We start from the raw sequence: 57215 nt of genomic DNA on the forward strand, positions 1-57215 counted from the left end.
CCTGTCAACCCCGGTCACCACCACCGCGCCCCGCGGCGCCACGCCCCCCCCCCCGGGGGGGGGGGGGGGGCCCCGCGGCCCCCCCACCTCCCGTCGGTCATGTCGGAGGACGGAACTGCCGTCGCAACGATCGCAGGATCCGCATGACGACGTCGATCCGGTACTGGCTCGCCGCGAACGGGCGTCCGAGCTCCGCTCGGGGCGCCAGCACCACGTGCCCGTCACCGGCCCCGATCCAGATGCCGTACTCGCGCCGTGTCCCGCGGTACCACACCGTCGCCGCGTCGATGCGGTCGATGTCCTCCCACGGCAGGTCGAGGACCGGCGTGGACGATCGCGGTGCCCACCCGTGCAGGCCGTCCGCGTCGACGGTCCAGATCACCGGTCGGGGCGGGGGCAGGTCGTCCGCGGCGACCTCCGTCCGGGTCCGCACCGGGATGTGGAACGCCGGGCGGGCGCCGCCGCGGAGGCGACCGAGCACCCGGCGGTCGGACCGACCCCGCACGAGCGTCATCAGCGCGACGACGGGGCCCGTGACGATCAGCCCCGGTGGGACGAGGACCGCCAGGAACCCCGAACGGGACCGGAGGAGCTCGCCGACGACGTGCGGGTGCAGGAGCCCGAGCACGGTCAGCGCGATCCCGACGGCCACCACGACCGGCAGGACGACGGCGAGCGCCCGACGACCCGGGATCACGCCGTCGCGCAGCCGGCGCACCCAGGGCTCGCCGTCGTACTCCATGGCTCGATCCTGCACCGGCGCGTCGGTCCGCGTGTCAGACGGTCGGCACCCACACCCGCATCGTCGACGGTCCGGAGTTCGCCCATGTCGCATAGGGGGTGAACCGGGCACGACCGGGCGTTCCCGTGACGACGTCGGCGCGACCGTACGGCCACCCCTCGCCGTGCTGCTCCACGATGACCTCGGCGGTCGCGCCGTCGGCGGTGGTCGTCAGGGGCGCCGAGGTGTCGACCCGGACGTCGTTGACGCTGTCCTCGTCCGCCGTTGCTTCGAGGCTGAGGACGAGCGGGCCCCGCTCGATCGCCACCGTGCCGCGGATCGCGTCGATCCGGGGGTCGGGTTCGACCCACCTGGCCGCCATCGGGAGCGTCAGGGCGATCACGTCCCCGGCTGCGAAGGTCCGGGTCACGGTGGCGACCGGACCGTCGACCCGCACCGGCCCGGCGGACCCCACGACGAGATCGGCGCCCGCGGCCCACGCCGGCACGCGGAGGCTCACGGTGACCGGGGTCGTGGTCGCCTCCCGCACGGTGACGACGACGTCCCCGGCGAACGGGTACCCGCTCGTGACGGCGAGGTGGACCTCGGTCCCCGACTCCAGCACCGTGTCGATGTCGAAGTCGCCGTACTGGTGGATCTGCACCCCCTCCGCGGTCTTCGTCGCGAAGTACAGCTCGACGCTGGCGAGCGTCCGAGCGACGTTCGTCGGGCAGCACGAGACCTCGAACCACGGCGCGCGGAGGCTCGCGAGGGCCCGCGCGTTGAGTTCCACCTCGTCCGGCACCAAGCCGGGCACCCGCTGGTGCAGCGTGTTCGTGTAGAAGAACGCCCGGCCGTCCGCCCGCGGCGAGGCCATCACGTTGTTGAGGAGCGTCCGTTCGAGGAGGTCCGCGTACTTCGGGTCGCCGCTGTGCAGGAGGAGCCGCCACGAGAGCATGTTCGAGCCGATGCCGGCGCAGGTCTCGGAGTACGCCCGGTCCGGCGGGAGCTCGTAGTCGGCCCCGAACGCCTCGTCCTGGTGGTGGGAGCCCATGCCGCCGGTGATGTAGGTCCGCGTCGCGACGGTGTGCTGCCACTGGCGGGCCACCGCTTCGGCGAGTCCGGCGTCGCCCGTCTCGACGGCGACGTCGAGCGCACCGGCCGCCAGGTACAGCGCGCGGACCGCGTGCCCCCGGAACGTCGTGGCGTCGCGCACCGGGACGTCGTCCTGGAAGTACTCCTGGCCGTACTCGATCGGACCCAGGAGTCCGTGCCCGCGACGCTCGATGAAGAGCGCCGCGAGTTCGACGTAGCGGTGGTCGCCGGTCGCACGCCCCAGTTCGGCGAGCGCCGGTTCGATCTCCGGGTGACCGCACACGGCGACACGACCGTCCGGCCCGAAGGTCTCGTAGAGGTGGTCGGCGAGCCGGATCGCGGTGTCGACGAGCGCGCCCCCGCCGGCGGTCCGGATGCGTGCGACGGCCGCCTGGATCAGGTGGCCGAAGCAGTACAGTTCGTGGCCCCATTCCAGGTTCGAGTACCGCGGGGGCTGCCAGGAGCGCCCGAAGCTGGTGTGCAGGTAGCCGTCGGGCTCCTGGGCGGCGACGACACGGGCCACGAGCGCGTCGTACCGGCGCTCGAGCTCCGGGTCCGTTCCGTGTCCCAGCTCCCAGGCCATGCCCTCCAGCAGCTTGTAGACCTCGGAGTCGACGAACGGGACGCCGGCGTGCTCCCACCCGGTCTCCTCGGATGCAGCCCGGTCGAAGTTCCCGATCCAGCCGATCCGCTCCATCCACGTCTGGCAGTGCTCGAGGACCACCTCGGCGTTCTTCTCCTGCCAGTCGCGCCAGTACCCTGCCGTGAGCCGGATCTCGGTCGCGTCGAGCGGCGAGAGCCTGGAAGTGGAGGGTGCGACGGGGCCGCCTCGGCGCGCGGTCGGGGCGAGGTCGTCCGAGCGGGGTCGGTCGGTGGCGGTTCTGGGCATGGTCAGTCCTTCACGGCGCCGGCGGTGACCCCGGCGGCGACGTATCGCTGGGCGACGACGAGGAGGATCGTCGCCGGGATGGATGCGACGACAGCGGTCGCCATGATCGAGTTCCAGTCCTGGTTGTTGTTGCCGATGTAGCGGTAGATGCCGAGGGTGATCGTCTGGACTGTCCCGCCGGCGTTGAGTGTCGACGAGAAGACGAAGTCCGACCACGCCCACAGGAACGCGAACAGGCTCACCGTGACGATCGAGTTGCGGCTCACCGGCAGGACGATGGAGGTGAAGGTGCGCCACGTACCCGCGCCGTCGAGCTTGGCAGCCGAGAGCAACTCGTCCGGGATGCCGCTCATGAACGCCGTGAAGATGAGCACCCCGAACGGGACGGCGAGCGTCGAGTCCGCGAGGATCAGGCCCGCCGGTTGGTTGAGGATCCCGAGGTTCAAGTAGATGGCGTAGAAGCCCATCGCGATGATCACCTGTGGGATCATCTGCGCGACCAACAGGACGAACGAGAGCGCCGTCCCGCCGCGCGGCCGGAGCTTGGCGAGGGAGTAGGCCGCAGGGGCCGAGATCGCGACGGTCAGGACGACCGTCCCGAGACCGACGACGAGGCTGGTGGCGAGGTACGGGAGCTGCTGCTCGAGCACGGCGGCGTACCCGTCGAAGGTCGGTGTGAACGGGAACCACGACGGCGGGGAGCTCCGCATCTGCGACTGCGGGGTGAGCGACACGTTCACCATCCAGTAGATGGGGAACAACATGATCGCGGTGAGGAACACGCCGAGAGCGGTCTTCCAGGCGGATCGCCCGGACGATCGCCCGCGCTGACGCGTACCCGGACGAACTGCCCCGACCGGGACTCCGGTGCGGAGTCGGGTCGTCGTGCTGGACATCACTGTGCCTGCTTCCTCTGGACTCGGAGGTAGATGAACCCGCAGACCAACGCCATCACGATCAGCAGGTTGCCGACTGCAGCTGCAGGACTGAAGTTCGGGAGTGTCGACCCGAACCCGAGCTGGTACGACCAGATCGCGAAGGTCGTCGATGCGTTGCCGGGGCCGCCCTTGGTCATGATCCAGATAATGTCGAAGACCTTGAGCGTGTAGACGAGCCCGAGCAGGATGGTGATCGCCGAGACCGGTCGGAGCAGGGGGAACGTGATCCGCCAGAACTTCTGCCATGCGTTCGCCCCGTCGAGCGCTGCCGCCTCGTACAGGTCGGCCGAGATGTTCTGCAGCCCGCTGTACAGGATCACCAGGTTGAACGGGATGCCGATCCAGATGTTGGCGATGATGACGGAGACGAGGGCCCACTGCGGCGACGTCAACCAGTTGACCTGGCCGCCGCCGAACCCCTTGATGACCGAGTTGACGACACCCGAGTCGCTGTTCAGCATCCACGACCACGTCGATGCACTGACGATGAGCGGGAGGAGCCACGGCACCAGGAAGAGCGCCCGGAGCGTCGAGGAGAGCCGGAAGTTCTGGAAGAAGAAGACCGCCAGAGCCATCCCGATGGAGAACTGGAAGAGGATCGACACCCCCGTGAACACGAGTGTGTTCTCGAGGGCGGGGCCGAAGGTCGGGTCCTGGAAGACGGTGACGAAGTTCGCCAGTCCCACGAAGGCAGCGTTGCCGTCGATGAACGACCGGACGGTGTAGTCGCGGACTGACAGGTCGACGTTGCGGTAGAGGGGGTAGGCGTAGAAGATCACCAGGTAGGCGACGACGGGCAGGATGAACAGCCATGCTGTCACCTGTTCCGCACGGAACCGCTTCTGGAGAGCCGCCCGGACCGGGGGGCCGGCCGGGCCGGCTCCCCGGTCCGGCGCGGCGGCCTCGGGGCGTTCGATGATGGTGCTGCTCATGATGGGTGCTCCTTCGGGCCGCCGCGTCCGGCGATGTCGTGCGTTACTTCGTCGCCGCAGCTGCTGCGGTCTGGGCCTGCTGCAGCGCCGCCTCGGGAGTCTGCGAGCCGGACAGTGCGTTCTGCACTGCCTTCCACATCTGCTCCGAGATCTTCGGGTACTTCGTGCCGAGGTCGTCGCTCGTCCGCCCCCTGGCATCGCCGACGGCCGTGACCCACGGCTGCAGGTCCGGCGCCGATGCGAGCTGCTGCTTCTGGGCTGCCTCGGTCGGCGCGACGTAGGACAGGGTCGTGTCGGTCGAGACGACGTTCTTCGTGCTCGTGAGGCAGGACTGGATCTTGGCCGACACCTGGTAGCGCGCGGTGTCCTTCTGGACCGGGATCGTGAGGAACTCGCCACCGGTCGGCGCCGGGGCCGCTCCGCCGTCCTTCGCCGGGATCGAGATGATGCCGTAGTCGATGCCCGATGCCTTGACACCGGCGAGCTGCCAGGTGCCGTTCTCGCTGAACCCGAACTTGCCGGTCAGGAACTCCTGCCAGGACGTGGTCTGCGTGTTGTTGATCACGGAGTTCGGCGCGTAGCCCTTCTTGACCCAGTCGGTCCAGAGGGTCAGCGCGGAGACGCCGTCCGAGGAGTCGAGCTTGGTGAGCTTCGCTCCGGAGCCCCAGAACCAGGGGAGGAACTGGAAGCTGCCCTCCTCCGTCCCGATGCCCGAGAAGGTGATGCCCTTGTCGCCGTTCGCCGAGATCTTCTCCAGCGCCGACGTCAGCGAGGCCCAGTCCTTGACGCTCGACGGGTCGACCCCGGCCGCGTCGAGGACCTTCTTGTTGTAGTACAGCGCGAGCGTGTTCGCGCCGATGGGCACACCGTACGTCTTCCCGCCGACCTGTCCGGCGGCGAGGATGTTCTTCTCGATGGAGGCGGTGGAGGTCTTCGTCTCGGAGGTGTCCGTCAGGATCCCGGCCTCGGCGAGTGTCGAGACGACCGGGTTGTCGACGAGGAGCAGGTCCGGCGAGTTGTTCTGCTGCCCCGCCAGGAGCGCCTTGCTCGTGAGGTCGGAGGTGTCGTACCCGGTCCGCTTCACGGTCACTCCGGCTTCGGTTCCACACTTCTCGACGAGCTTGTTCCAGGCCGAGGAGGCATCGAACTGGGGGTAGGGGTCCCAGAAGGTGTAGGTGCCCTTCGGGGCGGCACCCGACGTCGAGGACGAGGTGTGGGCGGCGCAGCCGGTGAGCAGCACCGACGCGGCGGCGATGCCGACGAGGGCGCCGAGGGCGCCCTTGCGGCGGGGGAACGAGATCACAGTGATTCCTCTCTTGATGCAGTGTCTGCACGGTTCCGGGTGCGGAGAGGTCTGGCTGTGGACAGGATCTCTCCGTTGAGATCGAAACCGAAAGCGGTTTCGGGGAGACAGTATTTGCTGCTTCCATTGCTTGTCAACCCCTTTGTGAACTAGTTTCGTGGCATGGACGAGACACCCCCGCAACGTCGAGCCGAGTCGCGCGCGACACTCGCGGACGTCGCACGGGCTGCCGGCGTCTCGATCGCCACGGCGTCCAAGGCGCTCAACAAGAGGACGCACGTCAAGGACGAGACCCGCCGACGTGTCGAGCGAGCCGCCGAGTCACTCGACTTCCGACCGAACTTCTTCGCCCAGGCGCTGAACTCGAGCCGGACGAACAGCATCGGGATGCTCACGAGCGACCTCGACAACCGGTTCGTGCTCCCGATCCTGCTCGGAGCCGAGGACGCGTTCGGAGCCGGGTCCCTCTCGGTGCTCCTCGCGGACGCGCGCGACGACGTGATGCGCGAGCAGCTCCACATCACGACGCTGCTGACCCGCAAGATCGACGGACTCCTCGTCGTCGGGCGCACGACCAACCCCCGGCCGCCCGTCTCGGTCGCGGCGGACGTGCCGGTGGTCTACGTGTACGCGCCGTCCCTCGATCCCGCGGACACGTCGTTCACGCCCGACAATGTGATGGCCGGCCGACTCGCAGCTCGTCGACTCATCGACGGCGGCCGGAGGTCGATCGCCCTGGTGAACGGGCAGTCGCACTACACCGCTGCGCAGGACCGGGCGAGGGGTGCGGCTGCCGAACTCGCCGCGCACGGCCTGGAGCTGGTCGGGGGCGATCGCCTCCACGGGCCGTGGGGCGAGCGGTGGGGACGTGACTGCACACGGCTGCTCGTCTCCGCACACCCCGAGATCGACGCGGTCATCGCGGGGAGCGACCACATCGCGCGGGGCGTGCTCGACACCCTCCGGGTCATCGGCAAGCGGGTCCCGGAGGACGTCGCCGTCGTCGGCTTCGACAACTGGGACATCCTCGTGCTCGAGTCGGAGCCGCCGCTGACGAGCATCGACATGAACCTGCAGCACCTCGGCCGCGTGGCGGCACAGGAGTTGGTCGAGGCCATCGAAGGGACGACGACACCAGGACTCCACCAGGAGCCGGTCAACCTCGTGGTGCGCGAGTCCGCGTGACCACGCGCGGACCCGGGAGCCGGGCGTGTCCTCGGTCTCGCGAAGCCGCTCGCGGCCCCGTCGACCGGCGACGCGCCTCCCGGCTCACCGGAGCGGCGGCGTGATGTCCGCGTTGTACCGCAGCAGGGAGACCGGGACGCCCCGCCCCCGGTCGGGTTGCAGGTCGATCGTCGTCACGGCGACGTTGTGCATGCTGGGGAACACCACCCGGTACGCGTCGAGCGGGATGTCGAGCAGTTGACAGAGCGCGAGCCGGAGGACCGTGGAGTGTCCGACGACGAGCACCGGACCGGCCTGCTCCGCCGCCATCTCCGTGAGCGCCACCGTCACCCGCTTCGCCGCGTCGATGCCGGTCTCGCCGCCGGGCAACGGACGGGTCGCCGGCTCCCGGAGGAAGGCTGCGCGCGCCTCCGGGAACTGCGCCTCCATCTCACGACCCGTCATGCCCTCCGCCTGCCCGAAGTCGACTTCGCGGAGCCGTCGGTCGACCGAGATCGGCAGACCGGTCGTGCGCGAGGCCGGCATCGCGGTGCCGCGCGCCCTCGTCGCGTCGGAGGAGACGAGGTGCTCGAGCTCGGCTCCCGCCGCCCACCGACCGAGCGTCTCGGCCTGGGCTGCACCCCGGTCGGTGAGTCCGACGTCGCTGCGGCCGGCGTAGCGGTTCTCGGCGTGCCACGTGGTCTCGCCGTGCCGGACGAGGTGCATGACGGTCATCGGTCTGTCCCTCCGTCGGTCCGGTCCACGAACGCCGCGTAGGCGTCCTCGACCTGCGCGTCCGCCAGGTCGAGGGGCGCCACCGGTGGAGACGTGCGGACGAACTGCGCCACGGACGCCGCGAGCGGTTCCCGGAGCCAGCCGGCTCGGGCCAGGAGGGCCGTGCCGCGCGCACCCTCCGGTTCTCGCGGCACACTGACCTCCCGCCCCAGCACGGCGGAGCGCAGTGCGAGCCACCACCCGTTCCGCGCGCCGCCGCCGGTGGTGACGACGCGTCGGACCGGTGCTCCGAGCGCGGTGAGACGCTCGTAGGCGAGGCGTTCGACGAACGCGACCCCGAACGCGATGGTCCGGAACAGTTCGGCCTCGGACATCTCGTCGGTCGGTCGTGGCCACCGGCCGGCCATGGTGTCGTCCGGGACCGGGAACCGTTCGCCGGGACGCGTCAAGGGGTAGCTCACCGGGACACCTCCGAGTGCGGCCGCGGCTGCCGTGAGGGCGGCGAGGTCGCGCCCGGGCAGGAGTTCCGAGAAGGCCCCGGCGCCCACGTTGGACGCGCCGCCGGGGAACCACGCGTCGCCGAGCGGCGCCGGGTGCGAGTAGACACCCGCGCCGGTGTCACCGACCCGGGTCGGTGCGACCGCCTTGAGCACGAGCGTCGTGCCGAGGACGGTGCAGCCCGCGCCGCGCTCGACGGCTCCGGCGGCGAGCTGGGCAGCGACGCCGTCCGTGGTGCCGGCGATGAGTTCGACGCCGCGCGGCAGACCGAGCTCCGCGGCGACGGCCGGGTGGACGACACCGAGCGCGGAACCGCTCGGCACGACCTCGGGCAGTTCGGCCGTGTCGATCCCGAGGCGACCGAGGACCTCGAGCGGCCATCCCGCCGCGTCGAGGTCGGCACCGGTCTTGAGCGCACTCGACAGATCCGTCCCGAGCCGCGTCCGCGCGAGGTGGTTCAGGACGACGTCGGGTTGATGTCCGAAGCGACGGGCAGCCGAGGTGTCCCGCATGGCGAGCAACCTCGGGAGCGCCCAGGTCGGTTGCATCCGGTAGCCCATCCGTGTCCAGAGGTCCGCGCCGGCATCCTGGACCTGTTCGAGGAACGGTGCGCCCCGAGGGTCGTCGTACATGACGGCAGCGCCCTGCGGAGCACCGTCCGCCGTCAGGGGCACGAGCGTCCCGGACGTCCCGTCGACGGCGATCGAGCGGACCGAGAGCCCCCGCGGCAGTTCGCGGACGAGCTGTTCGATGGCGGATCGTGCCGCTGCGATCCACTGCTGCGGGTCCTGCTCGTGGGAGCGACCGACGCGCGTGCTCCGGAACGGCCGGGTCACCGGTCCGTGCGTTGCGCCGTCCTCACTGACCGCGACGGCTCGCAGGCTCTGGGTCCCGAGGTCGATGCCGACCCATGCGTCCGTCACCGCGGTCGCTCCCAGGTGCGCCACCGTTCGGCGAACGCGTCACGCGAAACGAGGAAGTCCTCGTGTCGTGCCGCGGCCGTCTCCGAGTCGCGCGGGTCCGGGTGGAACGCGGTCCGCTGCACCGGCATGGCCTGCGCGACGGCTTCGGGAGTGAGTCCACGCTCCGCGGCGAGCGCAGCGATGTGCGCGCCCCGTGCGCCGAGTTGGCGGCCGGGCTCGCTCGTCACCGTGGTGCCGACGGTGTCGGCGATGACCTGACACCAGAGGCTGCTGGCCGAGCCGCCGCCGGAGAGGGCCAGGAGCTCGGGGACCGATCCCGTCGCGTCCACGCAGTCCCGGATGACGTGTGCGAGTCCCTCGAACACGGACCGTGCCAGGTCGGCCCGCGTGGTCGAGAGGGTGATGCCGGCGAAGACACCGCGGGCGTGGGGATCGAGGAACGGCGCTCGCTCGCCCGCCTCGGACAGGTACGGCCAGGTGCGGACGCCGTGCGATCCGGACGGGGCCGCGGCGGCGAGGGCCGACAACTCGGCCGCGTCCTCGATCTGGAGGATGGTCATCGCCCAGTCGACGACGCCGGTCCCGGCGAGCGTGGGGAACGCCCGCAGCGGCTGGGGCTGGTCCCGGTTCCGGAGCGTCAGTCCGGACGGCGGTCCGCTCGTGTCCGCGGCGTCGAGCTGCACGCCGACGCACAGGGTCGTGCCGAGGATGCCGAACGCCGATCCGGGAGCCGTGGCGCCACTCCCCCATCCCGTCGCCACCACGTCGTACGGTGCCATCGTGACCGGTGTCCCGAGTGCCAGGCCGACCGCCGTGGCGATCCTCGGGTCGAGCGGAGCGGTGAGCTCGTCCGCCGCGAGCACGGGCGGGACGAGCTCCCTGGCCCACTCCAGTCCGTAGATGTCCACAAGTTCATCGGACACCGTGCCGGTCGCGATGTCGAGCCACGGTGCGGAGGCGTCCGACGGGTGCAGACCGAGCACGCCGGTGAGCGCCCGGTACAGCCACCCGCCACAGGTCAGCACCGTCGCCACCTCCGCCAGACGGTCCTCGTCCTCGCGACGCAACGTGGCGAGGATCGCATGCGGGAGCCCGCTGTTCCCCAGGGAGCCGTTGATGCGGAACGCCTCGTCGAGCGAACCGGATGCTCGCCATTCCTCGACCACCGCGGAGGAACGGGCGTCGTTCCACAGGATCGCCGGGCCGGCGGGCCGCCCCGACCGGTCGACCGGCCAGAACCCGTCCCCCTGCGCCGTCAGTGCGATGCGGACGACCCGCTCGCCGGCGAGGCCGACGGCTTCCCGGAGGCCCTTGAGGACCGCGTCGAGCACCCCCGTCATGTCCTGCTCGCTCCACCCCGGCGTGGCGCCGGTGACACGGGTCCGCTGCGACGCGGTCCCGTGTTCCGTGCCCTCGTCGTCGATGAGCACGACCTTGATCAGGCTCGTCCCGACGTCGATCGCGGCCGTCAGCCCGCTCATCGAGCGATGCGGTCGAGGACCGCTGGGTTCGCGACGTGCTCGGGGACGTCGCCGCGGAGGTACGTCGCGACGTCCGTCGCGACGATGTCGGCGGCGCGTTGCGCCGTCTGCTTCGTCGCGCCGGCGAGGTGGGGCGTCGCCACGACGTTCCCGGCGCGGAGCAGCGGCCACCCGGGTGGCGGGGGCTCGACGTCGAACACGTCGAAGGCCGCCGCAGCGAGGCTCCCGTCCGCGAGGAGCGCCGGGAGCGCGTCGTAGTCGAGCAGGTCGCCCCGCGCACTGTTGACGATCACGGCACCCCGACGCATGAGGCCGAGTTCGCCGGCCGCGATGATGTGCCGCGTCTCGGGGGTCAGGCGGGCGTGCAGGCTGACGACGTCGGCGAGGCCCAGGAGTTCCGGGAGCGCCACCCCTCGGACCCCGTCGCGCTGCAGCGCGTCGGGGTCTGCGTACGGGTCGTACGCGATCACCGTCGAACCGAACGCCTGGAGGATCCGCGCCACGATGCGACCGATCGCCCCGTAGCCGACCAGTCCGACGGTCGCGGCACCCAGCTCGACGCCGACCTCGGAGTAGGCGTAGTAGTCGCCGCGCCATCGACCGGCGCGGAGCTCGCGGTCGCCGTCGCTGATGCGACGCATCGCCGTCAGCATCAATCCGACGGCGAACTCCGCTGCGGCCTGCGCGTTCCGACCGGGGGCGTAGGTGACGATGACGCCCGCCGCGGTGGCGGCCGCCAGGTCGACGTTCACCGGGCCACCACGGCAGACGGACACCATCCTGAGCGCCGGACGTGCCGCGAAGACGTCCGCGGTGAACGGTGCCATCTGGGTGACGACCACGTCGGTCTCGTGGAGTGCGTCGATGAGGTCGGCGGCGCTCCCGCTGGCTTCGTGGACACCGTCGACGTCGCCGAACGGCGTGTACGGCCACGGCAGCGTCAGGTCGTCGTACTCGACGGGTACCGCAGGATCGACATGCGCGGTCAACGCGTCGCGGAAGAGCGCCGGGGTGACGAAGTGGTCACCGGCGAGGAGGATTCGTGGCATCGTTCTCTCCGATCAGGCGCGACCGTGGCTGGCACGGGAGCGACGGGCGATGGCGTCGACGCCGACCGCGATGAGCACGACGACACCGGTGATGAAGTACCGGATCGACGAGTCGAGGTTGAGCAGCGTCAGGCCGCTCGAGATCGCAGCGATCACCAGCACGCCGAGCAGCGCTGAGATGGCGGAGCCACGACCACCGAACAGACTCGTCCCGCCGATCACGGCGGCGGCGATGGCGTTCAGGTTGGTGTCGCCGCCCCCGCTGCTCGTCGCGGCGGACGCGAGTCGGCCCGCAGCGAGGATGCCCCCGAACGCGCCGAGCGCGGAGCAGATCATGAAGGTCGTCGTGAACGTCCAGTTGACGTTGATGCCGGCCCGCCGGGCGGCTTCCTTGTTGCCGCCGACCGCGAAGACGTTCCTCCCCCACCGGGTCGAGCGCAGCGCGTAGTCCGCGGCCAGGACGAGCACGACGAAGACGACGAACATCCAGCCGAACCCGCGGGCCTGGTTCATGTAGGCCGCGATCGCGAGGAGCACCACCGTCATGACGGCCGCCTGCACCACGAGACCGGTCGTGGACGCACCGGAGAGGCCGGCTCGGCGTCGGCTCCTCGAGCTCAGGTACTTCAGGAGGAAGTAGGCCACACCGATGACCACCGCGAACACGTAGGAGACGGGCTTCGGCACGAACGCGAGCTGCCCGAAGGTCACGAGGGGCGAGTCGTAGGGCAGGTTGATCGACCCGGTCGGTCCGAGCACGAACAGCTGGAGCCCGAGGAAGGCGAGCAGCCCACTGAGGGTCACCACGAAGGACGGGATCCCGATGCGCGTGAAGATGACGCCGTACAGGTACCCGATCGCGACACCGATCGCGATCGTGATGACGAGTGTCAGGCCGAGCGGCAGGTGGTTGTTGACGAACAGGACCGCGAGGACCGCCGCGGAGAAGCCGCTCACCGAACCGACGGACAGGTCAATCTGACCGACGAGCAGGACCATCACGATGCCGAGGGCCAGGATCCCGACCGGACTGGCGTCCATGAGCAAGTTCGACAGGTTCTGGCTGGAGAGGAAGATCGGGTTGAGGGTCTGGAAGATCACCGAGATGACCACCAGCCCGATGATGACGGGCAGTGCGCCGAGGTCACCGGAGCGGAGTCGATCGGTCGCACCGCGCAGCGTGCCTCGCAGACCCGTGTAGGTCGTGAGTCGCTCGTCGGTGAGGTCGGACGGGAGCCCGGACGGGGCGGTGGAAGAGTTCATGGGCCTGCCTCGGTCGGTGTCGTGATGGGTGGGGATGGGCGTGTCAGGCATGCGATGCCCGTCGGCTGACGGCGTTGTCGGTCGCTCCGGTGATCGCGGCGACGATCTGCTCGGTCGACGTCTCGGCGGCGGGGAACTCGCCGTTGTTCCTCCCGAGTCGCAGCACGACCACACGGTCGGCCACCTGACGCACGTCCTCCATGTTGTGTGTGATGAGCAGCACGCCGAGTCCCTGCTCGCGCAACCGTTCGACGAGGTTGAGCACTTCTGCCGTCTGCGCGACCCCGAGCGCCGCCGTCGGCTCGTCGAGGATGATCAGCTTCGGACTGCCGAGCAGCGACCGGGCGATGGCCACGGTCTGTCGTTGTCCGCCGGACAGGGCTGCGACGGGGAGGCGGACGGACGGGATCTTGGCCGCGAGCTCCCGCAGGAGCGACCACGCACGGACCTCCATGGCGACCTCGTCGAGACGGAAGCGACCCGTCTCCCGTCCGAGGAAGAGGTTCTGCACCACGTCGAGGTTGTCGCACAGCGCGAGGTCCTGGAACACGCTCGCGATGCCGAGCTCGATCGAGGCCGTGGGCGAGGGGATCGTCACGGTCGCACCGTCGAACTCGATGACGCCGGTGTCCGGTTGGTGCACGCCGGCCAGGACCTTGACGAGCGTCGACTTCCCGGCGCCGTTGTCGCCGACCAGGGCGACCACCTCGCCGGCGTGCACGTCGAGTCGGATCTCGGTCAGCGCGGACACGGCGCCGAAGGACTTGGAGACGTCGCGCATCGACAGCACGGGTCGGCCCGTGGACGACGCAGCAGCTTGTGGGTTCGTCATTGAAACTCCTGAGGATGAGCCGTGCGGGTGGGCCCGATGGTCGAGCCCACCCGCCGGTGCTTACTGCTGGATGTCGAGCTTGGCGCAGGCGGAGGCGTACTGCGCCGTGCAGATCTGCTTGTACGAGTAGATGCCACCGTCGAAGATGACCGACTTGACGTTCTTCTGCGTCACGACCGTGGGCTCGAAGAGCTGCGTGGGCGTGTTGAAGAGCGTCGTCTTGCCCGCGACCTTCTTGCCCTGCAGGTACTGGTAGGCGACCTTCGCTGCGGCGGTCGCCACGATCTTGATCGGCTTGGAGATGGTGTTGTACTGATCGCCCACGATGATCAGCTGGATGCCCGCGATCGTCGCGTCGTTGCCGGTGACCGGCGGGACCGGGGTGACCCCGGCGGCCTTGAACGCCGCGATCGTCCCACCGCCAGTGCCGTCATTCGCCGCGACGACGCCGCTGATCTTGTCGCCGTACTTCGTGATCTGCCCCGACACCCACGACTGCGCCTGAGCCGGATCCCAGTTCGGGGTGTCGTAACTCGCCAGCACCGGGATGCCCGAGCTGGACAACACCGACGTCACGCCCTTCTTGATGAGGCCGGCCGCGGCGTCCGTCGGCGAACCGTTCACCTGGAGCACACCGGTCGTCTTGTCGGTCGCCTTGAGGTCCTCGACCAGGGACTGCGCGATGCTCTTGCCGATGGCCTCGTTGTCGAAGGAGATGTAGTAGTCCGCCGGCTTCGCCGTGATGGGACGGTCGTAGGTGATCACCTTGACGCCCTGGGACTGCGCGCTCGTCACGATGGTGGCTGCCGCGGTCGTGTCCACCGCGTCGAGCACGATGACCTTGGCACCCTGCGAGATCACGGAGTTGGCCTGCTGCTGCTGCTTGTTCGCATCTGCACCGGCGTTCTGGTAGAGCACCTGGCAGTCCGGGCACAGCTTCTTCATCTCCGCTTCGAAGAGCGGCTTGTCCTGGAGCTCGTACCGCGTCGACGCCTCGTCGGGCATCAAGAACGCGACCTTCCCGGACGAGGAACCCCCACTGCTCCCACCCGAAGCGTTGCCGCCGGACGACCCACCGGTGGCAGCACAGCCCCCGAGTGCCATCACTGCGGCGACGCCCATCGCCATCCACATGACCTTCTTCATGGTTCTCCTCATCGAGATGTCGGCGGGCTTGGCCGGCCGAGATGACGGGACTCGTCGATCGGGAGGAGGCTACCAAAGATTTTGGTAATCGTGTCAACAAAGATGTGATTACTGTTACCGTCGCGTGACCTCCTAGGCTTGTAGCGGAGGAACCCACGTGCCGGAGAAGGAAAAACTGTCCCGCCAGGAGCGCCAGCAGCGCATCCTCGACCATGTCCTCCGCGACGGCACCGCCACGGTGGCCGAACTCGCCGAGATCACGGGTCGCAGCCTGATGACGACCCATCGCGACGTCGAGGACCTCGCGACCCGGCGGTTGATCCGGAAGTTCCACGGCGGGGTCTCGGCGCTCCCCACCAGCTCCTTCGAGTCGAGTTCCGAGTTCCGACGACAGCACAACACCGCGGCGAAGGAAGCCCTCGCCCGGGTCGCGATCCGCTTCGTCGAACCCGGGATGGCGGTCATGATCGACGACTCGACGACCGTCCTGGCGTTGGCGCGCCTGCTCCCCGACCGAGGACCGCTGACCGTCGTGACCAACTACCGGGTGGTGCTCGAGGAACTGCGCGGCCTCCAGGACATCAGTCTGATCGCCGTGGGTGGGACGTACTCACGGACGCACGACTCCTACATCGGACCGCCGGACCAGACCAACCTCGACGCGTACGCCGTCGACGTCACGTTCCAGTCCACGTCGACGATGGACACGTCCATGACCTACCACCAAGAGCAGGACATCGTGGCGATGAAGCGCGTGATGCTCCGACGCGGTGGGCGTCGCGTCCTCATGATGGACGGATCGAAGATCGGGCAGACGTCCCTGTACCGGTACCTGCCGCTCTCGGACTTCACCGACATCGTGCTGACGAGCGACGTCGGACCGGAGATCCGCGACGCGATCGGCGAGCACGTCCAGGTGCATCTCGCGTCCGTGTGACACGACCGCTGCCACCACGTGGACGCACGCGAGAGCGGGGCGGGTCGATCCGACGATCGTCCCACCCCGCTCACGGTGTGCTCAGAAGGCGATGCCGCTGTTGCCCCCACCGTCACGCACCGTGAACCCACCGGCGTTGCCGTTGTCGAGACCGCCCGACGCCGCCCCGGTCACCGTCGTCGAGCTCACCGTGGCGAGACCGCTCGTGGCACGGACCTGGATGCCGTAGGTGCCGGCACCGTCGATGGTGTTGCCCGTGAGCCGGAGGTCGTCCACCCGGTTCGGGTAGCTCACCTTGACACCGGCGAACGTGCTGTCGAGGACGACGTTGCCCGAGACGGAGACGGTCTGCGTCAGTTCGTACTTGTCCGCGACGATCCAGATGCCGCCGATCTGGTCCTCGTAGCCCGGTCCCGAGCCGCCCGTGCGGACGAGTCCGTTCCCGCTGACGGTCGTCGGTCCGGTGAACGACGTCCCGAAACGGCTGCTCACCGTGATGCCCGAGCCGAACGCGACGGAATCGGAGACGAGGTTGTTCGACACCGTCGTGTCGCCGCCGCCGTAGACACCGATGCCGTTCGCCTGCACCACGTTCGCGATCGAGTCGTGGTCGACGACGGACCCGGTCACCGACGTCTGTCCGTTGGTGAACGTCTCGGTGTCGACGGCGATCGCGTCGTCACCCAGGTTGCGGAACACCGACTGCGTGACCGATGCGTTCGCGGTACCGCCGTTGAAGTGCACGCCGTCCGCCCAGACGTCGCGGATGCGGGCGCCGGTGATGCGGAGCCCGTCCGTGCCCTGGTCCGTCCAGATGCCGACCTTGGTGTGCTCGATCCAGACGTTGCTGATGGTCGACCCCGTGCCGAAGACGCCCTCGATGCCGGCGGCGTCGGCGCTGTTGTCCCGGTGCGTCTGGCTGCCGCTGATCGTCAGGTCGGCGATGGAGACCGTGCCGCCCTGGGGACGGAGTCCGCCGTCCTGGTCGGTCCCGGACACCTGGAGCGTGGTCCACCACATGCCCGCGCCCTTGATGGCCACGCCGCGGTAGCTGATCGGGCTCGACGTGCGGTACGTGCCGGACGGGAACCAGAGGCCCGTCCCGGTGCCCTGCAACTGCTGCAGCGCCGAGCTGATGGCGCTGGTCGCGTCGGCACCGCTGTCCGGCGTCACACCGAAGTCGGTGACCGACCGGTAGCCGCTCGGCATCGTCCCGGCCGCCGCGACCTGCTCCGTGTCGACGAGGTCGATCGTGTACGGCGAGGCGGTGTCGGAGGCGTCCTTCTGGAGCGTGATCACCGTGCCGGCCGGCTGGTTGCCGATCATCGCCCGCGTCTCGTCGTAGAAGTGGTGCGCCGGGGACCCGTTCGGGGTGTGCTGGTCGGAGTCGTAGCCGTTGCCGTACAGGTCCGAGTACTTCGTCGTGAGGTTGAGATCCGTGACCTGCGACGACCCGGCGTACAGCGAGAGTGTCGCAGTCCGCGGCGAGCCGTCCGAGTTCGGCGGCAGCGAGTACCGGACGACGACGGAGTTCGCCGCGTGCCGGAGCGTGAACCGGACGTACTGGCCGGTCGTCGAGAGCTGGACGGCGCTCCTCCCCGTCGACTCCGCCGCGATGGTCGTGTACGTGCGGTCCGGAGCGATGACCGTGCCGTTCGTCTGGGCGGTGGCAGCGGGGTACTCGTCGTAGGCGACGGTGGCTCCCTCGCCGTTCGCGGCGGGCGGGGTGCTGGTCGGCGGGGTGCTCGCCGCCGTCACCGTGAGCGAGTCGAGGTTCGCGTTGCCGTTGTCCGCCGAGCCGTACGAGTACGCGACGGCGTGGGTCCCGGCAGTGAGCGACACGGTCGTGGTGATGGTCCCCCACGTGTTCCAGTCGGCGGTGACGGGCAGCGAGACCTGGCGGGCCGTGCCGTCGACCGACAGGGTGAGCGTCCTCGTCGTCGTGGTCCCGTTCGCGTAGCGCAGGGCGAGTGCGTAGCTCCCGGCGGTGCTGGTGGCGACGTGGAACGTCGTCGTGGCCGCCCCCCTGGCCGAGTCGGTGTACCCACCGACGTAGCCGCTGCCGGTGTGTCCGGAGTGCTCGGTCTGCACGACCGCGCCGCCGGCCAGGGAGGCGGACTCGGCCTCGTACGAGCCGGAGCCGGAGGACGCCGGCGGGGTCGTCGACGACGACTCCGGCGTCACGGCGAGGAAGTCGAGGTTCGCGTTGCCGCTGTCCGACGACCCGTAGGAGTACGAGATCGTGTGGGTGCCCTGACCGAGGGCCGCGCTGGTGGTCTGCGCGCCCCAGGTGTCCCAGTTCGCCGTCGCGGGGAGGCTGATCTGCCGTGCGGAGCCGTCGATCGTCAGCGTGAAGGTGCGCGCCGAACCGGTCCCGTCGGCGTAGCCCAGCTGCAGGTCGTAGGTGCCGGCCGACGCCACCGACACCGTGAAGGCGACCTTGGCAGTCCCGCGGTTGCCGTCGGTGAACCCGCCGGCGAACCCGGTGCCCGAGTAGCCGCTGTGGTCGGTCGCGACGGTCGCGCCGCCGGAGAGGGCGGCCTGCTCGGCCTCGTAGCGGACGGTCGACGCCACGGCGGGCCCGGCGGTCGCCGCGGCGAGTCCGCTGAGGCCGGCGGCGAGCGCGAGGACCGAGGTCACCGCGAGGGCACCTCGGAGTCCTGATCGTCGTGCTGGTGGATCCGCCGGTGTCCACGTCCTGGGGCTGGCGTTCCGGTGCGGTCGCATCTGGGTGCTCCATCCTCCCGCTCCGTTGCGGGATCCTGTCCAGTCGGCTGCGTGCCGATCGAGCGCGTTTAGCGCTATACCTCCGTAGTGAACGGCACGGAGGGTCGGAGCGCAAGCCCCCGTCGCCGATCGGACGACGAGGAACGGTGATCGGAGGCGACAGGGACGCAGATCGGACGCGACGGGGACGCCGATCGGACAGGCGCCCGAGCGCGCCGACGACGCCGTCGGGCTACGAGAGGTCGAGGAGGCGGAGCACGTACCCGTCCGGGACGGTGCCGGGGTGTTCGAAGTAGTGGGAGAACAGGACCGTGGCCTCGTCGGCGTCGAACACCTCCGCGGGGTGGACGTCGTGGTCGTGCCCAGCGACACGGACCTGTTCGGTGAGCGGTTCGCCGAGGTCGTGCGGCCGACCGACGACGAAGTGCCGCAGTCGCCCGTCCTCGAGGATCTGCAGGTCGACCGCCATCCGGTCGGCGGCACCACCGGCCTGCAGGTAGTTCAACGAGTGGTCACCGCCGTCGGTGTACCCGGGGCGGTCCGGCCACCCGGCGTCGTCGGGCAGCCACCAGAGCGCGTACGCGAACCGGCCGTCGGCCTGCCCGTCGAGGAGCCCGAGCATCCGCCGGATCTGGTCCTCGTACGATCGGAACTCGTCCGTGAGCTCGGACTCGCTGGCGCTGTTGGTGGTGTTGATGAACATGGATGGCCTCCGCTGTCGTCACGGGAGTGCGCGGCAGTGGCGCGCGGTCGGTCGTCGGTGCCCCATCCGGTCAGGGCACCTTCTTGAGTATGACGGAGGTGATCTTGATGACCGTGCCGTCGGGGAGCGTCGCGGTGGCGGGATGGTCGTAGCTGACGGAGTCGTCGAAGAGCCGTTGCGGGGCGGTCCGGCTCGCGGTCCCGCTCTTGACCTCGATGCCGGCGTACGTGCCGTCCGGCTTCTCGGCCAACCCGTCGAAGACCCGACCGTTCGGCACGCCGTCGACGCGCGCGGTCACCTGGTCGGTCCGGTACGGCAGGCCGGCGTCGTCGGCTGCTTCCTTGACACCCTGCGCTTCCTTCGCCTTGGCGTCGGTGCGGGCCTCGTCGTTGCCGTCCTTCCGGTAGGTGCCGTCCTTGTTCCGCCCGGGGTGGTTCTCGTTCTGCTCCTTCTTCCAGTTCTGGACATGGTCCGTGTCGTTCGGGGTGACCTCGTCGTCGGTCATCGCGTGGACCCCGAGGCTGGCCCCGCCCCCGAGTGCGGTCGCCGCACCCGCCGCCATCATCGCCGCACCTGCGACGTTCGCCGGCACCCCGACGACGGCACCGACGCCGGTGATGTCGAGGGCGACCCCGCCGCCCTCGACCGCGCTGCCCGCCGCCATCAGGAGGAGTCCGCCGATGAGGGCTCCGAACTCGTCCGGGTGGTTGACGATCGCGTTGCCCATGGACGCGGCCACGTTCCCGACGGTCGCACCGAAGTCCTGGACGTACGGCCATGCCTGCTCCGCGGCCGCCTCGACACCCGCCCAACCGGTCTCGGCAGCTCCCTCGACGTGGTGCCAGGCGTCCTCGAACCAGTTGCCCTCGTCGGATGCCGACGCGGTGCCGACCGCCGCGACCGTGGCGAAGTCCGCGGTCCCGACGGCGTCCACCTGCGCGGCGATCCGGCTCAGGGTGCTCGTGACGTCGTCGTTGTGGGCGTGCACCCGCCAGCGGAGCGATGCCTCCTCGGTGACGAGCGCCGGGACCTGCTGCCACGAGGTGACGACCGTGACCGCAGCGCCGATCAGGTTCCCGGACGCCGCTTCGTGCGCGGCGTGCGCGGCGACCTGACCGGGTGCGCTCCGGTGGAACTGGTCGATCTGCTGGACGAGCCGGTCGTGCTCCTCGTGGAGGTGCTCGAGCTCGACCGCAGCGCGGGACGCCACCTGGTGGAACTCGTCCGCCGCGGTCCGGATCGACCGAGCGCGGTCGAACGCCGGGTCCATCATCGGCGCGAGTGCGCTCGTCACGGCATCCGCCGAGAGCACCTGCGGGAGACCCGTCCACGACCTCGATGCGGACGTCGCCGCGTCGAGCAGCCCGTCCGCCGCCGTCGAGAACCGCAGCGCGGCGGTGCGCAGGCCGGGCCCGTCGTCGGGCACGTCGACGACGTCCGCCGCCGTGAGCGCACCTGCGAGGAGGCTCACTGCGCCGTCCCGCGCGCGCGGTCCGCGAGCCGGCCGTCCGTCGCGGCGAACACGGACGCGGTGGTCGTCAGCGCCGTGCCGAGCCCCGTCATGCGGGAGCCGACCGGTGCCGCCTGCCCCCGGAACCGGTCCGCGAGGGCCCCGACCGCCGCGGCGAGGGGCGCCGAGACCACGGCCCCGGCGGCTGCGTCGAGTGCCGCGTCGGCGTCGGATGCGTGGTCGGTCGCGGCCGCCCCGCGCGTGGTCAGTTCCCGGACCAGTCCGGCGAGTCCGTCCCCGTCGAGCCGCAGTTCCCCAGCCATGGCACACTCCCCGTCCGCGATGCATGGTGTCTCGGACACTGTACTTCTGCCGCGGTACGACCGCACCCCTGGTCGATCGGCGTCGACCGGCTCCGCCTCCAGGATTCGAACCTGGACCTAACAGCTCCAAAGGCTGTCGTGCTGCCGTTACACCAAGGCGGATCGCGCGCGAGCGCCGCATCATTCTCCCACGGCCGGGAGGCGCGGCTCTGCTCCGCCACCCGTCTCGCGGACCGCGGGCGGCGGAGCGGGCGCACCCCGCGCCTCCAGTCTGGACACCGTGCCGGAGCCGCGCCGATGCGCAATGATGGACGGATGCCGCAGGAGGACGAGGTCGACCGCATCGTCGCGGCGTGGGACCGCGAGCGGCCGGACCTCGACTTCACGCCGCTGCACGTCCTGTCCCGGGTCGGCCGGCTGTCGCACCACCTCGATCGCGCCCGCCGCGCAGCCTTCATCGCGGGCGACATGGAGTCGTGGGAGTTCGACGTCCTCTCGGCGCTGCGACGGGCGGGCGAGCCGTACGAACTCAGCCCGAAGGCACTCCTGCAGCAGACGCTCGTGTCGAGCGGGACGATGACGAACCGGGTGGACCGCCTGGCGGCACGCGGACTGGTCGCACGGCGGACGGATCCGCACGACGGTCGCGGGATCCTCGTGGCGCTGACGGCGTCCGGCCGCGGGGCGGCCGATGCGGCGATCGCGGGACTGGTCCGGGCCGAGGCGGACATCCTCGCGGTGCTGTCCGACGCGGATCGTGATCACCTCGCGGGGCTGCTCCGGACCCTGAGCCTCGAGCTCGGTGACTGAGGTGCGCGCGCAGACGGTCGGGGCGTTCATGGCCGACGAGTACCTCCGCCTGGTGGAACCCGTGGTGGGGACGCTCCTCAGTGCCGAGGAGGTCGACATCGTGGACGTCGCCGTCGTGGACTGGAACGGCACGCCGTTGACGGACGACGCCCCGCTCACCGACGCGCTGCTGCGGTTCCGGGACGCGGACGGCACGGGGATGGCAGTGCAGCTCGACGCCGACGAGTCCGACGCGGTGTTCGTCGACCGGTTGCGGAGCGACCTCCAGGACTTCGTCGCGGAGTCGACGTTCGGGTGGGGGCAGCTCCGGGGCTAGCCCGCCGCGGGACGTCGACACGCCCCGGCGGCTCAGCTGCAGGTCTGCAGGTCGTCCAGGACGTCCTCGGAGATCACCGTCGGACCGCCCAGCAGCGTGACGACGTTCGGGTTCACCCGGGCGAGGTCGTCGAGGACCACGTCCGGCACGCAGGTCTGCGTCGTCAGGTAGAGCGGCGCGTCGTCGGCCCCGGCGAGCGGTCCGCCGGACAGCGCGTCCGCGAACCCCGTCCCCGTCGCCAGGTAGGCACGATCGGTCTCCGAACCGAACGCGTGCTGGTTGATCGCCACCGAGGTCGCGAAGCGGTCGTCCCCGCCGAGGCGGTGCACGGCGGCGCTCGGGACCGCCCGGCCGACGTCGGCCGCGACGGTGTCGGTGATGACGGTCGTCCCACCGACGAGGTCGACGTCGTGCACGCCGCTCAGGAACGCCCGCTGCTCCGACGTCGGCGGCACGGTGCCGTCGACGAGCATGATCGGAGCGTCGAGGTGGATCGCAGCGGGCCCGGCCGCCAGCGCATCAGGGAACCCTCGGCCGGTGGCGAGGAACACCTCGGCGGCGCTCGCGGTCGTGGACGACGCGGGGAACGCATCGGTGTCGATCGCGAGCGAGGTGGCGTACCGGTCGTCGCCGGAACGACGTTCCGGGGTCGTGCCGGTGATGGTCGCGAGCTGGTGTTCGACGTCCGCGGAGACGGCGGCCGGACCACCGGCGATGACGATGCGCTTCGGCTTCAGGCGCCTGAGCTCGTCGGCGATCGACGACGGGACGGCGTCCTTCGTGACGAGGAGCAGCCCGCCGCCCTGCGCTGCCGCGGCGGGTCCGGCGGAGAGCGCGTCGGCGTAGTTCGTCCCGCTCGCGATGTACTCGACCGGGACGTCCGGCGTGGCCTGCGGGAAGAGCGCCTGACTCACGGCGACCGCGGTGCCGAACCGGTCCGCGCCACTGATGCGCTCGGTCCCGATCGCGTCGGTGACCGTCCCGGTGCCGAGCTGGTTCGTCTGCCCTGCGGTCACGGTGAAGCTGTCCGCGAGCTCGAGCGTCGGCGCGGATCGCCAGTACCCCCGCTCGCCGTCCGGGCCGGTGATCCGGAGTGTGTCCGTGCCCGCTGGGATGTGCGCGAGGGTGAACGCGCCGTCCGCGTCCAGCGTCACGGTACGGGTGGGATCGGCGACGTCGGCGGACACGAGCTCCACGTGCCCATTCGCGAGCGCGGTCGGGGCCGTGCCGTCCGCCGGGTCGAGCTCGACCCGACCGTGGATCACCCCGGCCGGTGTCAGGGTGCCGACCCACCCCGTGACGGCCTCGTTCGCGCCGACCGTCACGGTCGCGTCGAAGGTGTAGGGGAGGTGCGAGGTCTGGCACCGGCTCGTTGCGTACACCTGCGCGTCGGAGGGAGCGAGGCAGATCGAGTAGGTACCCGGCCTGATGTCCTGCAGCACGAAGTGGCCGTCCTGGTCGGCCGTGGCGAACGTGTTCGTGTCCGAGATCGTGCCCGCCGACGTCGTGCTCGGACCGTTCCATGCGGTGATCGAGGCGGAGGCCGCAGGAGAGCCGTCGGGGAGCCGGATCGTGCCGGCGAGGCTCGCCGTGCGGAGGAGCGTCACGTCCTTGTGCAGCGTCTGCCCGCTCGCGAGCGGGACGTGCTGCTCGTGTGTCCACTGGTACCGCGAACCGGCGTCGTAGTCGTTCGAGCTGAACCCGAGGCTGTACGTCGCGGGCGGGAGCTGCCACAGCCGGTACGTCTGGCTGGCGGCGTCGTAGGACGACCGGCCGGGCGACGGCACGATCGGCACCGTCCCGGCGTTGTACGGGCCGTAGTCCCAGTCCGCGACCACCGAACCGGTCCCGAGGCGCCCGTCCACGCCGGTCAGCGTGCCGGTCACCACGGCACCCACCGGGACGGTGATGTCGAGCGTGGTCGTGCCCGAGACGTCGACCGACGTGGCACCGTCCTCCGCGAACGCACCACCCGAGTAGACGTTCTGGACGTAGTTGCCGGTCCCCATGTACCCGGCCTGGACATGGACGTCACTCCGAGCGGGCATGCTGATCGAGTAGTGGCCGGAGGCGTCCGTGCGCCCGATGGCGACGAGGCTCCGGTATTGGTCCCGAACGGTGACGAGCTCATCGAGCGCCGCACCGTCGGACCCGGTGATCGTGCCCTGCAGCACCGCATCGCCGGTTGCGGCCTGGGCGGTCGCGGGAACGGCCAGGCCCGCGAACACCGCGGTGACTCCGACGAACACGGCGAGGGCGCAGCTGCGGAAGAGGTGGTTCGACACGGCGGTCCCGTCTGGTGGCGGCGGCCGAACGGCACGTCCTGGGGAATCTGGGTGGATGTACAGTAGGGCATCCAGCCGCGCCCGTCCAAGTCCTGCGGCCGGGAGCTACGCCAACTGCTCAGCCACCTCGAGCCACCGCGTCTCGAGCGTCTCGAGCTCGTCGTCCGCCGAGGCCAGTGCCGCCTGCAGGGCGCCGAGCCCCGCGAAGTCCGACTGGTCGTGGGACGCGAACCGGTCGAGCACCGCCTGCCGGTCCTCGCCGACGCGCGCGATGCGACGGTCGAGCGCCGACATCTCCTTCTCGGCGGCCCGTCGGTCTGCGCCCGTCAGGGTCGGGACGGTCGTCACCGACCCGGCCCCGGGCCTCCCGGCCGCGTCGACGGGGGCACCGTAGGACCCGACGGCCGCTGCGGCCACCCGGTTCGTCGCCGCCGACGCGTTCCGCGGAGCGGAGCTGCCCGCGGTGCGGAGCGCCATGTACTCCTCGACGCCCCCGGGCAGGTGCCGCAGGCGACCGCCGAGCACCGCGTACTGCTGGTCGGTGACGCGCTCGAGCAGGTACCGGTCGTGCGAGACGACGAGCAGGCAGCCCGGCCAGGAGTCGAGGAGGTCCTCCATCGCGGCGAGCATGTCGGTGTCGAGGTCGTTCGTCGGCTCGTCGAGGATGAGCACGTTCGGCTCGTCGAGCAGGATGAGCATGAGCTGCAGTCGGCGCTTCTGGCCACCGGACAGGTCCTTGACCGGCGTGGAGAGCTGCGCCGAGCTGAACCCGAGGCGCTCGAGGAGCTGCGAGGGCGTCATCTCCTTGCCGTCGGCGATGTAGCTCGTCTTCTTGCGGGCGACGACCTCGCGGACCCGGTCGTTCGCGAACTGCTGCAGGTCGGCGAGCTGCTGGTCGAGCATCGCCACCTGCACGGTCTTGCCGGTCTTGATCTTGCCGCTCGTCGGCTGGAGTGATCCGGACACGAGCCCGAGGAGCGTCGACTTGCCGGCCCCGTTCGGCCCGAGGATCCCGGTCCGCTCCCCCGGTGCGATCCGCCACTCGACGTGCTCGAGCACCGGTCGCTCGGTCTCCGGGAACTGCACGCCGGCGTCGAGCAGGTCGACGACGTCCTTGCCGAGGCGCGCGGTGGCCATCTGCGACAACGCCACGCTGTCCCGGACGGGAGGCTCGTTCTCGATGAGCTCGTTCGCCGCGTCGATGCGGAACTTCGGCTTGGTGGACCGGGCCGGAGCACCGCGGCGGAGCCAGGCGAGTTCCTTGCGCATCAGGTTCTGGCGCCGGGACTCGGACGCTGCGGCCATCCGGTCGCGCTCGACGCGCTGGAGGACGTAGGCGGCGTACCCGCCTTCGAATGCCTCGACGACGCCGTCGTGGACCTCCCACGTGGTCGTCGACACCTCGTCGAGGAACCACCGGTCGTGCGTCACGACGACGAGTCCGCCGGCGTTGGCGGACCAGCGGCGCTTGCAGTGCTCGGCGAGCCAGGCGATCCCCTCGACGTCGAGGTGGTTCGTCGGCTCGTCGAGGAACAGGACGTCCCAGTCGCCGACGAGCAGCCGCGCGAGGGCGACCCGACGGCGCTGGCCACCGGACAGGTCGTCCACGAGCCCGTTCCAGGCGATGTCGGACACCAGGCCCGAGATGACGTCGCGGATCTTCGCGTCGCCCGCCCACTCGTGTTCCTCGCGATCGCCGACGACGACGCTGCCGACGGTGGTGCCGAGGGGGAGGTCGTCGCGCTGGTCGAGGAAACCGATCGTGACGTCGCGGCGCTGGGTGACCCGGCCGTCGTCCGGTTCGATCCGCTGGGCGAGGAGGGACATGAGCGTCGACTTGCCGTCGCCGTTCCGGCCCACCACGCCGATCCGGTCACCCTCGTCGATGCCGATGGACACGCGCTCGAAGACCACCCGGGTCGGGTACTCGAGATGGAGGTTTTCTGCGCCGAGGAGGTGTGCCACCCGTCAAGGGTAGGCGGTCGGGGTGGGCGGGTCCCCGGACTGGAGGCTCGGCTCAGCTCGGCAGGGCCGGGTCGCCGTCTCCGGCGGCGTCCTTCGCCCGCTTGAGACGGGCCTGGGCCTCCCAGAACCGGATCTCGTCCTCGAGTGCGGCGAGCTCCTGCTCCGTCGCCGTCACCCGCCGGTGTCCGTGGTCGACCCGGGCGTCGCCGAGCGTCGCGAAGCGGTCCTCGCGACGCGCCGGCTCGAGGTACCGCCCGTGGTTCCGCGGGGCGGCCTGCCAGTCGTGTCCGACCACGAACCAGATGACGGCCCCGGCGAACGGGAGGAACACGATGAGCAGCACCCACACGAGCTTCGGGAGGTGCCGGACCTGGGACGAGTCGCGGACGATGACGTCGATGAGCGCGACGATGAGCAGGAGCAGCTCCACGCCGTAGAACAGGGTCATCCCGGCATCCTATGGACTCGCTGAGGACGGCGCAGTCCCCCGGTCAGGTGTCGCCGTCCGGGGCGGTCGAAGATGCGGGAAGCCGCAGTGCGTCCCGCCGCCGACTCGGAGTCCCGGCATGCTCGACCAGCCGTCCGGGCGGGCAGACCACGCTCAGAGCGGAGCGGTGAGGAGCCCGAGGTCCACCTCTCGCCCGAGGACCCGCCGAGCGGCCCGGTGCCCCGACAGCAAGGCGCCGTGCACCGTCGCCGGCTCCTCCGCGAACGTCGCCTCGCCGGCCAGGTGCAGCACGCCGTCGATCGGCTCCGCCACCAGGTCGGGATCCCCCGTCGTGGCGCCGACCCCGAGGTACGAGTAGGACCCCATCGAGTACGGGTCCTGCCCCCATCGGGTGATCCGGTGCGCAACCGGCTGGACCACCGCGTCGCCGTACAGCTCCCGGAGCGCGCCGAGGCCCTCCGCGACGAGGTCCTCGTCCGACTGGTCCTCGAACGCCCGGGCGGACGGACCGCCGACGAGGGCGACGAGCACCGGCTGGCCGGTCGCGCGCCGCAGGTCGTAGAACGAGTGCCACTCGACGCCGCTCCCCTGGCGGCGGACGACGTCGGCGTCCTCCCAGAACACCGACGGGAACCGCAGGAAGACCTTGTCGTAGACGCCCATGCCGAGCCGGTCGATCGCCCCCTGGTTCGGCTGCGGCAGCGGCGGGGCGAACGTCACGCTCCCGGCCTGGAGCACCCCGAGCGGCAGTGTCACGACCGCCTGCACCGCGCTGCGCTCCGACCCGTCCGCGGTCCGCACGACGACGCCGTCCGGACTGCGTTCGACGCGGTCGACGACCTGTCCGAGCCGGACGTCGAGCCCCTCGGCGAACCGGGCCGCGAACTGCCCGTACCCCGCGGGGAAGACGACCTCGTCCCCGGCGACGTGCTCCTCGTCGAGCCCGTGCGCGTCGAGGGCGTCGATCGACGCCCCACAAAGATCTTCGACGCGGTGCCCCATGAACTCGCGCACGCGCTCCGCACGGGCACCGTCCCAACCGAGGTCGAGCAACGCGTGCTCGACGGCCTCGGCGTACGAGGTGCCGGCCCGCGCCGAGGCCACGACTCCCGCGAGTCGGACGTCGAACGCCGCGATGTCGTCGATCCACCGCCGCTGCTCGAACGCCGTCAGACGGCTGCCGTCCGGGGCGTGCATCGCCACCGCGCCGTCGGGCTGGAAGCTCCCGACGGTGAACACCGAGCTCTCGATGCCGAACGCGTCCCGGAGCACGGTGAGCGGGTTGCCGTCGATGCCGTGGATCCACGACGCCCCGAGGTCGACCGGCACGCCGAGCTCCGCGTCGGTCCAGGTCCGGCCGCCGATGCGGTCCCGGGCCTCGAGCACGACGACACGCTGCCCGGACGCCGCGAGCAGTCGGGCCGCGGTGAGGCCGGCGATGCCGGCGCCGACGACGATGGTGTCGAATTGGTCCACCGTCCGATTCTGCCGGTCATCCGCGCGAGACGAGCCCATCCGCCGCACCGAGTCGCCGAGGTCGCCGGCTCTCCGGTCGCGGGCTCTGCTGTCCCGGGCTCTGCTGACCTGGGCCCTGCTGTCCCGGGACGTCGCGCATGCTGCCCCGGACGGCGGCGACTCAGGCGCCCGCGGCCACCCATTCGTCGGAGCCGTCGGCGAACCGCTGGTGCTTCCAGATCGGGACGTCGTCCTTGACGCGGTCGACCAGCGCCGCGCACGCCGCGAACGCCTGCCCGCGGTGCGCGGCGGCGACGACGCAGGCGAGGGCGACGTCCCCGACGACGAGGTCCCCGACGCGGTGCAGCACCGCGATGCGGACCCCGGGGTGGTCGGCGGCGACGGCCGTCGCGACCCGGCCGATGACCTCGCTCGCCGACGGGTGCGCCTCGTACCCGAGCGCACTGACGCCCTTCCCGCCGTCGTGGTCGCGGACCACACCGGCGAACGTCACGACCGCACCGTCCGCGCTCGTGGCGACCAGGGCCTCCAGTTCGGCCACGCTGACCGGACGGTCGACGACGTCGGCCAGGAGGCACGCCCCGCCCGCGCCCGCGGCACCCGTCACGCGGACACCCCCGTGCCGTCTGCCGCGGCCCCGCCCGCCGGTGCGACCGCGGTGCGGCGCGGATGGCCGTCGCCCTCGACCTGGTCGAGGAGGTGGTCGAGCAGCCCGTCGATGATGTCGAGGCCGTCACGGACCCCGCCGCGCGACCCGGGCAGGGTGACGAGGAACGCCCCGCCGGCGCCGAGTCCGGCGACCCCCCGGGTGAGCAGGGACCGGACCCCGACGTCCGTGCCGCGACGTCGGAGTTCCTCGATGATCCCGGGGACTTCGAGGTCGATGAACGGGCGCACCGCCTCGGGGGTCCGGTCGGTGGGCGTGACCCCTGTCCCCCCGGTCGTGATGATCACCCGCGCTCCCCCGGCGAGCGCCCCCGCGACGGTCTCCGCGATCGGACCGCCGTCCGGCACGACGACGGCGCTGTCGAGTGCGAACCCGCGCTCCCGGAGCCACGCGGTGATCACGGGACCGGTCGTGTCGAGGGCGACGTCCGCTGCTGCCGACGTCGAGACGACGATCGCCGCGGCCCGCCCGCGCCCGGTCACGCCGCGCTCCAGTCGCCCGAACGGCCGCCGTGCTTCTCAAGCACCCGGACGTCCGTCACGACGGCGGTCCGGTCGACCGCCTTGACCATGTCGTACACCGTGAGGGCGCCGACGGCCGCGCCGGTGAGGGCTTCCATCTCGACGCCCGTCCGAGACGTCGTGCGGACCGTGACGCTGATCTGGACGCGGTCGTCCGCGCCGACGACGTCGACCTGCACCCCGGAGATCGGCAGGGGATGGCACAACGGGACGAGGTCGCTCGTCCGCTTGACGGCCATGATCGCCGCGATGCGGGCGGTGCCGACGACCTCCCCCTTCGGCAGGGAGCCGTCGAGGATGCGGGCGACGACGTCCGGACGGGTGACGAGCGTCGCGGTCGCCGTCGCCGACCGTGCGGTGACGGCCTTGTCGGTGACGTCGACCATGTGCGCCGTGCCGTCGGCGCGGACGTGTGTGAGCGATCCGGGGTCGTCGGGGGGCGGGGGCGGAGTCGGGATCGTGTCGTCGGTCATCGGATGCTCCAGACGGTCAGCGGGTCGCCCGGTGCGACGGCGTCGACGCCGACCGGGACGTGGACCAGGTGGGTGGCGTCGGCGTAGTGGGCGAGCAGGTGCGAACTCGGCCCGCCGACGAAGTACACCCGTCCGCCACGGACGGTACCGCGACGCACCTGGTGCTTGCCGATGGGCGACGTCGTCGGCTCGCCCGCCGGGAGTCGTTCCGCGGCACGGTCCGCCGGGAGTCCCGCGTGCGCCGCGAGGACCGGTCGGAGGAACATCTCGAAGGACACGAGCGCGGACACCGGGTTGCCGGGGAACCCGATCACCGGGACGGTCCGCGTGTCGTCGACGGCGACCATGCCGACCGCCTGCGGCCCCCCGGGCTGCATCGCGACGGTCCCGACGTCGAGCCCGCGGGGTTCCAGCGCCTGCCGGACGACCTCGAACGCGCCCATGCTGATCCCGCCGGTGGTGAGCACGAGGTCCGCCCAGCCCCGTGCCGCGTCCGCGACCTCGGCGACGAACCGGTCCGGGTCGTCCGGCACACGGACCGCCCGCGACTCCACACCGACCGCCGCGAGCGCCGCACGGAGCGACACGCCGTTCGCGTCGCCGATCAGCGAGGCACGGTCCGGCGACCCGGAGTCGGCCAGCTCCGAGCCGGTCGACACGACGAGCACCCGGGGACGGCGGCGGACGTCGACCGTCCGGACGCCGGCCGCCGCGAGGCTCCCGAGCAGCGCCGGCGTGGTGCGGGCGCCGTGGTCCGCGAGCACGCCACCGGCTGCGATGTCCGATCCACGCGCTCGGATGAACGTCCGCGCAGCAATGCCCGTCGGCACGGTGAGCTCGGTCAGCGCGAGGGCGTCGGGGAACACGACGCCGAAGGACTCGACCGCCACGACGGCGTCCGCGCCGTCGGGGATCGGCGCTCCGGTCATCACCGGAGCGGCCTGCCCGGCACCGAGCGGGCTCGGCACCGCACCGGCCGGCACGACGGCGGCGAGCCGCACGGTGGTCCCGGCATCGGCGGTCCGCAGGGCGAAGCCGTCCATCTGGGAGTTGTCGAACGGCGGGAGGTCGATGGGCGCGAGCACCCGGCTGCCGATCGTCCGCAGGGCGGCGTCGGGTCGGGCGGCGAGCGACTCGACGGTCAGCGGTTCGGTGTCGTCGATCCGGCCGAGCGCGGGCTCCACGAGCGCCCGGACGCGCTCCTGGTGCGCAGCGATGGTCGTCATGGGATGCGTCGTCCTTCCGCGGGCCGGACCGGTACCCCAGTCTGGGGCGACACAGTCTGGGGCGACACCGAACGTTCCCCGGAGGCCCGCAAGTAGCGTAGCGAGCACGACGCCCGCCCCTGGAAAGGACGCCAACCCTGTGGAGAACACTGCACCCGTGACGATCGGCGTGATCGGCGGCTCCGGTCTGTACTCCCTGTTCGACGAGGGCACCGCGACCGAGGTCCAGGTCGACACCCCGTTCGGGCCGACCTCGAGTCCGATCAGCATCGGCACGATGGCCGGACGACGGATCGCGTTCCTCACCCGCCACGGCCGGTCGCACTCGGTCGCGCCGCACCTGATCGACTTCCGGGCGAACGTCTGGGCGCTCCGCTCGCTCGGTGTCCGCGCCGTCGTCTCCTCGAGTGCGGTCGGCGGACTCCACCCGGACTACGCCCCGGGGACCTTCGTCGTCACCGACCAGATCATCGACCGCACCTGGGGTCGCCGCGACACGTTCTTCGACGAGGGCAGCGTCCAGCACCTGTCGTTCGCGGACCCGTTCGACCCGGTGCTCCGCCGGACCGCGATCGCCGCACTCGACGGGCTCGGGGTCGCGGCGAAGCCGACAGGCACGTGCGTCGTCATCCAGGGTCCCCGCTTCTCGACCCGCGCCGAGTCGGTGTGGCTCCGGAACGCCGGCGGACACACCATCAACATGACCATGTCGCCCGAGGTCCCGCTCGCGGCGGAGCTCGGCATCGGCACCGTCAACCTCTCCTTCGTGACGGACGCCGACGCCGGCCTGGCACCGGCCGAGGACGACCCGGCCGAGGACGACCCGGCCGAGACGCACACGGGCACCGGCGCCGTCACCCACGCCCTCGTGATGGAACGTCTGGCCGCCGCGAACCAGGTCATCGTCCGGGCCATCGAGGCGATCGTCCAGGGCATCCCCGACGACTACGCCCCGCGCGACCTCGTCCCGGCCGACGCCACCGCCGAGGTCCTCGCCCGCCCGGTCTCCGCATGAGCGAGCGGGTCCTCGTCACCGGCGGCGCCGGCTTCATCGGCTCCGAGATCGTCCGGCGCGCCGTCGACGCCGGGCACGCTGTCCGGGTCCTCGACTCGTTCCGACCCGACGTGCACGGCGACCCGACCCCGATCGTCGAGCGGCTCGACGCGATCGGGGTCGAGGTCGTGCGCGGCGACGTCCGCGACGCCGCCGCCGTCGACGACGCCCTCAACGGGATCGACGTCGTCTGCCACCAGGCCGCCAAGGTCGGGCTCGGCGTCGACTTCCAGGACGCGCCGGACTACGTCTCGAGCAACGACGTCGGCACCGCGACGGTCCTCGCCGCGATGGACCGTGCGGGCCTCGACCGGTTCGTGGTCGCGAGCTCGATGGTCGTCTACGGCGAGGGTGCCTACCGCACCGCCGCGGGTGCGCCGGCGCGGCCACCGGCACGCCGCCGCGAGGACCTCGACGCCGGCCGGTTCGACCCGATCGGCGACGACGGCCAGCCGCTCGTCCCGGAACTCATCGACGAGGGTTCCGCCCTCGACCCCCGGAACGTGTACGCCCAGACCAAGGCGGCGCAGGAGCACCTCGCGTCGTCATGGGCCCGGGCGACGGGCGGTCGGGCGGTCGCACTCCGGTACCACAACGTCTACGGACCGGGGATGCCGTCGAACACCCCGTACGCCGGGGTCGCGTCCCTGTTCCGGTCGGCGCTGTCCCGCGGCGAGGCACCCCGCGTCTACGAGGACGGCGCCCAGCGTCGCGACTTCGTGCACGTGTCCGATGTCGCCGACGCGAACCTCGCCGCGATCGCGGCCACGGCCTCGAGCGCCCCGGACAGCTTCGCGGCCTACAACGTCGGTTCCGGGCACGTCCACACCATCGGCGAGATGGCCGCCGCGATCGCCGGGAGCGACGGTCCGCGACCGGTCGTCACGGGCCAGTACCGCCTCGGCGACGTCCGCCACGTGACCGCGTCGAGCGCTCGGATCGCGGCGGAGCTCGGCTGGCGCGCCACCGTCGACTTCGAGGACGGCATGCGCGAGTTCGCGACCGCACCCCTCCGCGCGGCGGTCGACGGGTGAGCGCCGTGTCCGTGCGACGCGCCGAGGCCACCGAACACCGGGAGTGTTCCGAATGACCGGTATGAGCGTCGATGTGATCCTGCCGTGTCTCGACGAGGCCGAGGCACTCCCGGCGGTGCTGACACGCCTGCCCGCCGGGTACCGGGCGATCGTCGTCGACAACGGCTCGACCGATGGTTCCGCGGACGTCGCGCGGGCCCACGGTGCGCTCGTCGTCACCGAGACCCGGCGCGGGTTCGGGTCGGCCTGCGCCGCCGGGGTCGGAGCTGCCACCGCCGACGTCGTCGCGTTCTGCGACGCGGACGCCTCGATGGACCCGCTCGAGCTGACCACGCTCGTCGACCGGGTCACGGGTGGCCGCGTCGACCTCGCCCTCGGCCGTCGTCGTCCGACCGGACGCGGGGCATGGGCGCCGCACGCCCGACTCGCGAACGTCGTCCTGGCGTTCCTGATGCGCCGCGCGACCGGGTACCCGCTGCACGACCTCGGGCCGATGCGCGCGATGCGCCGGGACGCCCTCGTGGCGCTCGACCTGCAGGACCGCCGGAGCGGGTACCCCCTCGAGATGGTGCTCGCGGCGCACCGCGCGGGCTGGCGGGTCGACGAGTCGGACATCGGGTACGCGCAGCGCATCGGCGACAGCAAGGTCACCGGCACGCTCCGCGGCACCGTCAACGCCGTCCGGGACATGTCGCGACTCCTCAGCGGGTACCGGGCCGAGGCCCGCGCGAGCGCCCACGACGTGGTCGCCGACGACGGTCGGGAGGCACGGGGTGCGTCGCGTACGACCGGTCCCGTCGCGGACGGGACGCGTCCCGAGGGCGTTCCCGCGCCCCTCCCCACCGATCGGGCGTCCGACGCGAGCCGCACCACCGGGGCCCGCCCGTGACGGCCGTCGCGCTGATCGCGAAGGAGTGCGTGCCGGGCCGCGTGAAGACGCGCCTCGCACCGGCGATCGGCCACGAGCACGCCGCGGCCGTGGCCGCCGCGAGCCTCGCGGACACGATCGACGCCGTCCTCCGGATGCCCGCCGACCGACGCATCCTGCTGTTCGACGGCTCGACGCCCCCGGCGGGCACCGAGTCGTTCGAGGTCATGCCGCAGGTGACGGGCGGCCTCGACGAGCGCATCGCCGCGATGTTCGACGCCGTCGACGAACCGACCCTGCTCGTCGGCATGGACACCCCGCAGCTCGCGCCGTCGCACACCGCGGCGGTGTTCGCCGAGGCCAGGCACGCCGAGCAGCACGACGCATGGTTCGGTCCGGCCTCCGACGGCGGCTTTTGGGGCCTCTGGCTCCGCGAGCCGGACGGCGACCTGGTCCGGGGCGTCCCCATGTCCCGCGACGACACCGGTGCGCTCCAGCTCGGACGCCTCCGTGGGGCCGGGCTCCGCGTCGGGGTCCTCGACGAGCTGCTCGACGTCGACACGATCGAGGACGCGCGCGCGGTCGGGGCGCTCGTGCCCGGCTCCCGGTTCGACGCCGCGCTCACCGCCGCGGTCGCCACCGCACCACAGCAGAAGGTGACACGATGACCGACCTCCAGGCCCGATCGGCGTTCGGCGCGGGTGGCGACGAACCGTACGCCGCCGCGCTCCGCACCGACGGACACATCCGCCTCACCGACCCGGACCGCCCGGGTGCTGTGGTCACGTTCGACGTCGGACGGTGGTCGGCCCCCGCGGACCACGTCGACCGTTCCCTGTTCGACGGCGTCGACGGTCCGGTGATCGACATCGGCTGCGGGCCCGGACGGATGCTCGTCGCCGCGGCGGACATCGGCGTGCCCGCGCTCGGGGTCGACGTCTCCCCGGTCGCCGTCGCGATCGCGAACCGGTCCGGCGGTCGGGCCGTTCGCGGCTCGGTGTTCGACCCCGTGCCGGACGAGGGACACTGGGACACCGCGCTCGTCATCGACGGGAACATCGGCATCGGCGGGGACCCGGTCGCCCTCCTGACCCGGTGCCGTGACATCGTGCACGAGCACGGCCGGATCGTGGTCGAGACCGCTCCGGACGACGATGCGGACCGCTCGTACCACGCGACGATCGTCGACGCCGACGGCCGTTCGAGCAGCACCTTCCCGTGGGCCGAGGTCGGCCGTCGGGCCCTCGCCGAGCACGCCGCCACCGCCGGGATGACCGTCCGGACGTCGTGGACGGCCGGCGGCCGGGCGTTCAGCGAGATCGTCTCCTAGCGCTCCCGGGAGGCGCCCGGGCCCCGGCGGCCACGCGTGCGAACACACCCGATCGGGGGTGTTCCGCTTCATCGGTCCTCGCTTACCCTCGAATGGGCGCGGTACCAGGGAACTGACGCCCCCGATCAGGGAGTCTCTTCGTGCAACCCATAACACGGGTGGGCATCGCGGCCGTCGCGACCACCATCTGCGCAACCATCGCGCTGACCGCAGGGCCGGCCGTCGCCGTCACCCTGACCGCTCCGGACGTCGCCACCGCGACGTCCCCGACCGCCACCTCGACGTCCACGCCGTCCGTCTCGGCATCCGCATCGCCGTCCGCATCGGCCTCGCCGTCCGCGTCTGCATCGGCATCCCCGTCCGGGTCGGCATCACCGTCCGCATCGGCATCGCCGGCCGTCCCGGCGCAGGGCACGACCACCGACCCGACGCTCGCGGAGCAGAACGCCGCGGGCAACCACGAGATGGGGTCGACCATCCCGAAGCCCACCACCAGGGGTCTCGTCCGCGCTGCCGTCGCCCCGGGAGCCGTCGCCGGTACCCCCGGGATCGACGTCAGCGCATGGCAGACCGGCGTCAACTGGGGCGCCGCTGCGGGTGCCGGTGTCCGGTTCGCCTACATCAAGGCGTCCGAGTCGACGACCTACACGAGCTCCCAGTTCAGCCAGCAGTACCAGGGCTCGTACCAGGCGGGCATGGTCCGGGGCGCGTACCACTTCGCCGTCCCGAACAAGTCGAGCGGTGCGACCCAGGCGAACTACTTCGTGGACCACGGCGGCGGATGGTCCGCCGACGGGCGGACGCTCCCGCCGCTGCTCGACATCGAGTACAACCCGTACTCCGGGTCGGACGGGACGAACTCGTGCTACGGCCTGTCGCAGGCCGCGATGACGCAGTGGATCAGCGCGTTCTCGAACCAGATGCGCGCGCGGACCGGGATCTGGCCGGCGATCTACACGACCACCGACTGGTGGAAGACGTGCACCGGCAACAGTTCGGCGTTCGGCGGCAACCCGCTCGTCATCGCCCGCTACCCGTCGTCCCTCAGCTCGGGGTCCGGGACGCTCCCGGCGGCTTGGAAGAACTACGCCATCTGGCAGTACTCCTCGACGGGCAGCGTCGCGGGCATCGCGGGCAGCGTCGACCTCGACACCTTCAACGGCACGACGGACGGTCTCGCGCAGTTCGCCCGGACCGGCAGTCCCGTCGCCGCGACGACGACGCCTCCGCCGCCCGCGACTCCCCCGGTCCTCCCGAACGCGACCACCTCGCTGTCGGCCTACGGCATCTTCTTCGGCGGCCAGCAGCTCGCGTCGGCGAACAAGCAGTACACGATGAACATGCAGGCGGACGGCAACCTCGTCGTCTACGGCAACGGTCGAGCACTGTGGTCCACCGGCACCAGCGGGAACCCCGGCTCGACGGTCGTCATGCAGACCGACGGGAACTTCGTCCTCTACGACGCGAACCAGCGTGCGCTGTGGTCCACCGGCACGAGTGGGACCGGGGCGACGACCATCACCATGCAGGACGACGGTGACCTCGTGGTGACCGCCGGCAGTTCGGCCAAGTGGCGGAGCGGCGGTCCCGGCGCGGACACCGCCATCACCGGCACGAAGCTGACGTCCGGGCAGTACCTGCACTCGCCGAACGGGGTCAAGCGGCTCACGGTGCAGTCGAACGGCCAGCTCGCCCTCACGAGCGGGTCGACCACGACCTGGTCGTCGAAGGTGGGGTCGGCGGGTTCCCGGCTCGAGATCCAGGCCGACGGCAACGTCGTGCTGTACGCGTCCGGAGGGACCGCACTGTGGTCCACCGGCACCAGCGGCAGCGCCGCGAACCAGCTCCGCGTGCAGGACGACGGCAACGTCGTGCTCTACCGCGGCGGCACTGCGATCTGGAGCACCGGGACGCAGAACCGCTGACGTTCCCGCACCGTCCGGCCTGCCCCGGAGCATCGACACCCCGCCGGGTCACCGGCGGGGTGTCCGTGCTCCGGGGCAGCACGACGTCCAGCATGCGTCCGTCGACGCCGGCCCATCGGGGTCAGACGGTCGGACCGCTCCGGCGGGCTCGACGCGCGAGGCCCCGCCCGACGACGAGCGCGACGACGACCACCACGGCGAGCACCGCCTCGACCACGAGGAACCGCACCGTGTAGTCGAACGGCAGCACGGTCGGGTTCTTGGCGCCGTGGTGCTGCGCGCCGATCTCCGGGAGCACCGTCACCGCGAGCACCGCGCCGACGACGATCGCGGCCTGCACCACGACGAGCACCCACGTCCGGAGCGATCGTCCGGCGCGGCGGAGCTGCAACCCGACGAGGACGATGAACGGCGACAGGATCGCGTCGTGCAGGATCACCGCCCCGAGCAGCCAGGTCGCCAGGCCGCCGATGCGGGCCGGCTTGAGCGTGGTCACCATCGTGTACGCACCGAACGCCAGCACGAGGACGCCGACCCACACGAGCACGATGCGGGCGACACGGATCCGACGGCCGACCGGGGCCGCGCCGGCACCGTGCTCGACCGCGCCGCTCACGACAGCACCTCGATCGACTCGATCCACTTGGTCTGCAGCACCCCGGGACGTCCCGGTGCGATGACCCGGGCGGGGTACCCGTGGTCGATGTCGAGGTCTGCGCCGTTCAGCTCGAGCGCGACGAGCGTCGTCGGGTCGGTGGTGAACTCCGGCCCCATCTCCATGATGCGGTAGCCGCCGTGCTGTTCCAGGCTCGTCACCCGCACCCGCGACGCAGGCGGTGCCCCGACGAGACCGACGAGGTCGCGCATCCGGATCCCCCGCCATGCGGCCATCTGGCTCCACCCCTCGACGCACGAGATCGGCAGGTCCGCGGCGACGAGCCCCATCCCGCGGAGCTCGTCCCGTGAGAACCGCTTGCGGATGCCGTTCCCCGTGATCGTCAGCCCCCAGTCCGCGGCCATCGCCGTCTCGGTGACCCCGGCCGCCTTCGCGGTCCGGTTCACCGGCAGGCCGCCCGGGCCGGTGCCCCGCTGGCGCGGCGCGAAGACGTTGAACGGCTCCCCGAGGACGCTCGACTGCCCCACCGTGAGCACGACGACGCCGGCGACGGCGGCGCCGACCCCGGCGAAGAACCCGCGGCGCGCGAGGCGCTGCCGTCGTCCCGCACCCACGGGGTCGGGTGTCGCCACCGGGAGGCGTTCGACGGCGGCGGTGTCGTCGGCGTCCGCCACCCAGTCCGCGTCGGTCACGCCCGGCGCGCCGGCCCGCTCCGTCATCTGCGCACGGGAGGCACGGCGCGCGTCCGCCTCGTCCGCCCGGACCGCGACCTGGGTCGCGTCCGCGGCCCGGTCCACCCAGCGCATCACCGCACCGACGAGTCCGCGCGGCGGTGCGTCCCGGACGTCCGGGACGAGTTCGCTCCCGACGGAGCGGTCCTCGACGAACCGGCCCTCGGCGTCGTACGCGTCGCGCTTCCGCCAGTACCGCGCGATGATCCGGAGCTTGACGCCGATGTGGATCGCGAGCGAGCCGATGAGCACGTAGGAGAGGGCGTAGTGCGTCTGGCGGAACGGGAACGGCCAGGGGTACCACTGGTACGTGTTGACGAGGCCGGTCATCACCTGCACGATCGCACCGGAGACGAACACGGCGATCGAGAGCCGCTCGAGCAGGTGCAGGACGCCGCGCACGGGCGGGTCCTGGACGAGCGACGGCATCACCACGTTGAGCTTGGCGAGCAGGAGCGGGATGATCGCGATGCCGGCCGTGATGTGCAGACCCTGGGTGAACTGGTAGAGCCGCACCGGTCGGGTCGGGAAGTGCATCCACGGCAACGGGTCCTGCAGGAAGTGGCTGTAGAGGCCGGTGCCGAAGCAGACGACGAACGCGATCCCGAGCAGCCGGCCGAGCACGACGGCGCTGCGGGCGTTCCGGTTCGGCGAAGCGAGTCCGCGACGGAGGTCGACGAGCACGCGGCGCAGGAGGTTCATGCCCGTTCCTCTCCCGGTAGCCTCGACGGACCATGCCGACCGAGTCGATGTCCACGCGCCCGCACGGCGTCCGTCCTGTCGCTCCCGGATCCGGCAGCGTGCCAACCGTACTCGCCGCGGTGGCCGTCCTCGTGCTGGCGGGCATCGTCGCCGTCGGTGTCACGCATCTGGGCTACCTCCACAAGGGCGTTCGTCAGTCATTCGTCGCGTGGACCCTGATCGCTTGGGCGGTCTTCGCCGTCGCGGTGCTCGTGCTGCGGTTCGTCCCACGACGGGCGTCGACCTGGCTGGTGCTCGGCGGCGCCGTCGTGCTCGGCCTCGCAGCGCTGTCCGGACCGCCGAACACCAGCTCCGACTCGGCCCGGTACGCGTGGGACGGCATCGTCCAGCTGCACGGACTGTCCCCGTACCTGCACGTCCCGACCTCGCACGTGCTCGCCGGCATCCGGCCGGACTGGTTGTTCGGGCACCCGACGTCGACCGCCGTGCCGCAGTACGACGGACCGACCTACTGTCCGGGCGACCGGATCCAGACCGGACGCGACACCGTCACGAACGCACGTCTCTGCACCCCGATCAACCGACCGGACGTGCCGACGGTCTACCCGCCGATGGCGGAGCTCTGGTTCGCGCTGGTCCGGAGCGTCGTCCCGGTGACCGCGACGTACTGGCCGATGCAGGTCGCGGGACTGCTCGTGTCGCTCGGGGTCACCGTCGGGCTGCTCGCGGTCCTCCGCCGAGCCGGTCGGGCACCGTGGTGGGCGGCGCTCTGGGCGTGGTGCCCGCTCGTCGCGTCCGAGGCGGTGACGAACTCCCACGTCGACGTCCTCGGCGCGGCACTCGCGACGGCCGGGGCGGTGCTCGTGGCCTTCGGACGACCGATCTGGGGCGGGATCGCGCTCGGTGCCGCGACGAGCACCAAGCTCATCCCGGCGATCGCGTTCGTGCCCCTCCTCGGACGCGCCCGGGGGTGGCTGTCCGCGCTCGTCGGGGTCGTCCTGTTCGGCGTGCTCTACGTGCCGTACGTCCTCTCCACCGGCGTCCAGGTCCTCGGCTACCTGCCCGGCTACCTCAGCGAGGAGGGCTACGACGACGGCTCCCGCTTCGCGCTCCTGTCCCCCCTCCTGCCGGGGAAGGCCGCGATCGTCGCCGTCCTCGCCGTCGTGCTCGTCGCCGCGGTGGTGGCGTGGCGGCTCGCCGACCCGGCCAGGCCGTGGAGCGCCGAGGTGCTCCTGATCGGCGTCACGTTCTTCGCGCTGACCCCGCGCTACCCCTGGTACGCGCTGCTCCTCATCCCGTTCGTGGTGCTGTCCGGCCGGTGGGAGTGGCTCGCGCTCGGCCTCGCGATCGCGCTCCGGCAGCAGTGGCCGTCGGCGGACGCGTTCCGGTGGTGGCTCGTCGCCGCGATGGGCGTCATCCTGGTCGTGACCGTCCTGCGGACCCCGCGCTCCGAGTGGCGCCGCTGGGCGGATCTCCTGTTCCGCCGACGTATCCTCGCTCCATGACCATCGACCTCGGCATGCCCGGCCGGGGCATCGGGAACGGGACCATCCGGACCGGGTCGGCCCGCGCCTCCAGTCCGGCCGCCGTGTCGCGTCCGACGGTGGTCGGCAGTCCGGACGGAGGGCCTCGGCACCTCCCCGACGTCGGTCCCCGACCCGACGTGCCCGGTCTGGTCGACCGGTTCGGCCGCCACGCAGTCGACCTGCGGGTGTCGCTCACCGAACGCTGCAACCTCCGCTGCACCTACTGCATGCCGGCCGAGGGGCTGCCCGTGTCGCCCTCCGACGCGCTCATGACCGCCGCCGAGATCGAACGGCTCGTCCGGATCGGCGTCGAGGACCTCGGGGTGCGGAAGGTCCGGTTCACCGGTGGCGAGCCGTTGCTCCGCGCGGACCTGGTCGAGGTCATCGCGCGGTGCGCCGCGCTGCCGGACCGTCCGGAGCTCTCGTTGACGACGAACGCGATCGGGTTGGCCACCCGTGCGCAGGCCCTCGCCGACGCCGGCCTCGACCGCATCAACGTCTCGCTCGACACCGTCGACCCGAAGCAGTTCGCGACGATGACCCGGCGGCCGTTCCTCGACCGTGTGATCGCCGGGGTGACGGCGGCGCACGAGACCGGGATGTTCGTCAAGGTGAACGCCGTCCTGCTCCGCGGCGTCAACGAACTCGCCGCGCCGGAGCTCCTCGACTGGTGTCTCGCCCGCGGGTACGAGCTGCGGTTCATCGAGCAGATGCCGCTCGACGCCGGGCACACGTGGGACCGGTCCTCGATGGTGACCGCCGCCGAGACCCGGGACCTGCTCGCGACCCGGTTCCGGCTCACGTCGCACGACGCGCCCCGTGACGGCGCCCCGGCCGAGCGGTACGACGTGCGTTCCCCCGAGGGCACCCTGCTCGGGACCGTCGGGATCATCGCCAGCGTGACGGAGTCGTTCTGCGCGGACTGCACCCGCACAAGGCTGACCGCGGACGGCAAGGTCCGGAGCTGCCTGTTCTCCGACCAGGAGACCTCGGTCCTCGACGCGATGCGCGCCGGGGCGTCCGACGTCGAGGTCGCGGTGGTCTGGCAGCGTGCGATGTGGGCGAAGCCGCGGGACCACGGCGTCGACCGTGCGGGGTTCGTCCAGCCGGCGCGGTCGATGTCGGCGATCGGCGGTTGAGCGTGACGACGATCCGGTTCTTCGCGGCGGCCAGGGCTGCCGTCGGGGTCTCGTCGGTCGAGGTCTCGTCCGCCGGGGCCTCCGCAGCCGGGGCTTCTGCCGCCGGGGCCTCGCTCGCCGGGGCCTCGCCCGCCGGGGCAGCCGCCGCCACGCTCGGGGACGCACTCGCCGCGGTGCAGGCGTCGGACCCGGCACGCTGGGAGTCGCTGCAGGAGCGGTGCTCGTACCTGGTCGACGGCATCACGACGAAGGACCGGACGACGTCCCTGGCCGGAGTGGAGCTCGTCGACGTCATGCCCCCGTTCGCCGGGGGCTGAGCGGGGCGCTGGTCCGCGTGCGCAGCAGCCGCCGAGCGTGCACTTCCCTTCCGCGTGCGAGCCGTGGCCACCGAGCGTGCACTTCCGCCGCGTCCCCGCGGCCCCCACGCGGCGAGACTGCACGGTCGCCGGTCGGCCCCCTCCGTCCCTGGTCGAGTCCCACCGAGCGTGCACTTCCGCCGCGTCCCCGCGGCCCCCACGCGGCGAAACTGCACAGTCACCGGTCGGCCCCCACCGTCCCCGGTCGAGCCTCCACCGAGCGTGCACTTCCGCCGCGTCCCCGCGGCCCCCACGCGGCGAAACTGCACGGTCACGGATCGGCCCCCTCCGTCCCCGCTCGAGCCCCCGCCGACCGTGCAGCTCTTCCGCCCACGAGGGGGTGCCGAACTCTCAGCACGGACACGCAACCCGAGTTCGTGCCGACGGTGGCCAACGTTCCTGCGGGGGGGCGTCGAGGTCAGCCGAACAGGCGCATGGGTCCCGACGTCGTGAACGCGCGCCGCGCCTCCAGGGCGAGCGGGCAGGTGGCAGGGATCCGCGATCTGGGTACTGCTCCACGGCCTCGGCGATGGCGATGGCGATGGCGATGGCGATGGCGATGGCCCGAGCTACCCGCTTGTTCAGTTCCGTCACCGCTCTTCGCGAGTGCCACCCCGGCTTCGACACCGGATCTGACCCGAATGCAAGGCTGCAGCCGCCCGAGAGCACCAGAGTTGGCCGTGTAGATCGAGAGCGGCTCGTTGTCGTCAGTGAGCTGATGCGCCCTGTTGATCAAACTGCCTTCATCGGGGACAAGTGTCTCGAGCCGCAGGAGCTATTCGCTGAGATGCTCATCGGCTTCGGACCGGATGTTCGTGAGGCAGAATGGTCAGCCTGTGAGGAGGTGCCGGTGAACCTGCGCATCACAGGTCACCCTGATCCCACTTGAACAACCGCGCGGCGAGAAGTGCGGCCGCTACAGCGACTGCCGCCATCATTGCCCACAACCAGTAGACAGAGATGAATGGTTGCGTTCCAGCAATGTCCGCCCCGACGGCCTGCATGAACCACGTGCTCGGGAAAGAATAAGTGAGGTAGCGAACAAAATCCGGGAAGATGTGAAGTGGCACGATGGTCCCGCAGCTGAATATGACGATGACCGGCAGGAATCCAGTCACTTGCGCTATGACATCGGGATTTGTTGCCCGACTCGCCACAAGGTAAGCAAGCGCGAACATCATCGCGAGTCCCACAATGAGGGTGATCGACAGTCGTACAATACTCAGCGACTCTACATACCCTTGACTCCAAGCGATGATGAGGACGACGATTGCCTCGGCGATGCCGAGCGCGAATCGTACCGGGCTCTGGGCGAGGATGAACGCTGTCCTACTGACCGGAGTCGTGCCGAGGAGCCGGAGAGTACCTCGTTGCCGTAGCGTCACCAAGGGAACGGAAGTTCCCATGAACGCGACAGCCATGAATCCGGTCACCAGAACCGTCGCGAGGTTGGTGCGCAGCACGTCCGGCTCGGGCGTGCCATCGGAGCCTGTGACGAGGATGTCAGCCGAGGGAATCCCTGTCGAATGCACCACAGCGACGAGCTGTTTCCAGGACGGCTTGTGTTTCCCGACGAGTGCAATCGTCGCGCGGTGCTCACCGATCGTGATCTTCGCCGTCACAGACTGATCGTCGGCGGCTCGTACCACAAGGTCGTGGTCGCGTAACGCCGTCACGACTTGCGCGCTGTGCTGGCCACCCGCGACCGACACGACAGGGGCAGGCCGGCCGCCATTGACCGAGAAATCAACCCCGACGATCACGACCAAGAAGAACAAGAAGGAGAACATCAAGCTGATGAAGCTCTTCACGTTCCGGAACACCTCACGTGTGCTCAGCAGCGTCAATTGCTTGAACGCGGCACGCCCTGCATGCCGCACCTCGGTGCTCGAAGCTGTTGTCATCACCGATTCCCCTTCATCGCTGCATCCCTATCAGTGCGCCGTTCGTCCGGCAGCTCGGCGAGCCGCAGGAAGATGTCCTCGAGGCTTCCGGCACGGACGTTGAGCTCGCGGGCCCGGAGCCCGCGGGCGAAGGTCACTCGACGGATCAGCGCATCCGGGTCACCGGTCGTGACGTGCACTCTGACGCCTCCCCGGACGGCTTCGGACGTGTAGGGCTGTTGCAATGCCTCCGCGAGGTCGTCATCCGACACAGTCGTGGCGACGGTGAACGCGACGTCGCTGACGCTCGCGTGCTGGCGGATGAGCTCGTCAGGGCTGTCCATCGCGGCCAGGCGTCCGCCGACCAGGATGGCGACGCGATCGCAGACCGAGGTCGCTTCGTCCATGTGGTGTGTGGACAGGACGATCGTCGTGCCACGGTCGCGAAGGCCGTAGATGACATCCCACAACGCTTGTCGTGCAGCAGGATCGAGACCCGCAGAAGGTTCATCGAGGACGAGGACCTCAGGGTCCGCGACCAACGCCACGGCGAGCAACAGGCGTCGCGTCTGCCCACCGGACAGACGCTTCGCGCGCTCGGCGGCCTGATCCGAGAGACCGACCTCCTCGAGGATCTCCCCGACCGGCCGAGGGCGCTCATGGAAGGACGCGAAGAGTTCGACCGTTTCCTCGACGGTGAGCGTGTCGAACAAGCTCGCCGACTGCGGCTGCACAGCGACTCTCCGTGTGATCGCGTCACGATCGGTCGAGGGGTCGTGTCCCAGCACTCGGATCACGCCACCGGTGGGGCGCTGCAGTCCCACCATGCACTCGATGGTCGTCGTCTTGCCGGCACCGTTCGGCCCGAGGAAGCCGAAGACCTCACCGCGCCGGATGTCGAGGCTGAGATCGCTGACCGCGGCGAAGTCACCGAAGGTCTTGGCGAATGCCTGCAGCTCGACGACGACGTCCCCGTGCCTCGCGGACGCCACCGCCTCGTTCCTGTCCTGCCCTGTCTCGCTTCGCATGTGCCCCTCGCTCGCAGCTGCGGACGGCCGTTCCCCAGTGAGAATGCCTCGATGATGCGCTGGGTGAGATGTTCACCACTGATACACAAACATCTGTTGGTCGGAGGCTAGCGGAAGGACTTCGGGCCGCGCAAACCCAGCTCGCGCGGACTGTGGATGGAGCTCCGGCAGTGTGTCGTGGACAAGCGCGCGGGGCGATGCTCGGCCAGCGCTCCTCGATCCGGTAGCGGAGACACTCGTCCATCCGGATGGTCGCGAGGAGCTCGGCCGCACGCGGGTCGGTGGGCCGGACGATCTGGTGGTGCGGCACGGTCCCAGTCCGGATCGCCGCGGGTGCTCGAGCGGTAGCGGCACGCGGTCAGGCGCGCGCTGTGGAGACGGCCACCTCGTCGGCCGGGAGGCCCACGGTCACCACCGCACCGGCCGTCGCGCCCGCCTCGTGCACCGTTCGCACCGTCGCGTCGACGACGAACTCCCCCGCGACCACCCGGACGAGCCCGTCGCGGGGTTCGAGCCGGTCGACGCTGCGTTGGACGACCGTCCCGTGCCCGCAGGGATTCGCGGAGCCGAGTACAGCACCCGTGGAGGCAGGGGCGGGCCCGGCACCGCCGCCGATCAGCCGAGCTGCCGTCGGGTGGTACGCCGCGATGGCGGCCCTCCCCGGTACTGCATCGACCTCGGCCGCGACGACGAGCGTGCCGTCCGCGAGCACGATGCCGTCTGCGTGCGCGGTGCCCCGGAGCAGCGCGAGCCCGGAGAACGCCGCACCGAACCCGCTGGTCGGCCGATGGAGCACGGTGTCGACGGGTCCGGCCTCCACGACCCGTCCCGCCTCGAGCACCACGACGCGGTCCGACAGGGTCATCGCCTCGAGCGGGTCGTGCGTGACGAGGAGCGCGCTCCGTCCGACGAGGGCCTCCGCGACGGCCGCGCGCACCTCGACCCGCGCACCGACGTCGAGCGCGGAGGTCGGCTCGTCGAGGAGCAGGAGCGCGGGGTCGGTGGCCACGGCCCTCGCGATCGCGATCCGCTGCGCCTGTCCGCCCGAGAGCGTGCCGGGACGCCGCGCCGCCAGGTGGTCCGCCCCGACGGTCTCGAGCGCCGAGTGGGCTCGCACGTGCGCCCTCCGACGGGAGGCACCGCTCGCCCGCGGCCCGTACGCCACGTTGTCGAGCACGGACAGGTGGGGGAAGAGCGCCGGGTCCTGACCGACGAGGCCGATCCGACGCCGGTGCGCGGGGACCCGGACCCTCCCCCCGGCGAACACGGTCAGTCCGCCGAGCACGACCTCGCCGTCGTCCGGTCGTACGAGCCCCGCGACGACGTCGACCACGGTGGACTTGCCGGCGCCGTTCGGGCCGACGAGCGCCACCGTCTCCCCGTCGCCGATCTCGATGTCCACGTCGAGGTCCCGGGCAGCGAGCCGGACCCGGATCCGTCCGCCCGCGGTCACAGCAGCCCCCCGGCAGTCGCGGAACCCGTGCTCACGCGACACCGACCCGTCGCCAGCGCACCGACGACACCCCGATGACCAGGATCGCCACGACGACGAGCACCAGCGCGAGGGCGACCGCGGTGTCCGGGTCGATCTCCCGCTGCAGGTAGATCTCGAGCGGCAGGGTCCGCGTGACACCCTCGAGGCTCCCGGCGAACGTCAGCGTCGCCCCGAACTCGCCGAGCGCCCGCGCGAAGCAGAGCACCAGACCCGACACGATCCCGGGCAGCACCCGCGGAGCGGTCACCGTGAGGAACGTCCGCGTCGGCCCGGCGCCGAGGGTCGCAGCGATCCGCTCGTACCGCCCGCCGGACACCCGGAGCGCTCCCTCGACCGCCGTCACGAGGAACGGCATCGCCACGAACGTCTGCGCGATGACGACCGCGGCGGTGCTGAACGCGATCCGCACCCCGTGGTCGGCGAGGAACGACCCGATCGGACCGATGCGTCCGAACGCGGCGAGGAGGGCGAGTCCGCCGACGACCGGCGGGAGCACGAGCGGGAGCAGGACGACGGCGCGGAGCACCCCGATCCAGCGGGCGGTCGACCGGGCGAAGACGACCGCGAGCGGGAACCCGAGGAGGAACGACGCACCGGTCGCCGCGGCCGCCGTCCCGACGCTCAGCCCGAGCGCGGTGAGCGAGGACGAGGAGGTCACGAGACCGGTGAACGACGCCCAGTGCACGTTGCCGATCATCGCGAGGACGGGGACGACGACGAACAGTCCCCCGACGACCGCCGGGACCGGGAGCCACCAGGGCAGCGCCGTGCGGACGGCACCGGACGGGGCGGGCGTGGTCACGGCTCCTGGAAGCCCGCCGTCCGGAGCACCCCCTGTCCCGTCGCTGACAGCACGTACGCCATGAACGACTTCGCGAGCGCCGGGTCCTGCGACTCCCGGAGCACGCCGATCGGGTAGGTGTTCACGGCGTCCTCGCTCGCGGCGAACGGCACCCCGTCGACCTTCCCACCGGCGCCCTCGACGTCGGTCACGTAGACGAGCCCGGCGTCGGCCTGCCCGGACTCGACCTTGCCGAGGACGTCGGTGACGGACTGCTCCTCGCTGACCGGATGCAGTGTCGTCCCGGTCGCCGCCTCGACCTTCTGCGCGGCCGCGCCGCAGGGCACGGGCGCGGCGCACACGACGACCTGGAGGGCCGGGTCGGCCAGGTCGTCGAACGTCGTCACCTTCTTCGGGTTGCCCGGCGCCACGGCGATCTCGAGCACGTTCTTCGCGAAGTCCCGCGGCGAACCGGCCGCGAGATCGGAGGAGGAGAGCTTGGCCATGTTCGCCTGGTCCGCCGCGGCGAACACGTCGGCGGGCGCCCCGGCCTGGATCTGCGCGACGAGGTCGCTCGACCCGGCGAACGAGAACCGGACCGTCGTCCCCGGGTGCGCGTCCTCGTAGCGCTTGCCGAGGTCGGTGAAGGTCCGCTGCAGGGAAGCCGCCGCGAACACCGTGATCTCGCCGGTCGGCCCGGCGGACCCCGACGAGGACGCCGAGGCAGCCGGTGAGGACACGCCCGACGGACCACCAGAGGAACAGCCGGCGAGCGCGAGCATCGCCACGACGGCGGCAGCGACCACCACGAGCGGGCGGGCGGCGCGGATCATGCGGTTCCCTCGTCCGGTGCCGCCTCGACGACGACCATCGTCGCCTTGACGACCGCCACCGCGACGGAGCCGACCTCGATCCCGAGGTCGCGCACCGCCTCCGCGCTCATCAGCGACACGACCCGGTGTGGTCCGCACTGGAGTTCGACCTGGGCCATCACCCGGTCGGCGACGACGTCGGTGCAGATGCCGACGAACCGGTTCCGGGCCGAACTGTGCACCCCGGACGCCGGGTCCGCGAGCTGCGTGGCCCGCTCCTTGGCGTGGAGCGCGAGTTCCCGGCCGTCGACCACGGCTCGTCCAGCATCGTCCGCGAGGCGGCTGAAGGTGCCCCCGTCGACGAGTCGTCGGACGGTGTCGTCGCTCACCCCGAGGTAGGTCGCCGCGTCGCGGATCCGCAGTTGCGTCATGATGCGATGATCCTACCCGCAGGAGCGGAACGGAACGTGGTCAGGGCTGCGTGACGGGGACCAGCGGCCGGTCCTCCCGCAGCCACGCCTCGACACCGCCGTCGAGCACCACGACGTCGCGCCCGAGCCCGGGACCGCGCGCCCATGCATCCGCCCGGGGTCCGCGCGCGCAGTAGACCACCACCGGCACGCCGTCCGGCAGGTCGGCGGGGACGACGCTCCCCGTGATGACACCGCCGGCACGCTCCGCCGGGGTCCGGACGTCGAGGACCGCGAGCGGTGCACCGGAGGCGAGTCGGGCCTCCAGCCCGGCCGGTGACACGAGCGTGACCGGACGCTCGGACGGGAGGCGCGGCGGACGACGCGACGTCGGCCCGCGTCGCAACGGGCTGGCGACCACGGTCCACGTGGCTGCGTCGACGGTCAGGACGCGCCCGAGGAGCGGCTCCCCGACGCCGGTCGCGAGGGCGACGACCTGCCCCGCCACGATGCCGCCGAGCATCGTGCACAGGCCGGCGAGGACGCCGTCGACGGCACACGAGCCCTCGTCGACGAAGGGGTCGGGGTGCAGGTCGTGGAAGTCGACGGCGCCGGACGGAGCACCGTCCCAGAACACGGCGACCTGGCCGTCCGTGCCGAGCGCCGACGCCCACACGAACGGGACCCCGGCGTCGGCGCACGCGTCGGACACCGCGCGGGTGACGTCGACCCCGTCCGCGGCGTCGACGACCACGTCGTGTCCGGCGACGAGCGCGGGTCCGGTCTCGACGTCGAACCGGCCGACGACCGCTCGGACGTCGAGCTCCGGGTCGACCAGGCGGGCCCGTGCCGCCGCGGCCTCGGCCTTGGGCGCGCCGACGTCCTCGGTCGTGAAGAGTGTCTGCCTGGCCAGGTTCGACACGTCGACGACGTCCGGGTCGACGACGGTCAGGCGACCGAGCCCGCTCCCGGCGAGGAGCGCGACGACCGGCGAGCCGAGGCCACCGGCACCGACGACGAGCACCCGGAGCGCGGCGAGCCGGCGGAGCCCGACGTCCTCGACTCCGTGGAGTGCCGCCGTGCGGGAGCCGAGCCGGCGTCGCGCGGCCGACAGGGTGCCGACGGGTTCGACGAGGGGGTGCACACGGCCATTATCCGCGCGCCACCCGACCCCGCACCGATCCGGGGCACCGCAGACGTCGGAGAACCGGCTGTGAACTCTCAGCGGACGGATGGTGTCGTCGTGAGCAGTTCCCCAGTCCGGGTGCGTACCGTGCCGCATGTGACATCTCCGCAGACCGGGCGCATCGGCGTCCAGCGACCGACCCCGATCTCGGCGCCCCGCACTTCCGTGCGCGCGGTCGCGTCCGCTCTCGGCGCCGCCGCGGTCCGCGTCCCGGAGGTCACGGTCGGGGCCGCCGCGTTCGCGGTCTCCGCCGCGTTCGCCTGGGTCCCGTCACTCTGGTACGACGAAGGCGCCACCGTCACGAGCGCGACCCGGTCGTGGCCGCAGCTCTGGGCCGAACTGCACAACGTCGACGCCGTGCACGGTCTGTACTACGTGCTCATGCACATCTGGTTCTGGCTCGTCGGCTACACGCCGATGACCCTCCGGCTCCCGAGCGCCCTCGCGATCGCCGTCGCGGCGGGCCTGGTCGTCGCGCTCGGCCGACGTCTCGGCGGGCGTCGCCTCGGCATCGCCGCCGGCGTCGTGTTCCTCGTCCTGCCACGGGTCGTCTGGGCGGGTGGCGAAGGTCGGCCGTACGCGACGATCACGACGCTCGCCGTCGGTCTGACGCTCGTCGGTGTCGCCGCCGCCCGACGGGCCCGGCCGGGCGTGCCGTGGTCCCGCGTCGGCCTGGCCTGGTGGGTCGGGTACGGGCTGCTCGCCACCGTCGCGGTCGTGTTCAACGTCTACCTGGCGCTCGTGGTCGTGTCGCACGCCGTGACGCTCGCGTGGACGCTGCTGTCCCAGCGGGCGTCTGCGCGTGCCACCGACCGCACCGCCGGCGTCACCACCGGCTCCGAGGGCCCCGCACCGATCGTCACCCGAGGGCTCGTCCGGAGCTGGTTCGCGGCGGGTGTCGGCGCGGCCGTCCTCGCCGCCCCGGTGGTGGTCGAGGTCATGGCCCAGTCCAAGCAGGTCGCGTGGATCGGCGGCATCGGCTGGGCGACCGTCCGACAGGTGTTCTCGACGGCGTGGTTCGGCGGCTCGATGCTGTTCGCGGCGACGGCCTGGGTCTGCATGGTGCTCGCGGTCGTGCTCGTGGTCCGAGCCGTCCGGAAGCCGGCGGTCACGGCCCGCGACCTCGTCCGCGCCCAGGCGCTCCGGGTGGTCCTGCCGATCGTGGTCGTCCCGACGGGCGTCCTCCTCGTCGTCACCGCGCTCGGCAAGCACCTGTACTCCCCCAAGTACGCCACGTTGAGCCTGCCGTTCGTGGCGCTCCTCGTCGGACTCGCCCTCACGGCGATCCGGCCCCGCGCGGCGCTCGTCGTCGCGGTGCTGGCCATCGTCGCGGTGTCGATCCCCTCGACCATCGCCGTGAAGACCCCGCACGCCAAGCAGGACTCCTACTGGGCGAACGCGGCCGCGATCGTGGAACGGCAGCGAGCGCAGACACCGGACGCCGACGAGGGCGTCATCTACGGCTCCGTGTGGAAGCACCCCACCACGACGACGCAGATCATCCGCGATGCCTACCCCCGGGCGTTCGCCGGCATGACGGACCTCGCGGCGACCACGTCCGGCGCGGAGACCGGTCGCCTGTGGGACACGAACGGCGACATCGCCACGACGGTGCCCGCCCGGCTCGGCGACATCGACACGGTCTGGTACCTCGGGTCGAAGGCCCGGGACATCCAGCCCGACGTCACCTCGACGCTCGACGCCGAGGGCTTCCACGTCGCCGGGTACTGGCGCACCGGCTCGGTCGTCATCACCGAGTACGCCCGCGCGCCCCGCTGACCCACTCCCCCGCACCCGACGCGTCTGCGCCCGACGCGCCTGCACCTGACGCGCCTGCACCCGACGCCCCGCGCTACCGCGGCACGACCCGGGCGCCGTGCACCGGCCCGGTCGCCCGGACGACGCTCAGGCCGGACGCGCTCAGCGCCACCTGGACGTCGAGTGCGGCGTCCGCGTCCGCGACCAGGAACGCGACGGTCGGCCCGCTGCCCGAGACGATCCCGGACAGGGCACCCGCGCGCTCCCCGAGTTCGAGCGTCGCGGCGAGGTCGGGCTGCAACCGCATGGCCGGCGCCTGCAGGTCGTTGTGCAGGCACTCGGCGAGCAACTCCGGGTCCCCGGCACGGATCGCCTGGAGGACGTTGGCCTCGACGTAGGGCATGTCGTGGACCGGCGCGATGTCGGTCCGGTAGCGGTCGCGGTGCTCGTCGAGTGCGGTGTACACCGCCGGGGTGGACAGCCCGTAGTCGGACAGCACCAGCACCCAGTGGAACTGTCCCTTCGCGAGCGCCGGACTCAGTTCGTCCCCGCGACCCGTCCCGATCGCCGTCCCGCCCGCGAACGCGAACGGGACGTCGGCCCCGAGCTCCGCCGCGATCCGGAGGAGTTCGTCGCGACCGAGCGCCGTGCCCCAGAGCGTGTCGACCGCGAGCAGCGTCGCAGCAGCGTCCGCGGACCCGCCTCCCATGCCGCCGGCGACCGGCACTTGCTTCTCGATCGTGAGCTTGACCCCGCCGGTGTACGAGGCCGTCTCGGCGACCATCCGCGCGGCTCGCAGCGCCAGGTTCGAGTGGTCGACGGGGACGTCCGACGTGTCGATCGGACCGGTGAAGCGCACCGAGAAGTCGTCGGCGAGTTCCGCGGTGACGTCCTCGTACAACGAGACGGCCTGGTAGGCGGTGGCGACGTCGTGGTAGCCGTCCGGCTGGAGCGCCCCGACGGACAGGTAGACGTTGATCTTGCCCGGTGCTCGGGTCCGCACCCTGGTCTGCGACTCCGGCAACGTCATGCGACCAACCTATATCGGGTGCTGTGCAGGTTCCGCATGCCGTCCCGCCCGCCAGGCGCCGGTCGCCGCGTCGCTCCGGCAACGGTCGCTGCGTCGCTCAGGCGCTCGGTGCCGTCGCGCTCCGGAGCAGCGGGATGACCTGCTCCCCGAACCGCTCCATCTCCTCGAGCTGCGGCGAGAACTGGAGCAGGAGCGTGTCCACCCCGGCGTCCTCGAACTCCCGGATCCGCCGCGCGACCTGGTCCGGGGTCCCGACGAAGCCCGGGCGGAGTCCCCGGTTCGACACCGAGTAGTCCTCGAGCGAGGGCACCCGTTCGAGCTGCGACTTCGAGATGAAGTCCTGGTACGACTCGTAGGCTGCGCCGTGCTGCACGTCGGTGATGCGGGCCAGCTCGGCGAGCGCCTCCTCCTCGGTGTCGCGGACGATCGCGTACGCGGCCATCCCGAACGCCTCGAACGGCGGCAGACCGGCGCCGACACGGCGCTGCCGCATCTCGGCGATCTTCGTCCGGAGCTCCTCGACGGTGCCGCCGTGCGTCACGTAGGCGTCGGCGTACTCGGTGATGCTCGCCTTGCCGGCCTCCGACTCGCCGCCGGCGTAGATCCGCGGCTGCACGCGGGGCTTGGGCTCGAGGTGGGCGTTCTCGACCGTGTAGTACTCCCCCGAGAACGAGTACGGGGTCTCGTTCCAGAGCCCCTTCATGATCGCGACGAACTCCGCCGTGCGACGGTACCGGTCGTCGTGCTCGGAGAATATCCCGCCGTACTGCCGGGCCTCCTCGGCCCACCAGGCGCTCACGACGTTGAACGTGAACCGGCCGCCGGAGATGTCGTCGATCGTCGCGGCCTGCTTCGCCGTCACGGCGGGCAGGTGGTACCCGGGGCGCATCGCCGCCATGATCTCGAGCTTCTCGGTGGTCGCCGCGATCGCGGCGGCGAGGGCCCAAGCCTCGAGGCTCGGGGCAGCGGTCCCCTTGATGTCGTTGAGGTTGAGCTCCGGCACCAGCGTCAGGTCGTACCCGACCTGCTCCGCCCGCTGCGCGAGCTGCTTGACGTAGTCGAAGGTGACGGGCATCTGCTCGTCGTCGACGTTGCGGAGCCAGCCGCCGAAGAGCGGGGTCCAGTATCCGAATCGCACGTGGTTCTCCCGGGTCGTGGTCGTGTGGTGGGCGCGTTCCGGTCGGGAGGCGCGGGACGAGGCCGCCGCGTGCCTCCAGTCCGGTGCGTGGTCGGGTCCGTCTGCCGGACCCGCGCGGTCAGGCCGTCAGGACGGCCTGTTCGGCGGCCAGCAGGCCACCGAGGTACTGCGCGACGGTCCGCGGACCGGAGACGGGGCTCGTCTCCTCGACCGCAGGGTTGTAGTTCGTGTTCGTGTTGATGTCGTACACCACGTGGCGTCCGTCGACCGTCTCCATGAACTCGATGCCCGCGACGCCGATGCGGTTGTCGGCGAGGAACGCCTCGAGGCGCTGGACGAGCGGGTGCGACGCGGTCACGTCCGCGCGGATCGAGAACGGGTCGGCCGCGGTCGTGCCCGGGATCTCGCAGGCGTCGGCGGGGCAGAGCTCGAAGCTCCCGGCGCTCGTGTCGACCTTGACCGCGTACACGAACCGGCCCCCCACGAACTCGATGCGCGTGACGAAGGGCTCGGTGGCCACCAGGTACTCCTGGAGCAGGGTGATGCCGTCGACCGGCTCCTCGAACTCCGGGCTGACGACGTACGTCGAGAGCTCGGCGACGGAGTCGAACCGTCGGACCCCGAGCCCCTTGCCGCCCTGGTTGTGCTTCGTGATGAACGGCTGGCCGGGTGCTTCGGCGGTGAACCGTCCGGCCGCGCGGACGAGGTCCTGCGTGCCGAACACGGCCGTCGTCCGCGGCACGTCGAACCCGGCGTTCCGGAGCAGGCCGTGCTGAGCGACCTTGCTCACCTCGAGCTCGAGGACGCTGCTGCCGTTCACCACGGTGCGTCCGGCGCGCTCGAGCCACCCGAGGACGGCGCGGGTGTACTCCTTGGCGTGCTCGTGTCCGCGCGTGTGGCTGCTCGCCGACATGCGCGACCAGTAGACGCCCGGCTCCGGGTCGGCTGCGAGGTCGATCGAGCCGTCGGTCAACAGGAGTTCTCCGACCGGGACCCCCTCGGCCTCGAAGGCGGCCGCGAGCGGCGGGAACCACTCGGGGTTCTCGTGGATGACGTACACGCGCGGAGTGCTCACCGGTTCAGCCTAGGCACGAGCCCTGAGGAGCGCGGTGGGAGGCCGTCACACGGTGCAACACGGCCGGTCTGCGCCGTGCTCGTGCGGCGCATGGAGAACTCGACCGGGGTGGGCGGCAAGGTCAGGGGGCGAACGTCTGCTGACCGACCACCCCGAGCAGCGCGAGCTTCTCGGCGTCCGAGGACCCGGGCGGTGCTGTGAAGAGGAGCAAGGCCTGCGCACGGTTCTCCGTGAGGAGCACCTGACAGTCGACCTCGATGCGACCGAGCTCCGGGTGCACGAAGGTCTTGTGGTCGCTCCACCGCGTCGCTACCTCGTGCAGCGCCCACGTCGCGACGAACTCCTCGCTCGTGCGCTCGAGCGCGGCGATGAGGTCCGCCGCCCGCCGGTCGCCCGGACCAGCGGCGCCGACGGCCGCACGGAGGGTGGCGACCTGCACGCGCTGCAAGTGGTCGTGCTCCTCGGGGGCGTACCGCGCGCGCTCGGCCGGGTCGGTGAACCAGCGCCAGACCTGGGACCGGGCCGGGCCGGTGAGCTCCGCCGCCGAGCCGAGCAGTGCGATCGCCAGCCGGTTCTCCACGAGTGTCTCACCGAGGTCACTCACGATGATCGCGGGGGTGTCCTCGAGGCGGTCGAGCACCCGGAGCAGTGCGGGGGCGACGTGCTCGTCGCGTCGGACCCGGACCGGCGCGTTGTGCCCGGCGATGCGGAACAGGTGGTCCCGTTCGTCGAGGGTGACGCGGAGGGCCCTGGCGATCGCGGCGACCATCTGCTCCGAGGGCTGCGGTCCACGCTGCTGTTCGAGCCGCGTGTAGTAGTCGACGCTCATCCCGGCGAGGGCGGCGACCTCCTCGCGGCGGAGCCCGGGGGTCCGGCGTCGAGGACCCTCGCCGAGCCCGACGTCCTCCGGGCGCAGGAGTTCGCGGCGGCGGCGGAGGAAGTCGGCGAGGGCAGGTCGGTCCACGACTCGATCATCGCCCGTCCGGCGCATCCGAGCCAGGGATCGCGGGTCCCCCGATCGGCGCACTCTGCCCCCGCGGCGGCGGCTGGGCCATCGTGGTGGACATGGACATCTCGAACAGCACCGTCTTCATCCCCGGCGCGACCTCGGGCCTCGGCCTCGGGCTCGCCCTCCGCCTGCAACAGGCCGGCAGCACCGTCGTCATCGGTGGTCGGCGTCAGCAGCTCCTCGACTCCCTCGCAGCCGAGCACGGCTTCGACACCGTCCTCGTGGACGTCGCCGACGCGGCGTCGATCACCACCGCGGCCGCCACGGTCCTCGAGCGCCACCCGGACCTCGACGCACTCGTCACGATGTCGGGGATCATGCGCGACGAGGACCTCCGCGATCCCGCACACATCGACGAGGCCGAGGCGACGATCACCACGAACCTCCTCGGGACGATCCGACTCATCGACGCGTTCCTGCCCCACCTGCTGACGCGTCCGGCAGCGACGGTCATGACGGTCACGTCGGGTCTCGCGTACACGCCCATGGCGGGTGTCCCGACCTACAACGCGACGAAGGCCGGCGTGCACGCGTACACGCTGTCGCTCCGCCAGCAGCTCGTTGGGTCGGACGTCGAGGTCCTCGAACTCGTGCCGCCGGCCGTCGCGACGGACCTCCGCGGTGCCGGCGTCGACTTCGGCGGGATGCCGTCGTCGGACTTCCTCGACGAGGTCGTCGCCCTCCTCGACGCCGGTGCGTCGCCCGAGATCCTCGTGCAGAACGTCCTGCCGCTCCGGTGGTCGGAGCGCGACGGCACCCAGGCGCAGATCATGGCGGCAATGGCCGGACACTGAGGCGCACTCCGGCGATCCAGCCTGGAGGGGCGGTCCGAGCGGGCGCACGGGCGCGGCCCCGGTGGGCATCGCATTGGGTATGCCTCCAGGTCGGTCTCGGAGGATCGATCCATGAGCGCGCGACTCCACGAGACCCTGTCGACCCCGGGCTGGTGGCGCGCGTCGGGGACCGGCATCGCCGTCCTCGCGATCGCCATGCTCGTGCTGGTGCTGGCGGCCCCGGTCACCCCCGACAGGCC

At 71.4% G+C, this 57215-nt stretch carries 54 protein-coding genes and 1 tRNA gene (1 of these 55 running past the window's edge); 17 read left to right on the forward strand and 38 right to left on the reverse strand.

Translation table 11 applies throughout. The features are described from left to right. Positions 1–97 precede the first annotated feature (97 nt). The 5 genes from ACO0E0_RS13655 to ACO0E0_RS13675 all read right to left on the reverse strand — a co-directional run bounded on the left by ACO0E0_RS13655 (position 98) and on the right by ACO0E0_RS13675 (position 5878). Entirely contained in the window at positions 98–742 is a 645-nt protein-coding gene (locus tag ACO0E0_RS13655) for a hypothetical protein (protein ID WP_422871988.1), read from the reverse strand. 34 nt (positions 743–776) lie between these two features. After that, positions 777–2705, reverse strand: coding sequence for a glycoside hydrolase family 127 protein (locus tag ACO0E0_RS13660; RefSeq protein ID WP_422871989.1), 1929 nt, complete (start codon positions 2703–2705; stop codon positions 777–779). Between the two features lie 2 nt (positions 2706–2707). Continuing rightward, a complete protein-coding gene (locus ACO0E0_RS13665; protein ID WP_422872111.1) occupies positions 2708–3469 on the reverse strand; it encodes a carbohydrate ABC transporter permease in 762 nt (253 codons plus the stop codon). Positions 3470–3600: 131 nt separating this feature from the next. Further along, complete coding sequence (locus tag ACO0E0_RS13670; RefSeq protein WP_422871990.1) at positions 3601–4575, reverse strand: carbohydrate ABC transporter permease; 975 nt, start codon at positions 4573–4575, stop codon at positions 3601–3603. Positions 4576–4618: 43 nt separating this feature from the next. Beyond that, on the reverse strand, positions 4619–5878 hold the full coding sequence (locus tag ACO0E0_RS13675) for a sugar ABC transporter substrate-binding protein (protein WP_422871991.1): 1260 nt from the start codon (positions 5876–5878) through the stop codon (positions 4619–4621). Between the two features lie 162 nt (positions 5879–6040). Between ACO0E0_RS13675 and ACO0E0_RS13680 the strand changes: the two genes are divergently transcribed. Then, positions 6041–7063, forward strand: coding sequence for a LacI family DNA-binding transcriptional regulator (locus tag ACO0E0_RS13680; RefSeq protein WP_422871992.1), 1023 nt, complete (start codon positions 6041–6043; stop codon positions 7061–7063). A gap of 84 nt (positions 7064–7147) precedes the next feature. On the opposite strand, the gene ACO0E0_RS13685 is transcribed toward ACO0E0_RS13680, so the two are convergent. Genes ACO0E0_RS13685 through ACO0E0_RS13715 form a run of 7 tightly spaced genes read right to left on the reverse strand, consistent with a single transcriptional unit; the run spans position 7148 to position 14969 of the window. After that, positions 7148–7777, reverse strand: coding sequence for a histidine phosphatase family protein (locus ACO0E0_RS13685; protein ID WP_422871993.1), 630 nt, complete (start codon positions 7775–7777; stop codon positions 7148–7150). After that, positions 7774–9198: an FGGY-family carbohydrate kinase gene (locus tag ACO0E0_RS13690; RefSeq protein WP_422871994.1), complete on the reverse strand. Its 1425-nt coding sequence runs from the start codon at positions 9196–9198 to the stop codon at positions 7774–7776. Before ACO0E0_RS13690 ends, ACO0E0_RS13685 begins: the two co-directional genes overlap by 4 nt. After that, complete coding sequence (locus ACO0E0_RS13695; protein WP_422871995.1) at positions 9195–10679, reverse strand: FGGY family carbohydrate kinase; 1485 nt, start codon at positions 10677–10679, stop codon at positions 9195–9197. Before ACO0E0_RS13695 ends, ACO0E0_RS13690 begins: the two co-directional genes overlap by 4 nt. Next, positions 10676–11728, reverse strand: a complete 1053-nt coding sequence (locus tag ACO0E0_RS13700; RefSeq protein WP_422871996.1) for a 2-hydroxyacid dehydrogenase — start codon at positions 11726–11728, stop codon at positions 10676–10678. Before ACO0E0_RS13700 ends, ACO0E0_RS13695 begins: the two co-directional genes overlap by 4 nt. Positions 11729–11740: 12 nt before the next feature. Continuing rightward, positions 11741–12991 (reverse strand): sugar ABC transporter permease, encoded by a 1251-nt coding sequence (locus tag ACO0E0_RS13705; RefSeq protein WP_422871997.1) that lies wholly within the window; start codon positions 12989–12991, stop codon positions 11741–11743. A gap of 43 nt (positions 12992–13034) precedes the next feature. Then, positions 13035–13823, reverse strand: coding sequence for an ATP-binding cassette domain-containing protein (locus tag ACO0E0_RS13710; protein ID WP_422871998.1), 789 nt, complete (start codon positions 13821–13823; stop codon positions 13035–13037). Between the two features lie 60 nt (positions 13824–13883). Next, complete coding sequence (locus ACO0E0_RS13715; RefSeq protein ID WP_422871999.1) at positions 13884–14969, reverse strand: ABC transporter substrate-binding protein; 1086 nt, start codon at positions 14967–14969, stop codon at positions 13884–13886. Positions 14970–15126: 157 nt separating this feature from the next. Between ACO0E0_RS13715 and ACO0E0_RS13720 the strand changes: the two genes are divergently transcribed. Then, positions 15127–15906, forward strand: coding sequence for a DeoR/GlpR family DNA-binding transcription regulator (locus ACO0E0_RS13720; protein ID WP_422872000.1), 780 nt, complete (start codon positions 15127–15129; stop codon positions 15904–15906). Positions 15907–15987: 81 nt separating this feature from the next. On the opposite strand, the gene ACO0E0_RS13725 is transcribed toward ACO0E0_RS13720, so the two are convergent. The 5 genes from ACO0E0_RS13725 to ACO0E0_RS13745 form a co-directional block, all read right to left on the reverse strand. Then, positions 15988–18546 carry a CBM35 domain-containing protein gene (locus ACO0E0_RS13725; RefSeq protein ID WP_422872001.1) on the reverse strand — a complete coding sequence of 853 codons (2559 nt, stop codon included), beginning with the start codon at positions 18544–18546 and terminating at the stop codon, positions 15988–15990. Positions 18547–18865: 319 nt separating this feature from the next. Beyond that, the gene (locus ACO0E0_RS13730) at positions 18866–19336 is read right to left on the reverse strand and encodes a hypothetical protein (RefSeq protein ID WP_422872002.1); all 471 of its coding nucleotides are present in this window, start codon (positions 19334–19336) and stop codon (positions 18866–18868) included. A 70-nt stretch (positions 19337–19406) separates the two neighbouring features. After that, complete coding sequence (locus ACO0E0_RS13735; protein WP_422872003.1) at positions 19407–20807, reverse strand: hypothetical protein; 1401 nt, start codon at positions 20805–20807, stop codon at positions 19407–19409. Then, positions 20804–21109 (reverse strand): hypothetical protein, encoded by a 306-nt coding sequence (locus ACO0E0_RS13740; RefSeq protein ID WP_422872004.1) that lies wholly within the window; start codon positions 21107–21109, stop codon positions 20804–20806. Before ACO0E0_RS13740 ends, ACO0E0_RS13735 begins: the two co-directional genes overlap by 4 nt. A gap of 90 nt (positions 21110–21199) precedes the next feature. Further along, positions 21200–21271: transfer RNA gene (locus ACO0E0_RS13745), tRNA-Gln, on the reverse strand. A 153-nt stretch (positions 21272–21424) separates the two neighbouring features. Between ACO0E0_RS13745 and ACO0E0_RS13750 the strand changes: the two genes are divergently transcribed. Continuing rightward, positions 21425–21919 (forward strand): MarR family winged helix-turn-helix transcriptional regulator, encoded by a 495-nt coding sequence (locus tag ACO0E0_RS13750; protein ID WP_422872005.1) that lies wholly within the window; start codon positions 21425–21427, stop codon positions 21917–21919. After that, positions 21912–22235: a hypothetical protein gene (locus tag ACO0E0_RS13755; protein WP_422872006.1), complete on the forward strand. Its 324-nt coding sequence runs from the start codon at positions 21912–21914 to the stop codon at positions 22233–22235. The genes ACO0E0_RS13750 and ACO0E0_RS13755 overlap by 8 nt, the downstream gene beginning before the upstream one ends. Before the next feature lie 32 nt (positions 22236–22267). On the opposite strand, the gene ACO0E0_RS13760 is transcribed toward ACO0E0_RS13755, so the two are convergent. The 8 genes from ACO0E0_RS13760 to ACO0E0_RS13795 form a co-directional block, all read right to left on the reverse strand. Beyond that, positions 22268–24520: a cell wall-binding repeat-containing protein gene (locus ACO0E0_RS13760; RefSeq protein WP_422872007.1), complete on the reverse strand. Its 2253-nt coding sequence runs from the start codon at positions 24518–24520 to the stop codon at positions 22268–22270. A gap of 105 nt (positions 24521–24625) precedes the next feature. Continuing rightward, positions 24626–26485, reverse strand: coding sequence for an ABC-F family ATP-binding cassette domain-containing protein (locus tag ACO0E0_RS13765; protein WP_422872008.1), 1860 nt, complete (start codon positions 26483–26485; stop codon positions 24626–24628). A 52-nt stretch (positions 26486–26537) separates the two neighbouring features. Further along, on the reverse strand, positions 26538–26933 hold the full coding sequence (locus tag ACO0E0_RS13770; protein ID WP_422872009.1) for a PLDc N-terminal domain-containing protein: 396 nt from the start codon (positions 26931–26933) through the stop codon (positions 26538–26540). A 153-nt stretch (positions 26934–27086) separates the two neighbouring features. Then, entirely contained in the window at positions 27087–28409 is a 1323-nt protein-coding gene (locus ACO0E0_RS13775; RefSeq protein ID WP_422872010.1) for a flavin monoamine oxidase family protein, read from the reverse strand. Positions 28410–28569: 160 nt separating this feature from the next. Continuing rightward, a complete protein-coding gene (locus ACO0E0_RS13780) occupies positions 28570–29016 on the reverse strand; it encodes a molybdenum cofactor biosynthesis protein MoaE (RefSeq protein ID WP_422872011.1) in 447 nt (148 codons plus the stop codon). Then, positions 29013–29558 (reverse strand): molybdopterin-binding protein, encoded by a 546-nt coding sequence (locus ACO0E0_RS13785; protein WP_422872012.1) that lies wholly within the window; start codon positions 29556–29558, stop codon positions 29013–29015. Before ACO0E0_RS13785 ends, ACO0E0_RS13780 begins: the two co-directional genes overlap by 4 nt. Further along, positions 29555–30070, reverse strand: a complete 516-nt coding sequence (gene moaC, locus ACO0E0_RS13790; protein ID WP_422872013.1) for a cyclic pyranopterin monophosphate synthase MoaC — start codon at positions 30068–30070, stop codon at positions 29555–29557. Before moaC ends, ACO0E0_RS13785 begins: the two co-directional genes overlap by 4 nt. Continuing rightward, positions 30067–31296, reverse strand: a complete 1230-nt coding sequence (locus ACO0E0_RS13795; RefSeq protein WP_422872014.1) for a molybdopterin molybdotransferase MoeA — start codon at positions 31294–31296, stop codon at positions 30067–30069. The genes moaC and ACO0E0_RS13795 overlap by 4 nt, the downstream gene beginning before the upstream one ends. Positions 31297–31453: 157 nt before the next feature. On the opposite strand from ACO0E0_RS13795, the gene ACO0E0_RS13800 reads away from it, so the two are divergent. The 6 genes from ACO0E0_RS13800 (at position 31454) to ACO0E0_RS13825 (ending at position 37507) form a co-directional block, all read left to right on the forward strand. Then, positions 31454–32311, forward strand: a complete 858-nt coding sequence (locus ACO0E0_RS13800) for an MTAP family purine nucleoside phosphorylase (protein WP_422872015.1) — start codon at positions 31454–31456, stop codon at positions 32309–32311. Next, entirely contained in the window at positions 32308–33384 is a 1077-nt protein-coding gene (locus ACO0E0_RS13805) for an NAD-dependent epimerase/dehydratase family protein (RefSeq protein WP_422872016.1), read from the forward strand. The genes ACO0E0_RS13800 and ACO0E0_RS13805 overlap by 4 nt, the downstream gene beginning before the upstream one ends. Positions 33385–33445: 61 nt before the next feature. Further along, complete coding sequence (locus ACO0E0_RS13810) at positions 33446–34273, forward strand: glycosyltransferase family 2 protein (RefSeq protein ID WP_422872017.1); 828 nt, start codon at positions 33446–33448, stop codon at positions 34271–34273. After that, complete coding sequence (locus tag ACO0E0_RS13815; protein WP_422872018.1) at positions 34270–34920, forward strand: TIGR04282 family arsenosugar biosynthesis glycosyltransferase; 651 nt, start codon at positions 34270–34272, stop codon at positions 34918–34920. The genes ACO0E0_RS13810 and ACO0E0_RS13815 overlap by 4 nt, the downstream gene beginning before the upstream one ends. Next, entirely contained in the window at positions 34917–35582 is a 666-nt protein-coding gene (locus tag ACO0E0_RS13820) for a methyltransferase domain-containing protein (protein ID WP_422872019.1), read from the forward strand. The genes ACO0E0_RS13815 and ACO0E0_RS13820 overlap by 4 nt, the downstream gene beginning before the upstream one ends. 140 nt (positions 35583–35722) lie before the next feature. After that, entirely contained in the window at positions 35723–37507 is a 1785-nt protein-coding gene (locus ACO0E0_RS13825) for a GH25 family lysozyme (protein WP_422872020.1), read from the forward strand. A gap of 121 nt (positions 37508–37628) precedes the next feature. Here the strand turns inward: ACO0E0_RS13825 and ACO0E0_RS13830 are convergent, their stop codons facing one another. Then, positions 37629–38123, reverse strand: coding sequence for a hypothetical protein (locus ACO0E0_RS13830; RefSeq protein WP_422872021.1), 495 nt, complete (start codon positions 38121–38123; stop codon positions 37629–37631). Beyond that, a complete protein-coding gene (locus ACO0E0_RS13835; protein ID WP_422872022.1) occupies positions 38120–39556 on the reverse strand; it encodes a molybdopterin-dependent oxidoreductase in 1437 nt (478 codons plus the stop codon). The genes ACO0E0_RS13830 and ACO0E0_RS13835 overlap by 4 nt, the downstream gene beginning before the upstream one ends. A 98-nt stretch (positions 39557–39654) precedes the next feature. Between ACO0E0_RS13835 and ACO0E0_RS13840 the strand changes: the two genes are divergently transcribed. From ACO0E0_RS13840 to ACO0E0_RS13855, 4 genes are all read left to right on the forward strand, one after another. Further along, positions 39655–41061 (forward strand): glycosyltransferase 87 family protein, encoded by a 1407-nt coding sequence (locus ACO0E0_RS13840; protein WP_422872023.1) that lies wholly within the window; start codon positions 39655–39657, stop codon positions 41059–41061. Next, positions 41058–42221, forward strand: a complete 1164-nt coding sequence (moaA, locus tag ACO0E0_RS13845; protein WP_422872024.1) for a GTP 3',8-cyclase MoaA — start codon at positions 41058–41060, stop codon at positions 42219–42221. Before ACO0E0_RS13840 ends, moaA begins: the two co-directional genes overlap by 4 nt. Positions 42222–42223: 2 nt before the next feature. Beyond that, on the forward strand, positions 42224–42538 hold the full coding sequence (locus ACO0E0_RS13850; protein ID WP_422872025.1) for a hypothetical protein: 315 nt from the start codon (positions 42224–42226) through the stop codon (positions 42536–42538). Between the two features lie 568 nt (positions 42539–43106). Next, on the forward strand, positions 43107–43466 hold the full coding sequence (locus tag ACO0E0_RS13855; RefSeq protein ID WP_422872026.1) for a hypothetical protein: 360 nt from the start codon (positions 43107–43109) through the stop codon (positions 43464–43466). Here ACO0E0_RS13855 and ACO0E0_RS13860 read toward each other — a convergent pair. From ACO0E0_RS13860 to ACO0E0_RS13890, 7 genes are all read right to left on the reverse strand, one after another. Then, the gene (locus ACO0E0_RS13860) at positions 43441–44481 is read right to left on the reverse strand and encodes an ABC transporter permease (RefSeq protein ID WP_422872112.1); all 1041 of its coding nucleotides are present in this window, start codon (positions 44479–44481) and stop codon (positions 43441–43443) included. The genes ACO0E0_RS13855 and ACO0E0_RS13860 overlap by 26 nt on opposite strands. After that, positions 44481–45488 (reverse strand): ABC transporter ATP-binding protein, encoded by a 1008-nt coding sequence (locus tag ACO0E0_RS13865; protein ID WP_422872027.1) that lies wholly within the window; start codon positions 45486–45488, stop codon positions 44481–44483. The genes ACO0E0_RS13860 and ACO0E0_RS13865 overlap by 1 nt, the downstream gene beginning before the upstream one ends. Before the next feature lie 358 nt (positions 45489–45846). Continuing rightward, on the reverse strand, positions 45847–46890 hold the full coding sequence (locus tag ACO0E0_RS13870; protein WP_422872028.1) for an ABC transporter ATP-binding protein: 1044 nt from the start codon (positions 46888–46890) through the stop codon (positions 45847–45849). A gap of 82 nt (positions 46891–46972) precedes the next feature. Beyond that, positions 46973–47785 carry an ABC transporter permease gene (locus ACO0E0_RS13875; RefSeq protein ID WP_422872029.1) on the reverse strand — a complete coding sequence of 271 codons (813 nt, stop codon included), beginning with the start codon at positions 47783–47785 and terminating at the stop codon, positions 46973–46975. Further along, a complete protein-coding gene (gene modA, locus ACO0E0_RS13880) occupies positions 47782–48597 on the reverse strand; it encodes a molybdate ABC transporter substrate-binding protein (RefSeq protein WP_422872030.1) in 816 nt (271 codons plus the stop codon). Before modA ends, ACO0E0_RS13875 begins: the two co-directional genes overlap by 4 nt. Then, positions 48594–49007 (reverse strand): TOBE domain-containing protein, encoded by a 414-nt coding sequence (locus ACO0E0_RS13885; protein WP_422872031.1) that lies wholly within the window; start codon positions 49005–49007, stop codon positions 48594–48596. Before ACO0E0_RS13885 ends, modA begins: the two co-directional genes overlap by 4 nt. A 40-nt stretch (positions 49008–49047) precedes the next feature. After that, positions 49048–50130: a ThiF family adenylyltransferase gene (locus tag ACO0E0_RS13890; protein WP_422872032.1), complete on the reverse strand. Its 1083-nt coding sequence runs from the start codon at positions 50128–50130 to the stop codon at positions 49048–49050. Between the two features lie 138 nt (positions 50131–50268). Between ACO0E0_RS13890 and ACO0E0_RS13895 the strand changes: the two genes are divergently transcribed. After that, the gene (locus ACO0E0_RS13895; RefSeq protein WP_422872033.1) at positions 50269–51951 is read left to right on the forward strand and encodes a glycosyltransferase family 39 protein; all 1683 of its coding nucleotides are present in this window, start codon (positions 50269–50271) and stop codon (positions 51949–51951) included. Between the two features lie 73 nt (positions 51952–52024). Here ACO0E0_RS13895 and ACO0E0_RS13900 read toward each other — a convergent pair whose 3' ends face one another. From ACO0E0_RS13900 to ACO0E0_RS13915, 4 genes are all read right to left on the reverse strand, one after another. After that, positions 52025–52960, reverse strand: a complete 936-nt coding sequence (locus ACO0E0_RS13900; RefSeq protein WP_422872034.1) for a 4-(cytidine 5'-diphospho)-2-C-methyl-D-erythritol kinase — start codon at positions 52958–52960, stop codon at positions 52025–52027. 97 nt (positions 52961–53057) lie between these two features. Beyond that, a complete protein-coding gene (locus tag ACO0E0_RS13905) occupies positions 53058–54098 on the reverse strand; it encodes an LLM class flavin-dependent oxidoreductase (protein ID WP_422872035.1) in 1041 nt (346 codons plus the stop codon). Positions 54099–54216: 118 nt separating this feature from the next. After that, positions 54217–55173: an ATP-grasp domain-containing protein gene (locus tag ACO0E0_RS13910; RefSeq protein WP_422872036.1), complete on the reverse strand. Its 957-nt coding sequence runs from the start codon at positions 55171–55173 to the stop codon at positions 54217–54219. 121 nt (positions 55174–55294) lie between these two features. Beyond that, entirely contained in the window at positions 55295–56137 is an 843-nt protein-coding gene (locus ACO0E0_RS13915; RefSeq protein ID WP_422872037.1) for a helix-turn-helix transcriptional regulator, read from the reverse strand. 101 nt (positions 56138–56238) lie between these two features. Here ACO0E0_RS13915 and ACO0E0_RS13920 point away from each other — a divergent pair, with 101 nt between their 5' ends. Together ACO0E0_RS13920 and ACO0E0_RS13925 are read left to right on the forward strand one after the other, a co-directional pair. Further along, positions 56239–56976, forward strand: a complete 738-nt coding sequence (locus ACO0E0_RS13920) for an SDR family oxidoreductase (protein ID WP_422872038.1) — start codon at positions 56239–56241, stop codon at positions 56974–56976. Between the two features lie 111 nt (positions 56977–57087). Continuing rightward, a protein-coding gene (locus tag ACO0E0_RS13925) for a VOC family protein (protein ID WP_422872039.1) crosses the window boundary here: on the forward strand, positions 57088–57215 show its start. It continues 442 nt past the right edge of the window; the window shows 128 of its 570 coding nt (coding positions 1–128); its start codon is at positions 57088–57090; the stop codon falls past the right edge of the window.

The organism is Curtobacterium phyllosphaerae (assembly GCF_049341865.1).
In the GTDB taxonomy this organism is placed as follows: Bacteria; Actinomycetota; Actinomycetes; order Actinomycetales; family Microbacteriaceae; genus Curtobacterium; species Curtobacterium phyllosphaerae.

Bases quoted from the DNA above. Each gene is read 5' to 3' on its own strand.
- ACO0E0_RS13655 (WP_422871988.1), bottom strand. From the start codon at position 742: ATGGAGTACGACGGCGAGCCCTGGGTGCGCCGGCTGCGCGACGGCGTG.
- ACO0E0_RS13660 (WP_422871989.1), bottom strand. From the start codon at position 2,705: ATGCCCAGAACCGCCACCGACCGACCCCGCTCGGACGACCTCGCCCCG.
- ACO0E0_RS13665 (WP_422872111.1), bottom strand. From the start codon at position 3,469: ATGTTGTTCCCCATCTACTGGATGGTGAACGTGTCGCTCACCCCGCAG.
- ACO0E0_RS13670 (WP_422871990.1), bottom strand. From the start codon at position 4,575: ATGAGCAGCACCATCATCGAACGCCCCGAGGCCGCCGCGCCGGACCGG.
- ACO0E0_RS13680 (WP_422871992.1), top strand. From the start codon at position 6,041: ATGGACGAGACACCCCCGCAACGTCGAGCCGAGTCGCGCGCGACACTC.
- ACO0E0_RS13685 (WP_422871993.1), bottom strand. From the start codon at position 7,777: ATGACCGTCATGCACCTCGTCCGGCACGGCGAGACCACGTGGCACGCC.
- ACO0E0_RS13695 (WP_422871995.1), bottom strand. From the start codon at position 10,679: ATGAGCGGGCTGACGGCCGCGATCGACGTCGGGACGAGCCTGATCAAG.
- ACO0E0_RS13700 (WP_422871996.1), bottom strand. From the start codon at position 11,728: ATGCCACGAATCCTCCTCGCCGGTGACCACTTCGTCACCCCGGCGCTC.
- ACO0E0_RS13705 (WP_422871997.1), bottom strand. From the start codon at position 12,991: ATGAACTCTTCCACCGCCCCGTCCGGGCTCCCGTCCGACCTCACCGAC.
- ACO0E0_RS13710 (WP_422871998.1), bottom strand. From the start codon at position 13,823: ATGACGAACCCACAAGCTGCTGCGTCGTCCACGGGCCGACCCGTGCTG.
- ACO0E0_RS13715 (WP_422871999.1), bottom strand. From the start codon at position 14,969: ATGAAGAAGGTCATGTGGATGGCGATGGGCGTCGCCGCAGTGATGGCA.
- ACO0E0_RS13730 (WP_422872002.1), bottom strand. From the start codon at position 19,336: ATGTTCATCAACACCACCAACAGCGCCAGCGAGTCCGAGCTCACGGAC.
- ACO0E0_RS13740 (WP_422872004.1), bottom strand. From the start codon at position 21,109: ATGGCTGGGGAACTGCGGCTCGACGGGGACGGACTCGCCGGACTGGTC.
- ACO0E0_RS13750 (WP_422872005.1), top strand. From the start codon at position 21,425: ATGCCGCAGGAGGACGAGGTCGACCGCATCGTCGCGGCGTGGGACCGC.
- ACO0E0_RS13770 (WP_422872009.1), bottom strand. From the start codon at position 26,933: ATGACCCTGTTCTACGGCGTGGAGCTGCTCCTGCTCATCGTCGCGCTC.
- moaC (WP_422872013.1), bottom strand. From the start codon at position 30,070: ATGACCGACGACACGATCCCGACTCCGCCCCCGCCCCCCGACGACCCC.
- ACO0E0_RS13795 (WP_422872014.1), bottom strand. From the start codon at position 31,296: ATGACGACCATCGCTGCGCACCAGGAGCGCGTCCGGGCGCTCGTGGAG.
- ACO0E0_RS13805 (WP_422872016.1), top strand. From the start codon at position 32,308: ATGAGCGAGCGGGTCCTCGTCACCGGCGGCGCCGGCTTCATCGGCTCC.
- ACO0E0_RS13810 (WP_422872017.1), top strand. From the start codon at position 33,446: ATGAGCGTCGATGTGATCCTGCCGTGTCTCGACGAGGCCGAGGCACTC.
- ACO0E0_RS13820 (WP_422872019.1), top strand. From the start codon at position 34,917: ATGACCGACCTCCAGGCCCGATCGGCGTTCGGCGCGGGTGGCGACGAA.
- ACO0E0_RS13835 (WP_422872022.1), bottom strand. From the start codon at position 39,556: ATGAACCTCCTGCGCCGCGTGCTCGTCGACCTCCGTCGCGGACTCGCT.
- moaA (WP_422872024.1), top strand. From the start codon at position 41,058: ATGACCATCGACCTCGGCATGCCCGGCCGGGGCATCGGGAACGGGACC.
- ACO0E0_RS13855 (WP_422872026.1), top strand. From the start codon at position 43,107: ATGGCGATGGCGATGGCGATGGCGATGGCGATGGCCCGAGCTACCCGC.
- ACO0E0_RS13860 (WP_422872112.1), bottom strand. From the start codon at position 44,481: ATGACAACAGCTTCGAGCACCGAGGTGCGGCATGCAGGGCGTGCCGCG.
- ACO0E0_RS13865 (WP_422872027.1), bottom strand. From the start codon at position 45,488: ATGCGAAGCGAGACAGGGCAGGACAGGAACGAGGCGGTGGCGTCCGCG.
- modA (WP_422872030.1), bottom strand. From the start codon at position 48,597: ATGATCCGCGCCGCCCGCCCGCTCGTGGTGGTCGCTGCCGCCGTCGTG.
- ACO0E0_RS13885 (WP_422872031.1), bottom strand. From the start codon at position 49,007: ATGACGCAACTGCGGATCCGCGACGCGGCGACCTACCTCGGGGTGAGC.
- ACO0E0_RS13900 (WP_422872034.1), bottom strand. From the start codon at position 52,960: ATGACGTTGCCGGAGTCGCAGACCAGGGTGCGGACCCGAGCACCGGGC.
- ACO0E0_RS13920 (WP_422872038.1), top strand. From the start codon at position 56,239: ATGGACATCTCGAACAGCACCGTCTTCATCCCCGGCGCGACCTCGGGC.